This window comes from Nonomuraea sp. NPDC049129 (assembly GCF_040648495.1).
In the GTDB taxonomy this organism is placed as follows: Bacteria; Actinomycetota; Actinomycetes; order Streptosporangiales; family Streptosporangiaceae; genus Nonomuraea.
This window is the reverse complement of sequence record NZ_JBEZDU010000005.1, coordinates 1-57,671: the sequence shown is the minus strand read 5'-3', so window position 1 is coordinate 57,671 and position 57,671 is coordinate 1. Positions and strand designations below refer to the sequence as shown.

The window sequence follows — 57,671 nt, the reverse complement described above, 5'->3', positions numbered from 1 at the left end:
GCCCGGCGATCCGGCGGTCGCGTTCGCCGGGCCGAAGGCGACGCCCGAGGAGCTCGCCGCGGCCCGGCTGCGGTTCGGGCTGGACGACGCGATCCCGGTGCAGCTCTGGAACTACGTCAGGGACCTGGTCACGGGCGACTGGGGCACCAGCCTGCGCACTCGGCAGCCGGTCCGCGACGACCTGCTGCTCGCCTTCCCCGCCTCTCTGGAGCTGGTCGGTACGGCGCTGCTCATCGCGATCGCGGTGGGCATTCCGGTCGGCGTGCTCGCAGCCCGCTATAAGACGAAATTTCCGGACTTTGGGGTGCGGGTCGCGAGCATGCTGGCCGTCTCGGTCCCGGTGTTCTGGCTGGCCCTGACGCTGCAGACGGTGTTCGCCAGCAACCTCGGCTGGTTCCCGGTCGCCGGAGAGTACGACTCGACGCTCGACACCACCAGCCCGCTGACGCTCTGGACCAACATCACCATCGTCGACGCGCTCATCACCGGCAACTGGCCGATCTTCACCAGCACGCTCGAACACCTGGTGCTCCCCGCGCTGGTCGTGGCGGCCTACCCGGCGGGCGTGATCGCGCAGATGACCAGGGCGGCGCTCATCGAGGAGTCCGGCCAGGACCACGCCCGGCTGGAGCGGGCGCTCGGTTTCGGGGAGACGTCGATCCTGACCAGGTTCGCGCTGCGGCCCGCGCTGAACCCGGTGCTGTCCCTGATCGCCCTGGTGTTCGCGTACGCGATCGTGAACGGGTTCCTGGTCGAGGCGGTGTTCAACTGGCCGGGGCTGGGCCGGTACGCCGTCGAGTCGATCCACAGCCTCGACACCCCGGCCATCGCGGGCGTCACGCTGCTGGTCGCGATGGTCTATGTGCTGGCCAACCTGATCGTGGACCTCCTCCAGGGCGTGGTGGACCCGAGAGCGAGGGCCCGATGAGCGAGGGGCTGACGAGCCAGGAGGGCCGCTTGGAGCCGCGTCCCGAGGACGCTCCGGAGCCGGTGCGGTTGCGCCGTACGCTGCCGAAGATCACCGACCGTTTTGCCGCCGCCGGGGCGGTGCTCATCGTGCTCATCCTGCTGGCCACGATCCTGGCGCCGTGGCTCGCGCCGTACCCGGTGGACCGGCTCGATCTCGTCAACACGCTGCTCCCGCCGAGCGGCGCGCACTGGTTCGGGACCGACAAGGTCGGGCGCGACGTGCTCACCCAGGTCCTGTACGGCGGGCGGACCTCTTTGACCATCGCCGTGGCCGTGCTGGCGATGTCGGCGGTCGTGGGCGTCACGCTGGGCGTGGTGGCGGGCTATGCCGGCGGCTGGGTGCGGGACGTCATCATGCGCGTCACCGACGTCTTCCTGGCCTTCCCCGCGCTGCTGCTGTCGCTGGCGCTGGCCGTGGTGCTGCAGCCCAGCGTGACGACCGCGATCGTGGCCATCGCGGCGACCTGGTGGCCCTGGTACGCCCGGCTGTCCGCCTCCGTGGCGGCCTCCATCTCGACGCGTGGGTACGTGGACGCGGCCCGCTGCCTGGGCGTGCCCGCGCCCATGATCGTCCTGAGACACGTCCTGCCGAACTCGCTCACCCCCGTCCTGGTCCAGATCTCCCTCGACGCGGGCGGGGTGATCCTGACCGCCGCCGCGCTGTCGTACCTGGGGCTCGGCGCGCAGGAGCCGACGGCGGAGTGGGGGCTGATGGTGGAGCAGGGTCAGACGCTGTTCACCACGAACTGGTGGGTCGTGACCTTTCCCGGTCTGGCGATCCTGGTGACGGCGTTCGCCTTCAACGTGCTGGGGGAAGGGCTGCGCAACGCCCTGGACCCGCGAAGGGTCGTGAAGTGATCGAGGTCAGGGATCTTCAGGTGCGGTACGGAGAGCGGCTGGTCGCCCACGTGCCGGAGCTGGACGTGCGCGCGGGGGAGTGCGTGGCGATCGTGGGGGAGAGCGGGTCGGGCAAGTCGACCACGCTGCTCTCGCTGCTGGGCCTCACCGAGGGCGCTCACGTGTCCGGAAATATCCGGGTCTGTGGGGTTGAGGTGCTCCAAGCCCCGGAACGGCGGCTCCGTGAGATCAGGGGCGCCAGGGTGGCGCTCGTGATGCAGTCACCCCAGGCCGCACTCAGCCCCACGACCCGCCTGGGCACCCTGATGCGCCGCGCCCTGAAGCTGCACGGCCTGAGCGCCGACCGGATCATGGTGGAGGCCGTTGAGGCGGTCATGCTCGATCCGGGCATCCTGCGCCGCTATCCGCACGAGATCTCCGGCGGTCAGGCGCAGCGGTTCGCGATCGCGCTGGCCATCGCGCTCGGCGCCGAGGTGATCCTGGCCGACGAGCCCACCAGCGCGCTCGACGTGACCGTGCAGGCCGAGGTCGTCGGCGTGCTGCGGCGGCTGCGCACCGAGCGCGGCCTGGCCCTGTTGCTCGTCTCCCACGACCTGGCGCTGGTCTCCACGATCGCCGATCGGGTGCTGGTCATGAAGGACGGCGCGGTCGTGGAGAGCGGCCCGGCCGCCGGGGTGCTCGCCGAGCCGTCCCATCCGTACACCCGTGAGCTGCTGGAGGCGCTGCCGTGACGATGCTCAGGGCGGAGGGGGTGACGCTGGGGTACGGCAAGACGCCGGTCGTGCACGACGTCACGCTCGACCTCACCGACGGCGGCGTCGGCCTGATCGGGGAGAGCGGCTCGGGCAAGACCACGCTGGCGCGGGCCTTCCTGGGCCTACTAACCCCCACATCAGGAAATATCTGGTACGGCCAGCAAACCCTGAAAAAAGCGGACATGAGGGCGTTTCGCAGAGACGTCCAACCGGTCTTCCAAGCCGAAGCCCTCGACCCCAGGATGCGCGTCGGCGCCTCCATAGCCGAAGCCCTCCCCAGGAACGCCAGGCACCGCGTCCCCGAACTCCTGGACCAGGTCGGCCTCTCCCCGGACCTGGCCACCAGACGCCCGCACCAGCTCTCGGGCGGCCAGCGCCAGCGCGTGGTCATCGCCAGGGCGCTCGCGGTCGGCCCCCGGCTGCTCATCCTCGACGAGCCCACCAGCGCGCTCGACGTGACCGTCCAGGCCAGGATCCTCGACCTGCTGGCCGGCCTCGACACGGAACATCTGCTCATCACGCACAACCTGGCCGTGGTCGGCCGGCTCTGCCGCACCTCGCACGTCATGTTCGCGGGTCGCGTCGTGGAGTCGGGGCCGACGGCCGACATTCTGGCCAGGCCCGCGCACCCGTACACGCTGGCGCTGCGTGACGCCGTACCGAAGCTCGGGGGAGAGCCGCCCGTGGCCAGGGGCAGGACGGAGGCCCGGCCCGCGGAGACGGGCTGCCCGTTCCGGCTGCGCTGCCCGCTGGCCGTGCCGGAGTGCGCGACGGCGCCCGCGCTCAGGGAGATCGACGGCCGTCAGGTGGCCTGCCACCGCGCCGAAGACGTTCTGGGCTGAGCACGCTCACCCAGCTGGGCCGGGCTGAGGGCGCCTACTTGGCCGTGCTGTCCGCGAAGCGGCCCTGGAGGTGGGTGCACAGGTCGTCGGAGAGCTTGGACAGCAGTCGCTCCAACTCGGCCCGCTCCTCCGTGGGCCAGTCGGCGATCGCGGCGTCGAACCAGTCGACGGTGATGCGGCGGCATCGGGTGGCCGCCTCGGCGCCCTCATCGGTGAGCGCGATCCGCCAGGCCCGGCCGTCGTCGGGGTCCTTGACCCGGGACAGCAGCCCGCGCTGCTCCAGCGACGAGACGTGCCGGGTCACGTGCGGGCTCTCCACCTGCAGGCCCTCGGCGATCGCGCCCACCCTGCGCGGCTCACCGGCGTCGAGGAGATAGACGAGGATCTGCACGTCAGGACGGTCGAGCCGGACGCCGGCCGCCTGGGTCAGCTGATCATGCGTCTTGGCGCGGTTGAGGGTGGTCACCAACCGCCTGAAGGCCGACACCGTCTTGCTGAGATCTTCACCCATCGCTTTGATTACCTAACTTACGTATGTATCATCGTCTCTCGGTTACTTACCCAAGTTATCTAAGGAGCCGACATGGCGACAATCGTCGCTTCCGCGCCGCCTGAGACGTCCGAGCGGAGCCCGTGGCCCGCGGTGGTCGCGCTCGCGTTCGCGGCCTCCATCGCCGCCTTGCAGAACACGGCCGTGGTCCCCTTGCTTCCCGTGCTCCAGCGCGAGCTGCACACCTCGCTCTCCGCCGTGAGCTGGACGCTCACGCTGAGCCTGCTGGTCGGCGCGGTGTCCACGCCGTTGCTGTCCAGGTTCGGCGACATGTACGGCAGGCGGCCGATGATCCTCGGCGCGCTGGCCCTCCTGGTGATCGGCTCTGTCATCGGGGGACTGGCCACCTCGTTGCCGTGGCTGCTCCTGGGCCGGGTCCTGCAGGGATTCGTGGCGGCGCTGGTGCCACTGGCGATCGGGGTGGTCCGTGACCTGCTGCCCAGGCAGCAGCTGGCCACCGGCATCGGGGTGCTCAGCGCCACGATGGGGTTCGGCAGCGGGGGCGGGATGATCCTCGCGGGGCTCGCCTCGGGTGACTACCACGCCGTGTTCTGGATCACCGCCGCGATCACGGTGGTCGCCGCGGTGATCGTCGCCTTCCTGGTGCGCGACCGGGCTCCGGGTCGCGGCGGGCGGCCGGACCTGGCCGGGGCGTTCCTGCTGACCGTGTGGCTGGTCGCGCTGCTGCTGGCCATCAGCGAGGGCGGATCGTGGGGCTGGGGCTCGCCGGGGGTGATCGGGCTGTTCGCGGCCGCGGTGGTGGTCGCGGTGGTCTGGGTGGCGGTCGAGCGGCGGGTGGCCGAGCCGCTGGTGCAGATGTCGATGCTGGTGCAGCGCGGCACGGTCGGCGCGACGGTGGCCTCGATGCTGCTCGGGTTCGCCTTCTTCACCGTCATGACGGGCATCTCGGGGTTCACCCAGGCGCCGGCCTCGGGGCTGGGGGCCTCCACCTTGGAAGTGGGGTTCTACCTGCTGCCCAGCACGCTGTTCATGCTGGTGATCTCGCTGTTCGCCGGGCGGTTCATGCGCAGGTTCTCGGCCTCGTCGATGGTGGCGGCCGGTGCCGGGGTCGTCGCGCTCGCGGCGGTCTGGCTGGTCTTCGCGCACCGGACCGGGGGTGACATCTACGTGGCGACGTCGCTGCTGGGCATCGGGCTCGGGGTGGGCTACGCGGCTCTCGGCACCATGGCGGTCGAGCACGTCGCCCCGGACAAGACGGCGCTGGCCGCCGGGGTCAACGCGCTGGTACGCATCGTGGGCGGCAGCACCGCGGGCGCGGTCATCGCCGCCGTCCTGGCCGCTCAGCCGGGCGTACTCGGATATCAGTGGGTCTTCGGGGTGGCCGCCGTCGCGGGCGGGGTGGCGGCGGCCTTCGCCGCCGTGTTCGGCCTGCTCAACCGCCGTGTGACAGTCGTGGCAGCCTGAACAGGACAGCCCGTGCGGCCTGGGGGCGCTCTCAGAGCGCCTTCAGGCCGCTGATCACCTCCAGCAGCACCGTGGCGTCGGGCGCGGGGCGCGGCGGCTCGACCTGAACGAGCTGCTGCGCGTGCAGGTCGCCGACGAGCACCCGGACCACACCGATGGGCAGGTTCAGCTCGGCGGCCACGTCCACGAGCCGGGTCGGTTTCGTGCACTTCTGCATGATGATCAGATGTTCGGGGCCGAGCCCGGCGGGCGGCGTCAGGCCGCCGGCCGTAATGATCACCGCGATGAGGTCGATGGCCTTGCTCGCGGGGACGGTCCGGCCCCTGGTCAGTAAGTAGGCGGGGACGATAGGACCAGCGTCCTCGTCCAGCCACCGCTCGTCATTCACTGGGCACCACCCGCATGGGCCGGGCGGCGGGCTCCTTGGCGCGGCTCTCCGGCTCGGCCGGCGGGTCGCTCACGTGTTCTGCCGGGATCAACACGATCGCGGTGGTCCCTCCATATGGTGAACCGCGTAACGTGACGCGGATGTCATGCCTGGCGGCCAGGCGGGAGACGACGAAAAGGCCGAGCTCGTCACTGTCGGCCAGGTCGAACTCCGGTGGGCTGGCCAGGCGCTCGTTGCACTCGGCCAGCTTCTCTTCGCTCATCCCGAGCCCGCGGTCCTCAACCTCGAAGACGAAGCCGCGGGCCGCCGCCTCGCCGCGCACGACGACCGTGGTGTGCGGCGGGGAGCTGACGGTGGCGTTCTCGATGAGCTCGGCGATCAAGTGAATCACATCTCCGACGACCGGACCGGCCAAGCGCTGCCCGGGCATCGGCTCGACGGTGACGCGCTGGTAGTCCTCGACCTCGGCCGCCGCGCCACGCGCCACGTCCAGCAGCGGCACGGGCTTGCTCCAGCCGCGGCCGGGGGTGGCGCCCGACAGGATGATCAGGCCCTCGGCGTGCCGGCGCATGCGGGTGGTCAGGTGGTCGAGGCGGAACAGGTCGTCGAGGGCGTGCGGGTCCGTCGTACGGTGCTGCATGCCCTCGAGCTGGATCCGCTGGCGGTGCAGCAGGGTCTGGCTGCGCCTGGCCAGGTTGCGGAAGACGTGGCCGACACCGTCGCGCAGCTGCGACTGCCCGACCGCGGCCTCCACGGCCGTCTGCTGGACGGTGGAGAACGCCTGGCCGACGTCGGCGATCTCGACGGTCGTGCTCGCCACCGACAACTCGGGCACCTCGACCTTCTCACCCTTGCGCAGCTTGGCCACCACCTGCGGCAGCCGTTCCTGGGCCACTTCGAGCGCGGCCTGCCGGAGTCCGAGCAGTTCCTTGGACAGCCGCGTGCCCATCCGCAGCGAGAAGGCGATCGACACGATCACCAGGACGAAACACGTCCCCGCCAGCACGAACGACTGGTAGAGCACCGAGTCCGCCACCGGCTCCGCCCGCGCGGAGAGCATCGTGCTCGCCTGCATCTGGGCTTCCTGGAACGACTTGGCCAGCGTGTCGGCCGTGGTCAGCCAGGACTTCGGGGCGCCGCCCGCGATGATCTGGTCCTCCATGAGCCGCATCCGCTGATAGGCGGCCGAGGTGATCAGCGACACCTGCGTGTCGCGCAGGCGCGGGTCGAGCTCGTCGAGCGCCTGGTCGATGAGGAAGCGCCGGTTGCCGACCCACTGGGTGAACAGCCTGCGCTCGGCGACCGTGGTCGGCCCGACCGCGATGGCCTGCTCCCTGGTGAGCAGCTCCTTGGCGTACCCCATGTCGATGACGATGCGCGACTGCTCGTAGATGGGGATGTCGTCGATGAACGCCACCCGCCGGTGCAGGCCGAAGAGCGCGTCGGTCATCGCGTTGTAGGACTCGACCGCGCGCAGGCGGTCGGACAGGCCCGCGTCGATCTCGGCCCTGACCGCGTCCAGCCGGTCCATCTGCGTGAGTACGGAGTCGACCTGGGTACGGATCGTCTCCGAGGAGTTCATGGACAGGCTGGAGAGCTTCTTGAAGTCCGCGTCGGCCACGTCGGTCTTGGTGCGCTGCGCCGCGGTGGCCGACCGGTCGGCCGGACTCCCCGTACGCAGCAGCTTCACCGAAGCCAGGCGCTCGCGCTGGATCTCGTTGATGAGCTTGTACGCGGGCAGCCGCAGGTTGGTCCAGAGCGTCTTGTACTGGCGCAGTTCCAAGCTCTGGCTCGCGCTGACGGCGGTGATGACTCCCCACAGCACCACCATCGAGGCAAGCGGAACCAGCAGTAGGCCGATGATCTTCATGCGGATCGTTCGGCTACGACCCATGGCACCTCATTCCGGTCGGTCCCCTGCTGGCAACCCCGGACGGGACAAGCCCAGAGGATAGCAATTCGATCTCTGGATTGGCTAATTTTTCGGGACTTTTGGACTTTTGGCGGGCATCGTGCAGTAGGTTTCGGCGTACATCCGTCACAGAGGGAGATGCGTTGCGCCGTCGTCTCGCAGCGGTCGCCGCGCTGGTGCTCTCCATCGCCGCGTGTTCGACCCCTACAGAGGTACGGCAGGCACCGGCCGGAGAGTCGCCGTTCGTGTACGTCCAGAACCTGGACGTGATCACCGACTGGGACCCCAGCCGCTCGTACTCCAACGAGATCATCGCCCTGCAGAACATCTACGAGACGCTGACCGTCTGGAACCCGGTGACCAAGAAGTCCAGCCCCCGGCTGGCCACCGCGTGGCGCTCGTCGCCGGACGGCAAGACGTGGACGTTCACGCTGCGCTCGGGAGTCACCTTCCACACCGGCCGGCCCCTGGACGCCGCGGCGGTGAAGGCGTCGATCGAGCGGACCATGAAGGGCGGGACCGGGGCGTCCTACATCTGGGACGCGGTGTCCGGCATCCGGGCCGACGACGCGGAGACCGTGACGTTCACCCTCAAGTACCCGGTCCCGCTGGACCTGGTCGCCTCCTCCGGCTACGCCGCCTACATCTACGACACCCAGGCCGCGCCCGACCTCGGCAAGTGGTTCCAGGAGGGCCGGGACGCGGGCTCGGGCCCGTACACGGTCGCGAGCTGGCGCAAGGGCAAGGAGAAGGAGCTCACGCTCAAGTCGTACGACGGCTACTGGGGCGGCTGGAGCCAGCCCCACTACCGCACGGTCGAGTTCCGCGTCATACCCGACCCCCAGCGGGCCTGGAAGATGCTGCTCCGCGGCGACGTGAGCTTCGTGGACCGGCTCAACCCGCGCCTGTACGCCAGGGCGTCGGTCACGCCGGGCCTGCGCACGTCCGAGCGGGCGTCGTTCCAGACGATGATGCTGCTGTTCAACACGGCCGCGGGCCCCATGGCCGACGTACGGGTACGGCGCGCGGTGCAGAAGGCCGTCGACTACCAGGGCATCATTCAGGCACTCAAGGGCGCCGCCTCACCGACCAGCGGCATCGTGCCGGAAGGGCTGCCCGGCCACACCCCGGGACGAGCGCCGAAACAGGACCTCGTGGAGGCCGCGCGGCAGCTCCAGCTGGCGGGCTACGGCCCCACCGGTCGCCCCCTGCGGTTGCGGCTCACCTACGCCGAGGGCGACAACGACGAGCGACTGCTCGTCACGCGGCTGCAGGCCACGCTCAAGACGCTCAACGTCACGCTGGACGCGCGGGCGATGCCGTGGAACGCCCAATGGGAGCAGGGCAAGAAGCGCGGCCAGGACATCTTCGTCATGTACTGGTGGCCGGACTACGCCGACGGCTACTCGTGGTTCGGCAACGTCTTCCACAGCGCCGAGCCGCCCGTCTTCAACCTGGCCTATCTGAAGGACAAGAAGACGGACGCCCTGCTCGACACGCTGCCCGAGCTCACGGTGACCGACAAGGCCGCCGCCCAGCGAGGCTTCGCGCAGGCCACTAGCCGCATATTGGACCAGCAGGTCGCCGGGGCGCTGCCTTGGGTGGTCAACTACCAGCGGGCTTATCTTGGCGGCATCCAGAACTATGACGACAACCCGGCTTATCCCGACGTGGTATTCGTCTACGACCTGCGGCCGGCCGGCTAAAGCGTTGTCACTTTGTGAGGTGGTCTTGATCGCCCGCCTCGACGCGGTCCCGCAGTCGTTGTTTGATCTCTTCGGGGGTGTAGGCGCGGCGGCGTCGTTCGGCCCGCGCGATCGCCACCCCGGTGGCCGCGACTCCCGCGACCCCGGCCAATCCGAGTACCTTCCACCAGCGCATGTGCCTAGGCTAACGGTGTGCTGACTCTCGACGAGGCCGTGAGCCTGACCAGGACCGGTGATCTGTGGGTCTTCCGCGGGCGCTCGGTGCCGGACCGCGCCATCCAGACGATGACCAACAGCCCGATCAACCACGTCGGCATGGCGATCGTCGTCGAGGACCTGCCGCCCATGATGTGGCACGCCGAGCTCGGCAGGTCGCTGCCCGACCTCTGGTCGGGCAGCCACCAGCGTGGGGTGCAGCTGCACGACCTGCGCGACGCGGTCACCGTCTGGGCCAACAGGTACGGTCAGCGCGCCTGGCTCCGCCAGCTCGAACCCGAGGCGACCCCCGAGATGGAGGACGCGGCCCTGCGTGCGGTGGCCCGGCTCGACGGCACCCCGTTCCCCTCCACCGCGAGATTGGCGGCCCGCTGGGCCAGGGGGCGGATCCCGCAGCTGCGGCGCCGGCTGGGGGAGAGCACCCTGGAGAGCGCCTACTGCGCCGAGATCGTCGCGATCACGTACGAGGAGATGGGGCTGCTGCCCGGCGGGCGCCGGCCCAACTGGTATGACCCGGGCCGGTTCTGGAGCGGCGACTCACTCGACCTCGTGGGTGAGCACAAGCTGGGCAACGAGATCACGGTGGGCGTCGAGCGGACCGGCTGACCCGCATTTTCAGCGGTGCGTGGCGCGGGTTTGCCGCAGTCTTCAGTGGTGCGTTGTGGCGCGGGTGCGTCGCAGGGCCAGTGGCAGGGTGGCGGCGACCAGCGCCGCGGTCACGGCGAAGCCCACGGGGTAGCCCGTGTGCCCGATGAACAGGCCGAACCCCATCGCGCCCACACCCATCCCCGCGTCGTAGGCGAGGTTCCACAGGGCACTGACCGGACCGGCGGGGCCGCGTTCGAGCATCAGCGCCAGCGTGGCGTTCTGCAGCACCCCGAACCCGAGGCCGAACAGCGCCATCCCGGCCACCACCGCGACCGGCTCGGCGGACCAGACCTGGAGGGCGACGCCGACAGCGGTGACGAGGACGCCGGGCACCAGCAGCCGCTCCGAGCCGTGCCCGTCCCCGACCTTGCCCGCCCACCAGCGCGCCAGCGGCGTGCCGAGCGACTGGGCGAGCAGCGCGCCCGAGGCCAGCTCTGGCGACCCGGCCAGCGGCAGGAACGTCACCAGCACGCCGACGGCCAGCGTGACCGCGGCGAAGATCAGCGTGGGCCGCACCTGACTCCGCAGATCGAACGTCCCGGCCGCCTTGGCACCAGGCCCAGTGGTGGGCGCTGCGTCGGTCTCTGCGGCGGGTCTGAGGGCGGGCAGTCCGAGTACCGCGACCAGTCCGGCCAGCGGGATCAGGCCGCCCACGACGAGCACCGGGGTGAAGCCGAGCACTCCCGCCGCCCACAGGCCCAGCGGCAGCCCGATGACCGACGGGACACCCACCGCCACGCCGTACAGGCCAAGTCCCTCGCCACGCCGTTCAGTGGGCACCAGTTCGGCCGCCAGCGCGGTGCCCGCGACGACCAGGATGCCGAGCCCGCCGCCGCGCAGCAGGGCCACCGTGAGGATCAACGGCAACCCCGCCGAGAGGGGGAGCAGCAAGGAGGGCAGGCCGAGCAGCACCAGACCGAGCGCCAGCACGGCGCGGTAGCCGTACCTCGACAGCAGCCACGGGACGGCCAGCTCCAGCAGGACCGTGGACAGCATCATGGCGCCGGTCGTAAACCCCACACCGGACTCGCCCGCGCCGCCTGACGCGGCGTAGAGCGGCATGGTCGCGAACAGCAGGTAGAACCCGAGCAGCCCACCGGCCGCGGCGGCCATGGTCATGAGCAGCGGGCGGGTGAGCAGCGCGCCAGAAGGGGCGGGGCGGGTCAGCATGCTGCCAACGGTGCCGGAGTCGCGTCCTAGGCACATCCGGCATGATGCGTAGCCCCCTCTTCATAATGGTGCTGTGTTCGTCGGACGTCAGAAGCAGCTCGCCGCATTGGCGGCCGCCCTGGAGCGCACACCGGGCGCGGTGCTCGTCGTGGGAGAGGCGGGCATCGGCAAATCGGCCCTGGTACGCGAGTTCACGCGCGGCGTCGACGCGCTGGTGGCCGAGGGCGGCGCCGACCCGGGGACGGCCCTTCAGACGGCGGCGGCGCACGGCGTTCAGGCCGGTGTGCATGGCGTTCAGGCGGGCGTCCATGGCGTTCAGGGCGGTGTGCCGTATGCGGTGTTCGTGCCGGTGCTGCGCCGTCTGGTCCGGGAGTACGGTGCCGGGCTCGTTCCCGGCGGTGGTCGGAAGGGGCTGGCTCGGCTGCTGCCCGAGCTCGGCGACCTGGAGGAACACCCGGAGCTGGGGCGGGCTCGACTGTTCGAGGAGGTGCTGTTGCTGGTCGAGCGGGCGGCCGAGCGGCGGCCCGTCGTCCTCGTACTGGAAGATCTGCACTGGGCCGACCAGGCCAGCCGCGACCTGCTGGCCTTCCTGCTGCGCAACCTGACGCGACCCGGTGTGCTAGTGATCGCGACCTCGCGCGAGCCGCTGCGCCTGCCCATGGCCGAGGTACTCAAGGTCCCGCCACTGGGCCGAGACGAGGTGGCGCGCATGCTCGGCGGCAGCGAGGGTGAGCAGGCCGACATCGACCGGATCGTGGCGCGCAGTGAGGGCAACCCGCTGTTCGTGGAGGCGCTGGCCGACGCGGGCACCGCCACCACGCCCGCGTCGCTGCGCGAGCTGCTGCTCGCCGGAGCCGAGCGGCTCGGCCGGGCCAGTCTGGACGTGCTGCGGATCGCCGCCGTGTCGTCGTCGGTGTCGCCCTCGTACGGAGGGAGCCGGACGCCGCACGAGGTGCTGCGGGCCGTGGCGGGGCTGGACGACCTGGCGCTCGACGAGGCGCTGCGGCCGGTCGTACGGGCTCGGCTGCTGCTGGTGGACGGGGACGGCTACGTGTTCAGGCACACGTTGATCCGGGACGCCGTCTACGACGACCTGCTGCCGGGGGAGCGTATCCGGCTGCACACCCGCTGCGCCGAGGCGCGGCCCGAGCTGGCCGCCGACCACTGGTACGCGGCGGGCGACCGGCGCCGCGCCTTCGAGGCGGCCTGGCGGGCGGGCCGGTGGGAGCGCGTACTGGAACTGTGGGAGCAGTCCGACTCACCTGATGACGGTTCCGACGGCGGTATGGATCACGCGGCGGTGCTGGAGCTGGCCGCCAAGGACGCGCTGCACGCGGGTGACGCCGAGCGGGCCGAGGAGCTCGCGAGCCGGGCGCTCGACGAGGTACGCGACCCACTGCGGGCCGCCCACCTGCTGGAGCTGCGCGTGGCGATCCGCGATCTGCTCGGTGAGGAAGGGCTGGCGGACTTGCGTGAGGCGATCCGGCTGGCGCCGCGCGAGGCCCGGCTGATCGGCGCCCTGGCCAACACGCTGGCCTGGAACGGCCAGGACGCCGAGGCCCGTGCCCATGCCGAGGACGCGCTGGCGCTCGGCGACTCCAGATCCCTGGTCACGCTGGCCGCGCTCACCGCGCTCGAAGGCGACCTGGCGACCGCGTCGCGACTGCACGCCGAGGCGCGGGCCGCCGCTCCCGACGACGACACGGTGCTGGCCGCGTACGCCGGCGAGGCCGACGTGCTGGAGGCGGCGGGCGAGCACGCCAAGGCGGAGGCGGTCGCGCGCCGGGGCATGGCACAGGCCAAGCGCCTGGGCATGGCCCGCTCGCGCGGCGCCCACATCGCCGCGAACCTGGCCGAACCCCTGGCCTCCCTCGGCCGCTGGAAGGAGGCGCGCGAGGTCATCGACGCGGCCCTGGCGCTCGACCCGCCGCCGATCCACCGGGCCTGGCTGCTGATGGTGCTCGGTACGGTCGCGGTCTGGGAGGGCGCGCTGGAGGAGGCGGCCGACGTTCTGGATCGGGCCAGGCCGCTGATGCGCGGGCGCTCGCGCGGCTACGACTCGTGCCTGGAGCCCGATCTGCTCGAAGGCAGGCTCGCCGTCGCCGCCGGTGACGTGGAGCGGGCCGGGCGGCTGGCCGACCACGTGCTGTCCGCGCACGACCTGACGCTCAGCCGCCGCTACGCGTGGCCGCTGCTCGTGATCGCCGCGCGTACGGGCCGGGTGCGCCAGGCGCCCGCGGGCATGGAGACGACGGGGCGGGTCCAGGAGGCGTACCAGGCGACGTTCGAGGCCGAGTGCGGGGGCTCGTGGGCGGCCGCCGTGGCCGCCTGGCGGACGGTCGGCCAGCCGTACGCGCTGGGACAAGCCCTGGTCAGGGCGGCCGAGCAGGATCCGGAGTCGGCACGCGAGCTGCTGCGCGAGGCCGCCGCCATCGCCGAGCGGCTGGGCTCGGCGCCGCTGCGGCAGGAGGTCGAGGCGGCGGCGGCCAGCGGCCGGGTACGCCTGACGGCCGAGCCGGGGCTGTCGGCGCGGGAGCTGGAGGTGCTGGAGCTGGTGGCCGAGGGGCTGAGCAACAGGCAGATCGCCGAGCGGCTGTTCATCTCGGCCAGGACCTCGGGTGTGCATGTGTCCAACATCATGGCCAAGCTCGGCGTGGCCTCCCGGGTCGAGGCGGCGGCCCTGGCCCGCCGTACCGGGCTTCTGTAGCACTGTCGTTGACGTCCGATCGTGGCTAGCCGCCGCGCTCCGGGCCACGTCACAGTGGGTCGGGTGATGGATGCGGACAATCTGTACGCGGTGCTCAGGAGCCGCGATCGGCGCTTCGACGGGCGGTTCTTCGTCGGGGTCGTCACCACGGGCGTCTACTGCCGGCCGAGCTGCCCGGCGGCCATGCCCAAGCCGGAGAACCTGCGGCTCTACCCCTCAGCCGCGGCCGCCCAGCAGGCGGGCCACCGGGCCTGCAAGCGCTGCCGGCCCGACGCGGCGCCCGGCTCGCCCGACTGGAACCTGCGGGCCGACGTGGCCGGCCGGGCGATGCGGCTGATCGCCGACGGGCTGGTGGACCGGGAGGGCGTCTCTGGGCTGGCCGCCCGGCTCGGCTACAGCGAGCGGCAGCTGCACCGGCTCCTGCTGGCCGAGCTGGGCGCCGGGCCGCAGGCGCTGGCCAGAGCGCAGCGGGCGCAGACCGCGCGGGTCCTGCTGGAGTCGACGGGGTTGGGGGCGGGGGAGGTGGCGTTCGCGGCGGGGTTCGCGAGCATCAGGCAGTTCAACCAGACGATCAGGCAGCTGTACGGGCTGACCCCGACCGACCTGCGGTCCCGCACCTCCGGGCACCCCGCGACTGAGCGGGGGTTCGTGGAAGGGTCGCGGGCTGTCCGGGTCGAGGTGCGGCTGGCCTACCGGCCGCCGCTGGACGCGGAGGCGCTGTTCACCTACCTGGCCGCGCGGGCGGTGCCCGGCGTCGAGGAGGGCGGGGCCGGGTTCTACCGAAGGTCGCTGCGCCTGCCGTACGGGACAGCCGTGGTGGGCGTGACGGACGGCGGCGATCACATGCGGTGCGAGCTGCTGCTGGCGGACGTCAGGGACCTCGCCGTCGCCGTGCGGCGGTGCCGGGTATTGCTCGACCTCGACGCCGACCCGCGCGAGATCGAGGAGGTGCTCGGCGCGGACCCGGTGCTCGCCCCGCTGGTCACGGCCCGTCCGGGGCTGCGCGCGCCGGGCCATGTAGACCCCGCTGAGCTGGCCGTACGCGCGATGTGCGGGCCGGGGAAGGAGCTGGCGGAACTGGTCGAGCGCTTCGGCGAGCCGCTGGGCAGCCCGGCCGGGGCCGTGACCCACCTGTTCCCGCCGATGGCGGCACTGGCCGACGTCGTCCCGATCGCCGAGGCGCTGGTCACCGGGCGGCTCACGCTCGATCCGGGCGCCGATCGGGACGAGGCCGAGCGGCAGCTGCGCGCCGTACCCGGCGTGGATGAGCGGACCGCCGCCTACATCCGCATGCGCGCGCTCGCCGACCCCGACGTCTTCCTGCCCACCCAGCAGGTACGTCAGGCGCCCGCGAGCTGGCGCCCATGGCGCTCCTACGCCCTGCACCACCTGTGGGCCGCGGCATGACACTCACCGTTCTGGCCGCGCGGGACTTCCGCAGGCTGTGGATCGGCTCGTCCATTTCGCTGGTCGGCGACGGCATGACGCTCGTGGCCCTGTCCTGGCTGGTGCTCAACGGGCCGGGCGGCGTCGGCGCGCTCAGCCTGCTGGCCGCCTGCTACACCGCGCCGGTGCTGGCCGGCGGGCTGGCGGTGGGCCCGCTGCTCGACCGCTTCGACAAGCGGCACGTGCTGGCCGCCGACAGCCTGATCAGGGGCGTCGCGGTGGCCACCGTACCGCTGACGGCCGCGCTGGGCGGCGTGCCGGGGTGGCTGCCGTTCGTCGTGGCGGCCCTGCACGGCCTGCTCAAGATGGTGCCCATGGCCGGTGTGCCCGCCGCCATCCCGGATCTCGTCGAGCCGGACGCGCTCGACCAGGCCAACGCGCTGGAGTCCCTGGCGTACGCCGTGTCCGGAATCGTGGGCTACGCCCTGGCCGGGACGATGATCGACGCCATCGGCGCGGCGAACGTCCTCGCTCTCGACGCGGCCAGCTATCTGTGCTTCGCCGTGGCCGCGCTGCTGGTCCGCACGCCGCTGCGGCCGCACGTGACGCCGGAGACGGGCCGGCCGCGCCTCGGCCACCTGCTGCGCGATCGGGCGCTGGTGCGCACGACGCTGGCGTTCATGGCGTTCAACATCGCCGAGGGCGCCCTGGTGCTGGTCGCCGGGCCGTGGCTGGCCAAGGATCGGTTGCCCGGCGGCCCGGCCACGCTGGCGCTGCTGCTGAGCGCCCTGTCGGTGGGCGAGCTGGCGGGCGGGTTCCTGGCCGGATCGTGGAAGCCGAACGTCAGCCGGATGCGGGCGATCGGGCTGGCCCAACTCGTCGCGGCGGCCGGATTCCTGGCGCTGCTGGCCGTACCCGACCGGTGGGCGCTCGCGGCCGGGTTCCTGCTGATCGGGGCGGCGGGCGTGGTGATGACCATCTGGGCCCAGTCGCTACGCATGGAGCTGATCCCGCCCGCCCTGCGCGGCCGCGCGTTCAGCGTGCTCCGTACGCTCATGCAGGCCACACCGCCGGTCGGCGCCGCCGCCGTGGCCCCGCTCCTGGCCGGCGGGAACCTCACGCTGACCGCCGTCCTCATGGCCGCTCTGGCCGGGCTGCCCGCCCTTCTCCTGCTCCTGCCGCGCGACTGAGCCGGGGCACGCTGTCGAGGAGCTTGCGCGTGTACGGGTGGGCGGGGGAGCCGAGTACGGCCGGGGTGGGGCCCTGCTCGACGACGCGTCCGCGTTCGAGCACCGCCGTGTCCCGGCAGAGGGCCGCCACCACGGTCAGGTCGTGCGAGACCATCACCACGGCCATGCCCCGGCTCTCGCCCAGCTCGGCCAGCAGTTCGACGACACGTACCCGGGTCGAGACGTCCAGCGCGCTGACCGGTTCGTCGGCGAGCAGCACCTTCGGCTCGCAGACGATGGCCCTGGCGATCGCGATGCGCTGCCGCTGCCCGCCCGAGAACTCGTGCGGGTAGCGGCGCGCCGCGTCGGCGGGCAGCCCGACCGCCCGCAGCGCCTCGGCCACCCGGTCCCCCGCCTCGTCGCGCGAGCCGAGCAGTCTCAGCGAGCGCAGCGGCTCGGAGATGATCCGGCCCACGCGCTGCCGGGGATCGAGGGAGGAGTACGGGTCCTGGAACACGGGCTGCACGTTCCGCCGGAACTCGCGGCCAGTGGGCTCCCTGCCGTCGAACAGGATCCGGCCGCTGCTCGGTCTGGCCAGGCCGAGCAGCAGCCGCAGCAGCGTCGTCTTGCCCGCGCCGGACTCGCCGACCAGGGCCAGGCTGCGCCCGGGGGAGACGGCGACCGACACGTCGCTGAGTACGGGGGCCGCCTTCCGGTAGGCGAACCCCACGTCGCGCGCCTCCAGCACTACGCCGCCCCCGGATCCGGCTTCATCGGGGTTCATGGCGCCATCCGATCCAGCTCGCCTTCCAGCTCCCACGCGCTGGCCACCAGCGAGCGGGTGTACGCGTGGCCAGGCTCGTACACGATGTCGCGCACGCTGCCCGACTCGACCGCCACCCCCTCCTTCAGCACCACGATCCGGTCCGTGACCCCCGCCACGACGGCCAGGTCGTGACTGATGAACAGCAACGCCATCCCCCGGCTCCCGACCAGCCCGTCGAGCAGCGTCAGCACCTCGGCCTGGACGGTGACGTCCAAGGCCGTGGTCGGTTCGTCGGCGATCAGCAGCTTCGGCCGGCAGGCCAGGGCCATGGCGATGGCCACCCGTTGCCGCTGGCCCCCGGAGATCTCGTGCGGGTACGCCCGCGCCACGCGCTCGTCGAGCCGTACCTCGGCCAAGGCCGCCATGACCGCGGCGCGCAGCGGGCCGCCGCGTAGCCGCTGATGGCGGCGGAGCGGCTCGGCGAGCTGGTGACCGACGCGCATCAGCGGATCGAGCGCCGTGAGCGGCTCCTGGAAGACGACGGCCGCCGCCCGGCCGCGTACCCCGTCGAGCTCGCCGTCACGTGCGCCGACGATCTCCGTGCCGTCCAGTACGGCACTGCCGTGCGCGGTCATGCCGGCCGGGAGCAGGCCCATGACGGCCAGCGCGGTCAGCGACTTGCCGGAGCCGGACTCGCCGATCAGGCCGAGCCGGTCGCCGGTGCCCACGGTGAAGGACACGCCGGTGACCAGCTCGCGACCGTCCGCCCGCCGTACCGTGAGGTCATGGACGTCCAGCAGGCTCATCGGCTCCTCCGGCGGGTCGGGTCGGCCAGGTCTCTGAAGCCGTCGGCGACCAGGTTCACGCCCACGACGAGCACCACGAGCAGCACGCCCGGCGCGATGGCGCCGGTCGGCGCGGTGAGCACGGTGGCCTGAGCCTCCTGCAGCAGCCGTCCCCATGAGGCGTTCGGCGGCGGCGGGCCGAGGCCGAGGTAGGACAGGGACGCCTCGGCCAGTACGGCCAGACCGAGCTGCAGGGCCAGGTTGACCAGCAGCGTCGGCCAGATGTTCGGCAGCACGTGCTCGGTCACGACGCGCGGCCACGATGTGCCCGAGGTACGGGAGGCCGTGATGTAGTCCTGGGCGAGCACCCGCTTGACCAGCACCCGCGTCAGCCGCGCGACGATCGCCGACATCGCCAGCCCGATCGCCAGCACGGCCGAGCCCAGTGACGCCTGGCGTACCGCGACCACCAGCATGGCCAGCAGCAGCGTGGGGAAGGCGATGAGGATGTCGAGCACGGCGGAGATCGTGTCGTCCAGCCACCGGGTCGCGAACCCGGCCAGCAGCCCGGCGGCCACCCCGAGCACGCCGCCGACCAGCACGGAGCCGAAGCCGACCGTCAGCGCGATGCGCGCGCCGACCATGAGCCGGCTGAGCAGGTCGCGGCCGAGCTTGTCGGTGCCGAGCCAGTGCGCGCCCCCGGGCGGGACGAGCCGGCCGCCCGAGGTGTCGGACGGGTCGTACGGCAGCCAGAACAGCGAGACCACGGCGACCGCGCACACCAGCGCCACCAGCACACAGCCGATCAGGAACGTCGGCGACCTCTTCACGCCCCGCCCTCGCTCCTCACGGCCGGTCTCCCGCTCCTCATGGCCTGCCTCCGGCGAGGTGGGCGCGGAGCCGGGGATCGACGAGCCGCTGTACCAGGTCGGCGGCGAACCCGATCACCAGCACCGCGAAGGTGCTGACCACCAGAACGCCCTGGATGACCGGATAGTCGTGCTCGGCGATGCCCTTCACCAGCATCCCGCCCAGCCCCGGCAGCGCGAACACACTCTCCACCACCACCGCGCCGAGGAACGTGGTGGCCAGCTCGATGCCGAGGATCGAGATGACCGGGACGGCCGCGTTGCGCAGCCCGTGCCGCCACATCGCGCCGACGAAGGACGAGCCGAGCGCCCTGGCCGTACGCAGATAGTCGGCGCCGAGCACGTCCACCGTGGCCGAGCGGACGTAGCGGATCAGCGAGGCCGACATGACCAGCGCGATCGTCACCACGGGCAGGGCCAGCGAGGTCAGCGCGGCGGCCGGGTCCTCCCACTCGTGCCGGGGGAACCCACCAGCCGGCAGCACCCGCAGCCGCAACGCGAACACCGTGACCAGCAGCATCCCGATCCAGAAGACCGGTACCGCGATGCCGAGCTGCGACACCCCGTTCAGCAGCGGCCCGTACCAGCGGTCCGCCCGGTAGGCGGCCAGGAAGCCGACCGGCACCGCGACCACCACCGCCAGCAGGAACGACAGCAGTGTCAGCGGCACCGTCACCACCAGCCGGGAGGCGATCTCCTGCCCCACGGGCAGCGTGCTGACGAACGAGGTGCCCAGGTCGAACCGGGCCAGCCCGCCCAGCCAGGAGCCGAACTGCTCGGGCAACGGCCGGTCCGACCCGATCTGGTGCCGGGCCGCCGCGATCTGCTCCGGCGTGGCCCCGACGGACAGCAGCGAGTTGGCCGGATCGCCGGGCAGCAGCCGGAGCAGCAGGAACAGCAGCGTCGCCGCCAGCAGCAGCGAGCCCAGCAGGAAGGCCGTCCGGCGCAGCAGGTAGCGCGCCATCAGCCCTTCTTGATGCCGTAGACGTAGAACTGCGAGTTCAGGCCGTTGATCGGGTAGCCCGACAGGTCCGACGACGCCACCACGATCTGCGGATAGAGGTAGAGCCAGTCGCTCGCCGCGTCCTCGGCGATCTGCCGGTTGACCTTCTTCAGCAGTTCGGTCTGCGCCTCGGTGGTCTCGGCCTGCTCGGCCTCAGTGACCCACTTGGTGACCTGCGGGTTGTCGTAGCCCCAGTAGAAGTCCGGGTCGCCGTACCAGACCACATCCCTGTCGTTGACGTGCTCCTGGAGGGTGGCGGCGAAGTCGCGGTTCTTGTACACCTTCGAGTACCACTCGTCGGCGGTGATGACGTTGATCGTGACCGTGATGCCGACCTTTGCCAGCTCGCTCTTGATGAACGCCGCCGCCGTGGGGTGCGGGTCGTAGTTGGGCGTGTCGAGCGTGAAGGCGAAGCCCTTGGCGTAACCGGCCTCGGCCAGCTCCTTCTTCGCCAGGTTCACGTCGTACGGGTTGACCTTGGTCAGGTCCTCGTACCACGGGTCGGTCGGCGGCACCATCGAGCCGATCAGGCTGCCGTAACCCGCCCAGATCGACTCCAGCAGCTTGGCATTGTCGATGGCCGAGGTGACGGCCTTGCGCACCAGCGGCTTGTCGAACGGCGCCTTCCGGTCGTTGAAGGCCAGCAGCAGCTTGGTCGTGGAATGACCGTCGCTGACCCGGTAATCCTTGTTGTCCTTGAACTGCGCGAGGGCGTCCGGGCTCTGCTCGCTGGTGACGATGTCGACGGCGTTGGTGAGCAGCGCGTTGTTCAGCGCGGTCGCGTCGGTGAAGTAGTGGAACACGACGCCCTTGTTCGCCGGCTTGGCGCCCCAGTAGCCGTCGAACCGGTCGAGGCTCAGCGTGGAGCCGCGCTTCCAGGCACCCAGCTTGTACGGGCCGGTGCCGTCTTCGGAGGTGGTGAGGTTCTTCGCCGCCGAATTGATGATCCACACGTAGCTGAGGTTGTAGACCAGCGAGATCGACCGGCTCGCCAGCTTCACCACCACGGTCGCGTCGTCCGGGGTCTCGATGCTCTTGACCGGCTTGAAGCCGCTCTTGCGCGCCGACTGCGAGTCCTTCGCGGTGACCTTCTCGATGCTGTACTTCACATCGGCCGAGGTCAGCGGCTTGCCGGAGTGGAACTTCACACCCTTGCGCAGCGTGAAGGTATAGGTGAGGCCGTCGGGGCTCACCTTGTGGCCCTCGGCGAGCAGGTTCTCGACCTTGCCGTCGTCGGTCAGCTTGAACAGGCCCTCGTAGACGTTGCCGTTGAACGCCTCCGTGACGCCCTGGCCGCCGCCGGCGGTGTTGTCGAGGTTCTGCGGCTCGTAGAGGGAGCCGATCTCGATGGTCGCGGCGGTTGGTGGAGCGGTGCTGGCGGTGACGCCCGACCCAGTGCCGCAGGCGGCGAGAGCTAGGCTGAGAGCGAGGGCCGCACCGACGATCTTGCTGGTCACGAGGATCCCTGACATTTAGGTACTAAATCGGTAGGTTTAGTAGATTATAGCCTCGGGGGCTTTCAGGCCCGGCGGCGCAGGCCCCACGCGGCCAGCACGGCGATTCCGGCGGCGGTCAGGCTCACCGCCCGGGTGAGGCGCACCGCGCGCCGGACGTCCGCCGGCTCGGGCTTGGGACCGTCGCCCATGGTCGGCCGGTGCTCGGTTCTGCCGCCGTAGACGTTCGTGCCACCCAGCGTGAGGTCGAGCGCCCCGGCGAATGCGGCCTCGCACCTGCCCGCGTTGGGGCTGGGATGGCGGTGCCCATCTCTTCGCAGTACGGCCAGCGCCTGCGCCCGGTTCGGGGCGACGAGTACGGTGATCAACCCCGTGAGCCGGGCCGGCAGGTAATTGGCCACGTCGTCGAGCCTGGCCGCCGCCCACCCGAAACGTTCGTAGCGGGGGGAGTGGTGGCCGATCATCGCGTCCAGCGTGTTGATCGCCCGGTAGGCCAGCAGCCCCGGCACGCCCGCCACGGCACCCCAGAAGAGCGGGGCCACGACCGCGTCGGAGGCGTTCTCGGCCAGCGACTCGACGGTGGCCCTGGCGATCTCGGGCGCCTCCAGCGCGGCGGGGTCGCGGCCGCACAGGTGGGGGAGGCGGGCGCGGGCCCTGGTCAGGTCGTCGTCCTCCAGCGCCGCGGCCAGGTAGGCGCCCTCGCGGGCCAGCGTGGTGCCGCCGAGCACCGCCCAGGTGGCGACGGCCGTCAGCGCCGTACGGGCGACGGGGTTCGCCACGCGTTCGGCGAGCACGCCCAGGCCCGTGGCCGCGCCCGCGCAGAGGGCGACGTGTACGACGCCGTTCGGCCTGGCGTCGCCATACAGGGCCTGCTCCAGCCGGGTGGCGGCACGGCCGAACAGCGCGACGGGGTGGGCCGCGCGCGGGTCACCGATGACGGCGTCGAGCGCCACGCCCAACGCGATGCCCACCGGCCGCGAGATGTCGTTGACCGGGTGGGACTTAGCTGACCAAATGCGCATGGAGCCTATCTTCGTGCTTGTCCAGCCAGGCGGCGGCCCGGCGGATGCGCTCGCCCGCGCCGCCCGCCCACATCCTGGCCCAGCTCCCACCCGTCGCCGCCCGGTCACGCATGACCGTGTACGAGCGCTGGAACCGGAGCCTGGCCAGCTCCAGCAGCCGTCGGCGATCGCGCGGCGGCACCCCGTACGCGTCGCAGAACAGGCGCAGCCGCGCCCCCACGTCCAGCCCGCGCTGGAGCGGCGCCAGATCGACCGGGTCGCCGATGGGCGCCCAGTGCCTGAGCGTCGTGACGACGTCGAACAGCCGGGTCGTTGGCCGGGCCAGATCGAAGTCGATCAGCGCCCGGGGCCTTCCGTCGCGAAATATCACGTTTTGAAGGGTTAAATCGCAGTGGCCGATGACCTCCGGGGCGGCGTCGTCGTTCGAACCGCCCTTCCATCCGCCGCGCGTCAGCGGGAAGCCCCGCGTCGCGTCGTGGAAGTCGCGCAACAGCTCGGCCAGCCGTACCAGCGCCTCGTCGGTGACCGTCACCAGGCCGAGCCCGGTCGTACCCGGAATATAGGTGAGGATCTCGCGCCCGAGCCCGTCCATGCCCACGACGCGCGGCGCGCCCTCGAACCCTGCGGCTTCCAGGTGGCGGAGCAGAGCGTGCACGGCGGGCGTCGACGGGCTCGCCGGTCTGCGGACGGTGTCACCGACCCGGACCACCCCGTCTGTCACGTCCCCGCCCTGCAAGGGGATCTCGTGCAGGAGCGTCGCGACCATGCCGAGAAAGCTTAGACCCTTTTACACCCCTCCCGCCTGGCGTTTTAGCGTGTCGCGACTCTGTGACGCGCACGCGCCCCCTAGCCTGGAGCCTCATGCCGATCATGCTGTCGTTCGCGGCATTCCTGATGACGCTGCTCGGCGGGCTGGTCGCGCATCGCGTCAGGGAACGCCGTCACCTCGTCCTCGGCGCCGCCGCCGGCGTCATGCTCGGCGTGGTGGCGTTCGACCTGCTGCCGGAGGCGCTCTCCCGCGACCCGGCTCAGCTGGGCGGGGTGCCGGTGCCGATGCTGATGTTCGCGCTGGCGTTCCTGGGCATTCACAGCGTCGAACGCTCGATGGGCATGCACGACGCCCACGAAGGCGACTACGCCTCACACCGCCACTCGCACGCGGGCGTCGGCCTCGTCGCCGGCGCCGCGCTCGTCGTCCACAGCTTCCTCGACGGCGCCGCGATCGGCGCCGCCTTCCAGACCGACACCACGCTCGCGGTCGCGGTCGCGATCGGCGTCATCGCGCACGACTTCACGGACGGGTTCAACACGTACACGATCACTTCCCTGTACGGGAACGCGCGCCGCCGGGCGCTGATCCTGCTGGGTCTGGACGCTCTGGCGCCGGTGACGGGGGCTACGTTGACGTCACTGATCGCGATTCCGGCGGGGGTGCTGGGGGCGTATCTGGGGATGTTCGCCGGGTTTCTGCTGTACTTGGCGACGTCGGACATCCTGCCGGAGGCCCACACCACCAGCCGCGCGGCGGGTCCGACGCTGCTGGCCACGGTGGCGGGGGCGGCGTTCATGTGGCTGGTGATCGCCCTGACGGACTGACTGACGTGCTGCTGTTCGTGGTCCGCTACGGGCAGTCGGCACCGAGGTTTGGTGACGTTCGGCGGCACCGAGGTTCAGTGGCGTTCGGCGGCGGCGCTGAGGTATCGGCGTACCATCTCCACGCTCTTCCACCCGGTGATCCGCATCAGATCGAGCGGATCGCCGCCCTTGTCCAGGTAGTCGTCGGCCATCGTCTGCCGGAACCGGTGCGGATGCAGCCGCCCAGGGATCCCCGCCTCCCGACCCCGCCGTTCCAGCATCTGCTGTATGCCCGTCGCGGTCAGCCGCCGCTCCCCGCCCTCGGCCGTGATACCGCGTACCGGAAGCCAGAGCCAGGGCGAGGCCGCGTGCGGATGCCGCGTACGGGCCCGCAGATACCGATCGATCGCCGCGGCGGCCTTCGGCCCGATCGGCACCAGATGCGCGTCGTCACCCTTACGGACGATCCGCAGCAGCCGCCGATCCAACCACACATCCCCGGTCCGCCCGGCTTGAGTATTGTCCCGCTGATCACCGGTAGGACCGTGCCGGAGCCCGGCCAGCCAGGACAGCCGCATTCCATTGTCCATGAGCACCCGCACGATCGCGGTATCCCGACGATCCACCCAAGACCCCCCGGAACACACCTCCAGTAGTGCCTCAAGCTCCCGATCAGCCAGCAACTCGACCGTCCGACCGGCCCCCTTCGGCGGATCGATCCCATCCATGGGCGTCCCCGCGATCCGCTCCTCTTCCGCGATCAGCCAGTTGAAGAACACCCGCAGGTTGCGAAAATGCTTGCGCGCGTTCCCGGAACTGGTCGCGGCCGTACTGGCATCGAGAAACGCGCGTACGTTCGCGGCGTCGACCGCCTCCACCTCCGCGGGCAACCCGCGCTCGGAGAGAAACCGGGCCAGGACGCGTACGCTGTCGAGGTAGCTCCGGATCGTTCCGGGTGACTTGTCAGCCGCCTGAAGGGACAATTCCCAGGAGGGCACCATGTCGAGCAGGGGAGGCGAAGGGGGCATCTGTCTTCGGGATCGTGCCATGGCCCCTCCAAATCCGATACTGTTCGATCGGCGTATGATTATGCTACCGTCTCTCCTGGTCGGCTGACATGCTGGTCAGAGGCCGAATTCGAGCGCCCTTAGCTCAGCTGGATAGAGCATCGGACTTCTAATCCGACGGTCGCAGGTTCGAATCCTGCAGGGCGCGCAGATCACGACCAGCGAAACCCCCGCCTGACCTGCGCTGTTGCGCAGGGGCGGGGGTTCTTCATGTCCGGCTGTCTACAGCTCTCACCGATCGATTGCGGGTGTCTCCGCCCAATGCTTGCCCACGGTTCCGGGGCTCACGGGTCATCCTCCTCAAGGGCCTCGGCGATCCGCCGGCGCAGGACCTGAGGACAAGGCCTCGGGTGGAATGGACAATGGGCAGGGGCGCTCGGGGAATCGGGTACGAGCGGAAGGGCGGCCTGCAATGGCTTCTGGGCGTCGGGCGCGGTGGGGTGGATTCGGCAGCGCGGTGCTGCTGCTGGTGGTCGCGGTCTTAGGCAATCAGGTGCTTGACGACAGCGGGTGGAGTTGGGGATGGGGAGCGGCAGCGCTGACCGCAGCTCTGGGAACTGCCGTCTGGGATCGTTGGAGGAGTCGGCCCCAGCTGGCCGGGAGGCTGCGCCTTGCCGATGCCGATGGGCGACCGTTGCGGCTGGAGCAGATCAGTCTTGCTCAGCTTGGGGTCGCCGACTCGCGTTTTGCCGGTCCTGAACGGGCGGCGCCGCACATACCTCGGCCGGTTGACGCGGTGCTAGGGGAGGCGCTGGACGCCCTGGTCGGTGGGCAGGGGCGGCAGGTGGTGGTGGTACAAGGGGAACGTCTGGCCGGCAGCACACACGCGTTGGCTCATGCGGCGCAGACTCACATGCCTCTTTGGAGGGTGGCTGCGTTTGAGCGTGAGCAGGGGTTGACGCTAGCGGCGATGGTGGAGCAGGCCACTGGGTGGGTGGAACCGCAGGCCGGGGTAGTGGTGTGGCTAGATGCGATCAGCCTGGATCATATGGGGCAGCTCACCGAAACGCTTCTGGCTGAGCTTCCGCCTCGGGTTGGAATTTTGGCCACCGTGCACACTGAGGAGGTTACCGGCCCGAACGGGGAGTCCGCGGCTCGGCTTCCCTCTCATGTGATGGGCTTTCTGGGCGAGCACACCGTCCATCTCATCCTGGAAGTGGTCTCCCCTGGCGAGCGGGAATTGATTCGCGCCGAACCCGCTTACCAGGTACTGCAGTCGGTCGTGGACGATTCGGCGACTGAGGTGCTGATGGGCCGTCTGATGGTTTCCCTGAGGCAACTGCGCGAAGCGCTGACACCAGGCAGTTCCGGACAGGCCGCCGACCGAGTGGCGTTGGTGCGCGCGGCCACCGACTGGTACCGCGCGCAAATGCCGGAGCCGCTAACTAGGAAAGCACTGCAGGAGCTGTGGAAAGATTACCGGCGCCACGTGGTACAGCTACCGGCGCGCACCCGGCTTCCAGCCGAGGGCTTCGCCCGCGCACTGGACTGGGCGAAGGCGCCGACGTCAGCGGGTCGTCCGCAACTGCTCAGCGCCACTGCCCCCTATCGGCCACATCAGTTGCTGGCCGTACTCGCCGCAGAAGTGGAACCGATCGGTTGGCCCATCGCCCCGGCTCTGTGGAATTACGCCCGCCGGTATCTCGACGGCAAAGATCTACTTAAAGTCGGCTACACAGCGCTCGACAACGGCGACTTCGAGGCCGCTGCCCAACTCCTGGAGCACTTTCCCACCGCTGACATCACCCTGCCCGTACTGATGACCATTGCTGATCAGTTCTACGCCATCCATGACTTCGGCCGTTGCGGTCAATGGCTGGTGCGAGCTGTGGAATCTAGTCATCCTGACTCGCCGAGGGCGATGGTCAACCTTGGCAGCCTGGAGGTGGAGCAGGGGCGGCTGGAGGAGGCCCGCCATTGGTGGGCGTGAGCGGTGGAGTCCGGTCACCAAGACTCCGCGCCAAAGGCGATGGTCGACCTTGGCGTCCTGGAGGTGAAGCGCGGGCGGGTGGAGGAGGCCCGCGAGTGGTTTGTGCGGGCGGTGGAGTCTGGCCACCAGGACTCGGTCACCAGGAAATCGCGCCCGTGGCGATGGTCGACCTTGGCAGCCTGGAGGCGGAGCACGGGCGGAGAGTCGAGGCGCGAGAATGGCTCGCAAAGGCAGTCGCCAGCGAGCTGGCCTACGCATCGGGCCTAGCGCGAAGCCGGCTTCGCGACCTGGACCGTCAAGAGGAAGAGTCGCGTCGAGCTGCGTGGTACGCCAAGTACGGCTATTTGGGGTCCGCAACCTACCCCATCACCGCACATCCACCCATGCCACCAGACGGTAACGAGGATTGACCAGCCGCCTTCATCACTAGCCAAGGAGGGAAGTTCTCTGACTTTACTATGTGTCCGCGTGCGCCGACTTTGATTTATCTCTATATCTATTGATCGCCAAATCCCCGGCCCAAATCAGCAGTGACACTGCACCGCCAAGAAGTATTCCCGCCCAGAAAAGCGCTCTGTTAGCACTGCGTTCCTCGCTTATAATTGTCCACAGGCCGAATGGTGTTGGGGGCGTCCATCCATGTCCTGAGCTCCGCCAAGTGAAGCCAGATCCTTGGTAGCCAGCATAATTTTCAGACGCCGTCTCTACCTTGGTCTGCTGATGTTCATCATACAAAAGAAGCCAAAGTGTATTAACGTTTGACTCCTTGAGAGTGTCGCCCACCTTTGGCGACTTCCACTCGATTTCGATTCTTGGGAGTTTCGCAGCAACGGCGTATCCTGTGCCGCTCGAATATTGAGTTACGTGGCTTGAGCTGCGGTTATGCGGCGTGATGGTATTCGTTGATCACGTCGGTGACGACGGGTTTTCGGCGGATGGATCGCAAGTCGTTGAGGTCGGTCACGTCGTGGGTGGGCGGCGTTGTGAGGTCCGGGGTCGTTGGTGCCGGGATTGGTGCGGCCGGTGCCCGTTGTAGTGGATCAGGTACTCCTGGAGCACGAGGGCCAGGTGGCGTTCGTTGAGGATCAGGATCCGGTCCAGGAGTTCACGGCGCAGCGTGCCGATGCGGCATCGAGGTCAGGAGAGCGGCGAGAAAGGCCCGGTCCTCAGGCGCGAATCTCACTCTGGTGTCAGCGCCGAGCTGGCGTTCAAGGACGGCGATCTGGTGACGCAGAGCAAGAATCTCCACGTCCTTATCCCGATCGCTCACGGGGAGCAACGGCAGCGCGGCAAAAGCGTTCGTGACGGCGAGGTAGGCCAGGCGAAGGAGCACGGTCGATCATCCTGCCGCACTTGGTTCCGTCGCCTTGATGCTTGGAGCTCGCGCCGCCACGCGAAGCCCTCATGGTCATGACCTGGGCGGATGTGATAACCGGCAGGCGCAGGCTCGCGCCGTGCGGGGTCACGCGGGACGCGCGCCGAGGTCCGACAACGAACGCAGCACCGCCGCGCAGCCCTCTGTGCTGCGCGTCAGCAAGTACACCTCCCAGGCGTCCGACAACTGAGGCTCGAGTCCGGCCCACAGGTAGGCGAAGCTCGTCCCGGGGGCCAGGCCGCCGCGACCGGCGCCGAACAGCGGGAAGCAGATCGATCGCAGGGACGGTGCGTATCTGTCGCGTTCCTGCCCGGCCAGCTGGAACGCGTTGCTGACCGCTCGCACCACGCCCGTGGGCTCGACGTCGTAGTCGTTCGTGTGCGTGCGCGGGATCGCCGTCGCCGCGTGGTAGATGCGCCTGACCCCACTGCGCGCCAGCTCCCCCGGCGAGGTGGGGACCACGGTGCCCGGCGCGACGGCCAGGCCTTCCCGGCCGTGCTCGAGTGACCAGAGGCGTAACTCCCGCTGCAGGACGTCGTCGATCAGCTCGCCGGCGTCGTTCCTGCGCGCCGCCGCGGCGCGCAGGCTGGCCGACAGGGACGACTTGAAGATCTTGGACATCTCCAGGTACACGTTCTCGGAGGAGACCAGGATGTCCATGTCGCGCAGCGTCTGCACCGGCATGCGGCAGACGGTCACGTACCGCTCGTGTCCGGTCCGGCCCAGGACCAGCCGGCGGCGGGCCCCCAAGGGCAGCTCCTCGTCCGGAGCCAGCTGACTGCGCCCGCCGCGCAGGCGCAGGATCTCCTCGGCGACGTACTCGATGATCACCCGCTCGTGGTGCTTGCGAAAGCGCTCCGGCGACACGGCGTACACCTCCGACGCCCGCCGCCTGCGGCTCTGCGCCGACCAGTCCCGGGTGCCGGCGATGATCCCGAACGTGTACGCGCACGCCGTCGCCAGTGTGCCGTCCTTCATGCCGTTGACCACCTGGTCGAGCAGGGACGCGATCGAGGACGGCACCAACTCGGCGTCGATCGGAGGGCCGAGCGCCTGCGCCGCGGCTGTCAACGCGGGGAGCGGCGTGCGGCGGAGCCTGAGCAACCCTCGCTCGCGTACCGTTCTCAGATCCGCGACCAGATCCGCGTGCCGGATTGCAGCTGCCATCCGACCATCGTCGCACCGATCGACGAGGCTGCCCAGGCGCGCGACACCACGTACGACCGCCTGTCCCGCCCTCAGCGCGGGCCTTCTCAGATGTCTCCCCAGAGCTGGTCGGAGGCGCCCGCCGGGACCGAGGCGCCGAGGCGGGCGGCGAGCGCCCTGGCCTCGGCCAGCAGCGGATGGCCCTCGGCCAGCGCGGGGCGCGCGTGCTCGAGCGGCGTGCGCGCGAGCAGCGGGGCGAGCAGCGCCGGGACCTCGCCGGCCAGACCGGCCCGGGCCCGCCGGGCCGCGGTCGCCAGCCGTCCGGCCAGCACGGTCGGATGCTGAGGGTCGAGTGCGGGGCCGGCCATCGCCTCCAGCGCGGCGGCGAAGGCCTCGCTCTCCTCGGCCCGGCCGCGGGCGTCGGCTGTGCGAGCCGCCAGCAGCAACGTACGGGCCAGACCGGGAGAGTCGTCACCGAGGCCGCGCTCGATCTCGGCCACGGACTCCAGGACGGTGGCGGCCTCGTCCGCGCGGCCGAGCGACAGCAGAGCCTCGGTCCTGGCCCGGGAGGCCGCTCGATCGCGGGGGGAGAACCGGTCGAGCAGATCGAGCGCCGTCCCGGCAGCGCCGTCGGCCGTCAACGCCTTGGCGTGCAGGATCGCGGCCTCCTGGGACAGCCGCTTGGAGACCTGGCGCTCGAACCACGGCGTGCTGACCGCCGCGCCGACGAGCGTGCTGATGGCCAGGGCGGGGAAGCCGGCGGTCAGCTCGATCTCGGCCAGCCGCACGTTGTTGTACTGGCGCCAGTAGCCGTCGGCCGGGAAGTGCTGCGCCTGGCAGCTCATGGCTTCGAGCAGGTGCCGGCGCGCGTGAATGGGGTCACCCGCCGCGAGCAGCGCCTCGGCGAGCGTCACCTGCGCCGACGCAGCGTTCACGTTGCCGGGGCCGAGCCGCTGGACCCGGTCGCGCAGCACCTCCTCCGCCAGCAGCACACCGCGGATCACCCGCCCCGACCTGGTCGCCGCCCTGACCGCGGCCTGGCGGGTGAGCGTGAGCCTGCGCCAGCGCGGGCTCACGCCCTCTCCGGATACGCCCTTCGCCCGCGTCGCCTCGACCTTCCCCAGCAGGACGGCGGCCTCCGCCGGGCGGTCCATGGCGATCAGGGCGTCGGCGATGTTGTGGTCCGCCCGCGCCAGGTAGGACTCGACCTCCTGCCCATCGGGCAGTCGGGCGGCCACCTCGCGCGATCGCTCCAGCCGTGCGACGGCTCCGGCCGGGTCGCCGAGCCGCAGCAGGAGCAGCCCGTGCCGGCTCTCGATGTCGCACAGCAGGCGCAGATCGTCCACCGACCCACCGGCACCTGCCGGAGCCTCCAGCTGCTGGGCCAGGTCCGCCGCCACCCGGACCGCCCGGGCGGTGAGCGGCGTGCCGTCGATGAGGATCCGCAGGATTTCCTCCAGGGCGGCCGTCCTGATCCTGGGCCCCGCTCCGTCGTGGGCGGTGAGCGCGGCGGCGCGCTCGGCGGTGCGCAACGCGTTCACCCACTCTCCGGCCAGCGGCACGACGTCGCGCTCGAACCAGTACGCGGCCAGTGCGTCGGCCTGCCGCTCGCTCGCCCCTTCGGCGTCGTCGCACAGGGCGCGGAAGGCCAGCTCGGACAGCCGCTCCGCGCTCTCGCGCGCCCAGCCCGCCGGGGGCACGGCGACCGCCGACACCGCCGTCTCGATGCGCGGGGCGAGATACTGCGCGTACGCGGTCACCCGCCCCTCCCAGCCGGACGCGGCGACGTCCCCGAAGGGGCCGTCCGGCCACACGGGGCTGCTCTGCGGGGAGGACGGCCGTTTCTCCGAGGTGGAGATGTCGCCGATGCCGAGCCTGACCTGAGCGACGAGGAACCGCTCCGCCTTGCCGAAGGCGGCGATCCGGACGAGAGCGGCGGCGACCAACGCCTGCGCGTCGGCGACGGTTTCGGGTGGCTCCGGCTCCTGGTCCTCGTCGGCGGCGAACCCGTCGAACGCGTGCTTGAGCGCCAGGGCCACCAGCACGCGGCGGCTGCGGACCTCGTTGTAGAGCCACACCGCGCTGCGAGCCTTGCCCTTCTCGCCCTTCCTGGGCAGGCGCACCAGTTCGGCCACGTCCTCGGCTCGTACCTGCTGGTAGGCGTTGTGCCGGAACGCCGTCGCCGAGGCGGCCCCGATCGCGGCGAGCCTGCGTTCCTGAGCCTCGTCGGAGGTCGCAGAGTGGATCATGAGTTGACTATATCTGGCTATTGTTTTGATGGCCACAAGGTTCGTACCAGGCTATGGCTTCAGGCCGAACAAGGATCGGCCGGTTTACGACCAGGATGCGCCCGGGTTGCGGACGACCGCGCTGGTTGCCTGGATATCGCACCCACAGATTCCAGGGAGGGGCGATTCGATGAACGAGATGAACCTCACCGCCGCCAGGCGCCATCTGGCCGATCACGGATGGGCGGTGTTGCGCACCAGTCTGTGCTTCGCCGACGGCGAGGCGGTGGACCACGCGAGGGTACTGTCCCTGGCGCGACGGTTCGGAACGCCGTCACGCAGGGACGCGGGCCGGGAGATCTGGCCGGTACGGCCGTCGAGAACGGATGCCTCGGCCACCTTCTCGGAACGGGCGGGTGCGGTGGACTTCCACACCGACGCCGCCTACCGCCCCCGTCCCGAGGACCTCGTCTGCATGTTCGTCGTGCGGCCCGCGCGGGACGGCGGGCTGACGCTGCTGCTCGATGCCGCCACGGTGGACGCCGGACTGCGGCGGCACGATCTCGGCGAGCGCGTCCTCGCGGCGCTGGCAGAGCCGAGATGGAGGTGGAGGGTGCCCGAGACGTTCAGCGGCGGGCCGGCGGACGTCTCGCCCCGAGCGGCGGTCATGCCGGGCGACGGAACCGTGCGCTGGCGCGGCGACAACCTGGTGGGCCTGACCCAGGAGCGGCGCACGGTGGCGTTCTGGTTCGGCTCGCTGCTGAGGGTGCTGCCCGGAGCGGTTCGATTGGAGCACCGGCCCGGGGACGTGATCGTCATCGACAACCACAGAGTCATGCACGCCCGCACGTCCTTCCAGGATCCGCACCGCCTGCTGCTGCGCGTGCGGTTGTGGGCGTCATGATCGGGGCGCGCGCGTGGGCGGCCGCCGCAGCGAGCGCGGCGGCCTGCGTCCCCGCGGAAGGAGCCGAGGCCGCCGCGTGGACGGTCTACGGCTGGGCCGAGGTGGCGCTGGGGTGCGCGGTACTCGCCCGGCCGAGTGCCTTCGCCGGGCTGGACCAGGTGATCGCGGCGAGCGGCGTGCGCCGCGGTGGCCTCGCCGCAGCGCGACTCCGCGCGCTGCGCGCCTTCGCCGGGCCGGTGCCCCGCTATTACCCGGCGGCCGAGCCGCCCGGCCCGGTCCCTACCGTGGCAGGGAGCACGTGGCACATGTGCGCGGCGCTCGCCGAGTTCTGCGACGCGCTGCCCGCGCGCCGCGGGCACGTGCGCGTGCCTGACCGGGCCGCGGACCACCTCTGGTGGGGTGAGAAATACCGGCCCTCCGCCCGGCGCGGACACCTGGTGGTGCCGGGACGGGACTACACGGGGCTCGCCCGGCGGCTGTGGATGCGGCTGCCCGGCCACCCGGCCGTGCTGGTCGACGTGCCCCGCCGCGCGCCCGAGCCGTGGCGCCGCGTCTGGCGGGGCATCCACGAGGGAGCGCACCTCGACCACCTTGCGATGGCGGGAGAGACGCCCGATGCCCGGCCGCTCGCCTCATGCGGCGATCCGGCGGGCCCCTCCGCCGCCGAGTTCGGGCCCGGACTGCTGGCCGCCGAGTCCTACGCCATGGCGGTCGAACTGGTCGCGCTGCTGGAGAGCCTGGAACGCGGCGAGGGCACGGTCGCCGGCTGCCTGCGGGACGGGCTCGCCGAGCGGATCGGCCGCCTCCCGGGATTCCCGGGCTGCCTCCGCCCGGTGGGGCGCACGCTGCGGCGGGCCGCAGAACATGGGGCATCGGAACTGGCGGCGCTGCCGCGGCTGGCCGCCACGTACGTGACCGGGCCGCTGCGCCTGCTGGCCGGGGACGAGGTCGCCCTGCCCGCCCGGCTGCGCACCGACCTCCTCGGCCGGTGGGAAGAGCTCACCCGGCGCTGCCCGGCGGCACGCCGGCTGATGACCGACGTCCGAGACATCCATGCCGAGGAAGTATCGGATATTTCGACAACCCTTGTAGTACAGTGAGCTCTAATCTTATGCGCTGGGAAACTTCAGCCAGCTATAGAACGGTCGAGCGCCATGGTAGCCACGATCCACGCCTCACGTCGCCACGCCGCCCGGAGGACGGCCGGCGAGAAGCGATCCGGTAAGCACGGGCGCGACCGTCGCGGGATCGTCGGTCAGGTTCCACCTGGCTGTTGGACCGGGACGTCCACCCCCGGAAGCCGGGCGGGCCACGGCTCGCCGCTCTCGGTTCCCGTCAGAAGCAGCCTCCAGCAGCGCCCATCGGCGACGACGAGGGGCTCGCCGAAACCGGCAAGACGCTCGGGAGCGCCGCAAGGCTCCGGTGATAACGGGGCTTACCCGGCTAAATATGCGGCAACCATCATGATTACGACATTAGCCACATAGTGGCCATGTAAAGGCAAATCATTATATCTTCCACGAAATATAAATAAATCACCCCGACGGCTGCCCGTGAAGGGTGGTTTAACAGAGCGACGCATTTTCATCGCAGCTCCGTTAATGTGGCAAAAATGACCACATGCTGAGAGGTGTCACTCTAAGTGGTCTTTGCTATAAGCTGACGCCTCGGGGGACACATTCGGCTTCTTATTAGGCATTACGGGGAGCACGTAGGTGAATGGGGGGCGCGAGGAGGGTTTCGCCGTTGTCGTTTTCGGACGACTTCGACTGGCCGTCCCCTCGGTGGAGTTACGAGTCCGCGAGATCAACGCACTCGCCGGACGTCAGGCGACGAAAGTTCGAGCCGACCGCCTCTGGCGGTCCTTCCTGCGCCGCTGGCCACGGCGGCCGATCCAGGTGCGGGTCTCGATTCCGCGGGCGCCCGCGTTCCAAGTGCTCCCGCCGGGACGCCCCGCCCCTCACGGCCCGGCTCGTTGCCCCTCTGGCAGGCAAGATGCATGGAAAAGTGAGGGTAGATGACCCAGTCGCCCGTGGCTCGGCCGGCCGTTCCTCGGCCTTTACGGCCGCGTAGCCGCCGATCATTCCTGATCTGGTTGTCCGGCGCCGACCCGTACATTCTTGATCAAACGCCGAGCGATCGTCCCAAATATCAGGGGATGGGCGGTGCCGTTCTCACGACGGCCACACTTGCCGGTGTTTCGATGTTCTTCGCCCTGAGCATGGCCTTGAACGCCTCGATCGCCGCCGCCGGGCTCGTCTCCGTGGTGTGGTTCCTTGCCATTCTGAACCTGGACCGCTGGCTGGTGTCTTCGCTGCAGCGCAGTGCCCGCAGACGCGACATTCTCAAGATCGCGATACCGCGTGCCGTGCTGGCCCTGCTGTTCGGCGTGATCATCTCCACGCCGCTGGTCCTGCAGATCTTCGGCCCGGAGGTCGAGGCCGAGATCACCAATATCAGGATCGAGCAGTCCGAGGCGTACCAGCGCAGGCTGAACAGCGGTCCCCTGGTCGAGGAGATCAAGAAGCTCCAGAGCGCGCGGTCGGCCCTCGTGGCCACGATCGCGGGCGGTGGCGCGGCGGTCGCCCCGGGAAGGGACCCGGAGGTCGTCCGCCTCAACGCGCTCCTCAGAACGCTGGAGGACAAACGCGACACCAACGCGGACGCGGCGGTCTGCGAGGAGACGGGCGAGAAATGCAAGGGGCGCGTCAGGCACGACGCCGGCCGCGGGCCGCACTGGAGGGAGTACAAGCGCAAGCAGGCCGACGCCGAGAGACAGATCGCCATCTACCGGCGACAGCTCACCGAGCGGAGCGAGAGCATCCGGCGAAGCGCCGAGACGGCGGCCGGCGACACGCTGAAGGAGGCGCGGACACGACTGCCCATCGTCCAGGCGAGGCTGAAGCTGCTGCAAGGCGCGCAGAGCGACCAGCAGAGCGCCTTCGAGGAGAAGAACGCGGCCAACAAGGGGTTCCTGATCCGGCTGAAGGCGCTGGACCGGGCCGCGGGCGACGACTTCACGCTGGGACTGTGGCGCACCCTGGTGTTCCTGCTGATCACCACGCTGGAGTGCCTGCCCATCTTCGTGAAGATCCTGTTCCTGCTGGGCCGGCCGACCAGATATGACGAACTGCTCGAGACGTACGAGAGGGAGCGGCTCGAACTCGGCAAGCAGAACGCTCGCAAGGAACGCCAGGCCGGATTCCTCGCCAACAACGACGAGATCCTCTATGCCGACTACGTGGCACGGGAACGTGCCAAAGTTCTGGAGGCCATGGCGCAGCAGACGGCCGCGGCCGAGCTGGCGGTGGCGCAGCGATCACTCGACCTGTGGCGCGATCGCGAGCTCCGGCTCCTGCCGCACGATCTCGACAGGTACGTCGACGTGGGCGGGACGCTGCCGCTGCCGATCCAAGAAGCGGCGCCGACGGGCGTCCAGCCGCCGGCGAACCCGGTGCTGGCCGCGGCCGGCGAGCCGGGCAACGGCCGCCGCAGGATCGCTCACTGGGGAACGCTGACCGCTCTGTTCCGCAGGGGCAGGTGACCCTGTGCTGAACGTGGCCGAGATCTGCACGGCGACTAGAGCGCTCGGCCCGGGCGTCCGCGCCGTGGTGTGGGTGCAGGGCTGCCCCTTCCACTGCCGGGGATGCCTGGCGCCGGACTGGATCCCCGACCGCCCGGCCCGGGAGATGACCCCGGACGAGCTGGCCGCCGCCCTCCTCAGCGATCCCCGCGTGACCGGGCTGACGTTCTCGGGCGGGGAACCGATGGCGCAGGCCGCCGGGTTGGCGGAGACCGCCCGGGCCGTGCGCGCGGTCAAGGAGGTCTCGCTCATCTGCTTCACCGGTTTCCGCCTGGAGGAACTGGCGGGGCGACCGGCCGCCGGAGAACTGCTCGCCGAGGTCGACGTTCTCATCGACGGGCGGTACGTCGCATCCCGCAACGACGACCGCGGTCTGCGCGGCAGCGCCAACCAGCGGGTGCATCACCTGACGGATCGGCTGCGCGGCCTCGACTTCACCGGCACGCCGCGCCGCGCCGAGCTTCATGTCAACGACCGGGACGTCCTGCTGGTGGGAGTCCCGCCCAGCGGCCTCACCGCTGCCTGGAACACGATCGGAAGGGATGGGACGTGAGCGGCACCAAGCGCATCATGGTCGACGAGACAGCCTGGAACTCGGCCCAGCGGGCGGCCGGGAAACTGGCTCAGGTCCAGCGCGAGCTGCCCGGGATGCTGGAGAACATCCGGCGGCAGAACATGGCCGATCTCAACCGGGTCCAGACGACGCTCTCCCGTCGGCAGGACCAGGTGGAAAAGGACCTGTCCGCGCTGAGCGCGAACACCCGGCAGCTGGAGGCCTGGGTCGGCGTGGAACTGCGCAAGCAGGCCGACGCCCTCACGGACGTGCGCAAGGAAACGAGGAAGACGGCCGAGCAGCTGCGCAGGGACATCAGGCGGGAACGTTCCGAGCGGCAGGCGCAGATCGAGAAGCTGTCCGAGCGCGTGGACGACCTGAAGGCCGGCCGCGAGCGGGCGTCCGAGGTGGCGCGCGCCCTTTACCAGGACGCCCGGGTCATGCACGACGTCGTCGAGGGACTGCCGCACGAGCGGTTCGCCCCCGGACGGCTCGACCGGCTCCATCAGCGGCTCGCCGACGCCGGGCGGATGCTCCAGGAGCAGGAACCCGCGTACTCCCTCGCCACCGTCCAGCAGCTCTACCACGATCTCAGCGAGCTGCGCGCCGACGTCCAGTTGCTCGAGACCGAATGGTTGCGGACGCAGGCCGAGGCGCTGGCCGCGCTGCACCGGGTAGCCGAGACGGGACGGCTCAACGCCGAGGTGCCGGTGCCCGACCTGCCCGGCGCCACCGTGGACGTGGACCACTGGACCGATGGAGGCCTGAGCGCGCTGCTGGCCGAGATCCAGGAGCGGACGCGTATCGCGACGGGCGAGCAGAGCCCGCTGACCGTGGAGGAGCTCCGGGCGATCATCGTTCAGGTCGCGCCCGGCTACGAGACGCGGCTGGACTCCCTGGCCGAACGGGCTGGCCGCCGAGTCATCGCCGCGCAGTTCCGGGCCAACACCGCGGAACAGGTGATCGACGCGCTGACGGATCAGGGGTTCGCCTTCGTGGAGGAGACCTATGAGGAAGGGGACTTCCGGGCGGCGCACTACAGCAAGCTGCGGCATCACGACAGCAGCGAGGTCGTGGTGGAGGTGGCGCCCCACGGGGACACGGGGATGAGCATCCGGGTCCTGTCGTACGACGACGAGCGTTCCCAGAACCGCCGCTCCCAGCGCGCGCAGGACCTGTCGCAGGTGCTGCGGCAGAACGGCGTCCCGGTGGGCGACGCCACCGACGCGGGGGTCGAGCCGGCTCCCGAGGAGCGCGACTTCGAGCGTATCCGGGCGCGGCGCCGGGGGGCACACTGAGGTGAAGGAGCGAAGTCTGTCCGTCCCGGAGCGGTTGCGGCCCCTGTACGAGGCCGCCGGAGAAGGTGCCCCGATGCTGCTCCTGTACGGCGAGGGCGCCCGAGACGCCTTCGTGACCGAGGACTACCACCGGGTCGATCTGAGCCAGGCGTTGCACGACACGCTGCACGCGGCCGGTTTCGAACGCATCGTGTTCTTCTCGATCGAGAACATGCTGACCGTCCGCGATGCGTCGTCCCGGCTGGGACCAGCGGAGGAGGCGCCCGCCGTCCGCCCGCGCCGGCACCCCGTCGGAGGGCCCCTCGGCACCGTGCTCCTGCGGGAGCCGCCGCGGCCCGAGCGGGCGGAGGTCCGCAGCGTCATGACAGACGTCTCCGCCATCCGGCTCATGCGGTCGTTGATGAGCAAGGGCGACGCCCGTACCGCGATGATCCTGGAACGGATCGAAGTGATCGACGCCTGGCTGGACGGCCACCGCGACCTGGCCACCGCCCTCGACAGCTGGCTGGACGGGCGCATGGGCGCCGGCAACCTCTGCCTGCTGCTCTTCGACAACGAAGAGCTCTCCCAGATCGAGCGATACGCCCAGAGCAGCCGGAATCTGCCGGGGCTGCGGGCGGCCGTCCGCGCGGAGCGCCGGCGCCGCGGCACCCCGGGGAGGGTCGAGCCGCCGCAGGAGGCCGAGCTGACCAGGCTGGTGCACCGGATGCACGTGAGCCGTGGGCTCGCCGTCGCGGACTGGGCCACGCTGTCCTCGCTCGTGAGGCAGATGGCGGCGGCGGGGCGGACGCTCAGGGAGTGGGAGGGAAGGCTGCGCGGCCTGTGCGACCGGCGGCAGCCCTTCGAGGCGGCCACCCTCCGGGAGCAGAACTGGATCGACGGCTCCATGTACTCCCAGCGCGACGTGTGGGACCGGCTCCGAGACCTCCAGGGACTCGAACCCGTCCGCCGCCACCTGGAGAACCTGCGCTGGCAGCCGCCTGAGGGCTCGGAGCCCGTGGCCCGGCACATGGTGTTCACGGGGAACCCGGGGACCGGCAAGACCACCGTGGCGCGGCTGGTCGGAGAGATCTTCCTGGAGCTCGGTCTGCTTCGGCGGGGCCACCTCGTCGAGGCCGGCAGGGCCGACCTGGTCGGCCAGTACGTGGGCGAGACCGCGATCAAGACCGAGGCGGTGATCGACCGGGCGCTGGACGGCGTGTTGTTCATCGACGAGGCGTACACGCTCAACGACGGCGAGGGGACCGGCGGATTCGGTCAGGAGGCGATCGACGTCCTGCTGGCCAGGATGGAGAACGACCGGCGGAGGCTGGTGGTGGTCGTGGCCGGTTACGGCGAGCCCATCCGCGAGTTCCTGGCGAGCAACCCCGGGTTGGAGAGCCGGTTCCCGAAGGCGAACTTCCTGGACTTCCCCGACTACGAGCCGCCGACGCTGGCGAGCATCTGCCGCACGTTCCTGGACGACCGCACGCTGGCGCGGACAGCCGCGTTCGACGCCGCGCTGGAGAAGGCGGTCGATCGGCTGTACCGCCAGCGGACCGAGCGGTTCGGCAACGCCAGGGCGATGAGGGAACTGGCCGATGAGACAGCCCAGCGCTGGGCCCTGCGCGTTCGCGACGACCGCTCCTCGCCGCTCGACCCGCGCGATCTGCCCGAGCGCTGGACCTTCGATCCCGTGCCACCGCCGCTCGCCGAGCTGCTCGGACCGCTGAACTCCCTGATCGGGATGCGGACGCTCAACGAGAGTGTGCGCAAGACCGTCCTGCGCATCCAGCACAACCAGCGCCGCGGGCGCGGCGAGGTACCGGCGCCGCATCTGCTGTTCGTCGGCCCGCCAGGCACCGGAAAGACCACCGTGGCCAGGCAGATCGGGCGGATCTTCCGGGAACTGGGGCTGCTCTCGCGCGGGCACGTGGTCGAGGTCGACCGGGCGGACCTGGTCGCCGGCTTCATCGGCCAGACGGCGCCGCTGGTGAGGAAGCGGATCGAGGAGGCCCGGGGCGGGGTGCTCTTCATCGACGAGGCCTACAGCCTGTCGCCCGGCGGGGAGGCGGCCGGACAGGACTTCGGGCGGGAAGCGATCGACACGCTCACCCGGGAGATGGAGAACAGACGCGGCCAGTTCAGCGTCATCGCCGCCGGTTATCCGGCCGAGATGGCCAGGTTCCTGGCCGCCAACAGCGGGCTCGCCTCCAGGTTCGGCGAACGCATCGAGTTCTCCGGATACGAGGTGGCGGAACTCGTGGAGATCCTCGCCTCGATGGCCACCGCGGAGGGGTACACGCTGTCGCCGCAGGCCCGGACGAAGAGCGCCGCCTGGCTGGAGGCCGCCCGGTGGGCGCCCGGCTTCGGCAACGCCAGGACCGTGCGCGGCCTGCACGAGGAGATGGTCGCGCGACTGGCCGCACGATGCGCCGAGGAACCCGGGGCCGATCCGAACGCCTTCCACGAAGAGGACGTCCCCTGTGCGCACCGGTAGCCCCGCCTGCCCGGTCTGCCGGCTGCCGATCACCCAGCACGAGCGCTGCGCGTGCGGCTGGACGCTGCGTACGAGCTGGACCGTGGGGGAGGGGAACCGGTCCGCCTTCGCGGCGGAGCTGGCCGCGGCGCAGCTCGCCCACGACGTACGGGTCGCCGCATGGGCCGGCTGCGACCGGGACACGATCGCCCCGCTGCTCCGCGGCGAGCCCACCTGGGCGGACTGGGACCAGGCGAAGGAGCGCCCCGCGGCGCGGACGGAGCCGCTCCATCCCGTGCTGGCGGCGGCCTTCGCGTCGCTGGCCGCCGGGCAGGTCCTCGCCCTGGTGGAGATCGGGGCGCAGGACGTCACGATCACCTGGGCCGCCGCCGCGGACCCCGATCCCGGCGGGCCGCCGGCCGAGCGACGGTCCCAGCCGTGGCGCGAGGTGCTGCCCATGCTGGCGACCGACGCGGAGCACCTGCGCTTTCAGCTCGCGGGCGGCCTGGCCGGAGTGGATCGGGCTGAGATCAGCGTGCGGCTGGCCGGCTGGGCCGAAGGCCTGCTGGCCGCGTCCGAGCTGCCGGCCGATTCCGTGCTGGTCGCCGTCAACCGCTGCCCCGGCTGGACGGTGCCAGCCGAGCTGATCGGCCATCTGCGGCGGTGTCATCCGAAGCTGAGGGCCGCCGCCGACGCCGGCGAGGTCGCGCCCGTGTGGGCCCGCGTCCTGGCCGAGCAGCCGCTGCACACCTCGTACGGCCTGCTCACCGCCGACGTCGGGAAGGACGGAACGGTCCGGCTGGCCTCCCGGCCGCTGTTCGCTCCGGGGGACCGCGCAGGGAAGACCGCCACGGTCGTGGTCCGCTGCCCGCCGGGCGGGGCCGACCGCGACTCCGTGCTGGTCGTGGTGACGGGCACGCGCCGCCTCGTCGGGGCCTGGTCCGTGAGACTGCGTCCGGGCGTGCCCGTCCCGGTGGAGGCGGAGCTGACGGCACCGGGACGGGTACGGCTGATCTCGCCCGCGGACGCCCGGCCGGATCGGCGGAGCCTCGCCCAGCTGGAGGCGCTCGCGCCCGGACGGATCCACGTCCGGAGCGGGCCGGTGGAGATCATCTGCCTGGTCGAGCTGAACGGGCCGCAGGATGCGGCGCTGCGGCGCAGGAAGCTGCTCGCGGAGCTGTTCGACCTGCTCGCGGCGGAGCTCACCGTGGCGGCCGGCGTCGCGCTTCTCGGCTACACCGACCACTACGCGGGCGCGGCGGACGAGCACGTCGTGCACGGGCGCTGGCTCGGCCCGCCAGCGGCGGCGCAGGAGACGCTCGACGCCCTGCCGGCCCCCGCGCCGCGCTGGAACCGGAACGCGGCGCCGCTGGAGGACGCCCTGCAGGAGGTGGCCCGGCGCTGCGCCCACCAGCCGGCGAGCCGGCCCCGCATCCTGCTGGTGGTGGCCGGCCGGCCACCGCATCCCGCCGCGGTCGCCGACGTGCCGCGGCCGGCGCAGCGGTGTCCCCACGGCTGGGACTGGACGACGTACGCGCGCCGGCTCGGCACCGCCGGCATCGGTGTCCGGCTGGTGGTGCTCGACGAGCCGCCCAGACCGCAGGAAGACCCCTGGCGGAGGCTGGGCCTGCGTGTGGTGGCACCGCTCGGCTCGGTGACCGCCGGCAAGCTCGCCGAGGCCATGGCACTGGTCTCGCCGAACCCCGTCCGCCTTCCCTTCCCGCTGGCCGACCCATTACAGGAGTGATCATGAGCCTTCCAGGCCCGGAACCGCGGGCCCCGTTCCAGGGACGCATCGGCCTTTGGGGCGCTCCCCAGAGCGGCAAGACGACCTTTCTCGCCGCACTGCGCGTGGCCGTCGACCACGGGGAGTCCGACTGGTGGCTGCACGGCAGCGACGACGCCTCGACGGACTTCCTCACCGACATGACCCATCAGCTGATCACGTTGCAGCAGTTCCCGGCCGCGACGCTGCGGCTGCCGCCGAACCTCCAATGGGTGTTCCGCGGCGAGCGGGAGGTACGCCGCAAGACCAGGCTCGGGCTGACCCGTACCGAACGAGAGGTCACGGCCATCATGCTCGACCTGCTCGACGCACCCGGGGGCATGTACCGGGGCGACAGCGGTGGGCCGAAGGCGGGGCTGTCGGGCCGGGTCCAGTTCGGCGGCGACGACGGAACCGACGCGGGCGACGGCCCGAAGGACCGGTCCGAAGAGGAGCGCCTGATCGACCATCTCGCGTCCTGTGACGGGCTCATCTACCTCTTCGACCCCACCCGCGAGCGGAGCCGGCGGGACTCCTACGACTACTTCCAGCGGACCGTGATGCAGCTGGCCCAGCGGGCCGCGGGCCGCAGCCGCGACCGGTTCCTGCCCCACCACCTCGCCGTCTGCATCACCAAGTTCGACCACCCCTACGTCTACGAACCCGCGCACCGGCTCGGCTACACGGACAACACCACCAAGGACGAGGGGTTCCCGACGGTGCCGGACGCGCTGGCCGCGGAGCTGTTCTCCCTCCTGTGCGCGTCCGACGTGCAGAACAGCGCCATCCTGCTGGACAAGGGCATCAGGACGTCCTTCAGCCCGGATCGCACGCGGTATTTCATGACCTCCGCGGTCGGCTTCTACCTCGACCCCAAGGTACGGCGGTTCCAGCCCGCCCAGCCCTGGAACGTCGTCGAGGAGACCGGCCCCGAAGGCGACACCACGCGCATCCTCGGCGGGGTCCACCCGATCAACGTTCTCGAGCCGCTGGTGTGGCTCGCCACGGCCACGCTCCCGAGGAGCTGACATGACACAGGTGCGGGTCGGCTGGGCGTTGCACGGGAAGCCCCGCGACAGTCACGAGGACTACACGATCATGGCGTCGGGCGGGTCCAGGTTCACCGACGGCGACCTCATGCTGATCCTCGCGCGGTTCTCGCTGGGCAACCCACCGGCGGATCGCGATTCCCCGGGATCGTTGCCGTGGGTGGCGATCAGCGAGGTGGGGGACGGCGAGGTCACCTATGTGGGCCTGACCATGCAGGAGTGGTCGAACGACCCCGATGGCGCGGGCCGGCCCATCGCGCACAGCCGGTACTTCGCCGTGCCGTACCAGGCGCTGTGCGCGGAGGCGATCTCCTACCAGGACCTTTACCACGCCCTCCGTGGTGCGCCGCTGCCGCCGGTGGGAACCCCGATGCGGATCGAGCTGTCCGCGACGAAGGCGGCCGAGCAGGCCCGGTCGATCGCGGAACTCGGGTTCGCCCGGGTCGCGACGGCCGCCGCGATGTCGCTGGAGGGGGCGGTCACCGTCACGCGCTGCCCGGAGCTGCGCCTGCAGGAGCGGCTGGCGTTCCTGGACGCGGTCGCCGCGTTGCTGCCGTACGGGGCGCGGACCACGTACAGCGCCGGCACCTGGCACGAGGGCGGGAGCAAGCATGTCAAGCTCGCCTTCGCCCGGCACAACCGGGCGGACTCCTTCGAGCTCGACTGGCTCGTCCCGGCGGCTCCCCCTGAGGGCGCCGACATCGCCGGGACCTATCTGCAGCGGCTACGCGAGCTGACCGGCGAGGGCGTGGGGGAAGAAGCGGTCGCCCGGGTCATCGGCCATCTGCGCCTGATGACCGGCTCGGTCAACGAGCCTGAGGACGCCATCCGACTTCTGGACGAGCTCGACTGGCATCGCCGGGTGCTGAAAGCGGCCCGGCAGGGGCGGGCGGCCCACGCGGACCTGCGGCGCATGTTCACCGCCGAGAAGTGGCGGCTGCTGGAGTCGCCGGAGGACCGGGTGACCGTTTTCGGCGAGCTGATCGATGCCGCGGACCGCGCGGACCTCCCCGTGATCACGCGCCTCTGGAACGAGGTGGCCGCCGTTCATAGCACGCCGTTCGACCGTCTGGCGCGCGTGGGCGCGACCGCGCTGTGGGGACCGGACCCCGATCGCGACGTGTCAGCGTATGTCGCCGCGGCCGAGACCTTGGGTTTCGGCGATCGATACCTGGCGACGGTGCTCGAACGCGGCGGCGCCACGGTGAACGCGCGCAACCTGGCCGTCGCCGCGGCGCAGGTCAAGCGGCGGCTCGACGTCGACCACGCCCAGACCTTCGAGGTTCTCGTGCGCGACGTCCCCCTGACGTTCGCACTGATCACGGAGTTCCTGGACCGGCCGGAGGACGTGTCCACGCTGGTGGAGCGGCTGAAGACGCGCCTACCCGCCGAGATGCGCTGCTTCGACGCGATCCTCGCCGGTTCCGTCGTGCCGATCAGCGATCGCGACCTCGATCAGCTGGCGGCCTACGGGACGAACTGCCTGTACGACTTCCTGCGCGTCGCCGCCGTGTACGAGCGGCTGGGGCTGGTGCTGCCCGCGTTCGCCGGCTGGCTGGCCGGCCGGGCCCGGGTCGACGCCGCCTTCTGGAGCAGTCGGCTGGCCGACTTGGATCAGCCGGGTGCCACCGAGCAAGGCATGATCGACGCGTTGCTGCTCGCGTTGCGGAGCGGGCTGCGGCATTTCCGCGTCGCCGCGGGTGGGGACCGGGCAGCCTACCGGGGCGGGTTCCTGGAGGTCCTGCGGCTGTCGTCGCCTCTGCGCACCCGTGTCCTCGACGGCCTGGCCCAGCAGCTGGGGACCTGGGCCTGGCCCGCCGAGCCGGACTCGGCCGCGCTGGTCCTCAGCCTGTCGGCGGCCGTCGGCCGGGACGGAGGGCCCGGCGATGTCCGCCTCGTAGGCGCGGTCGCAGCCGGGCGCGCCCTGGATCCCTCCCTTGACGCGAACCCGGAATACGCGGACTGGTGGGCGGCCGCCCTCCGCGAGCACCCGTCGCTGCGGACGGAGGCGCCGCTGATCGCGCTCCGGGCGCTGCACCGGAACGCCGACCCGAGGCATGTGGCGGTGTTGTGCGCCGACGGGTATCGCGCCGGCAACACGGCCGGCCAGGCTTATAAGGCGCTTCGCGGTTCCGGATGGCGTCCGACCGTCGAGGGGCTGCTGTCGCTGCTCGCCGAGATCCGCCTGCGGCGCCCGCCCACCCTCGCCCACCCCGGCCGGATGGACGAGTGGGTCCGCGACCTGCTGAGGGCGTACACGGCAGAGGACGCCTTCGGGGCCGCGCTGCGGACGGAGGTCACCCGTCGGCTGCTCCGTGAGATGGGCTTCCATCTCGATCTCCTCGCATGCGTCGTGCCGGATGACCCGCCGAACGGCCACGTGCTGAGCGACGAGGCCAGGGAGGAGCTGAAGGAGACCGCGCAACGGATCAAGGACTTCGCCGGAGAGAGAGGACGCAGGCTGTGGCGCCGATGACGATGGTGCTCGACACCGACGGCGGCCGCACCGAGGCGAGCGGAGAGTCGTTCACGGTGCGGCCCGTTCCGGAGGCGACCGGCTCCCGGGCTCTGGACGACGCGCTGCGGCCGCCGGCGCACGGCCGGATCGTCCTGCTCACGGGCGGGATGGGGGTGATCGAGGAGGAACTGCTCCATCGAGCACTGGTGCCGCTGGGGCCCGTGCACCCGGTGCCGAGGACCGCGGCCGCGGTCTCGGCGATCATCGGACCAGGCACGGCAGAGGGCCCGCGGCTGGTCTGCGACGCGGGGGAGAGAGGCTTCACCGTCGTGCTGGCCGACGCCGGCGACGGGCTGATCCGGCCCGTCAGCGTCATGAACGAGCCGAAGCTGGGCCGGTGGGCCTTCGTCGAGGCGGTGACCGCCGCCGGGGCCCCGGAAACGCGGGCCGAGATGGGCAGAGCGTTGCGCCAGCCCGGCGGCCGGCTCGCGACCGTGATCCAGCAGGCGATGAGGCACGACTTCGTGCGTGACGAGGCGGTGGCGGCAGGGGTCACCGCGGGCCTGGTGCTCGACACGTTCACGGCCTTCGCCGAGCGGATCAAGACGCTGCTGCCCTCCTGCCCCGGCGCCGAGATCCTCCTCATCGGAGGGTTCGCGGACTTTCCGCTGGTCCGGCAGGCCATAGCGGACGCTGCCGGCCGCGAACCCCGCACGCTCGATGTGGTGGCGATCGCGCGTGGCGCCTGCGATGTGGCGGAGGGCCGCACCAGGGTGGCCGCGATGCCGCACGAGCAGGTCGCGCTTCCGCTGCACCGGACGAGAGCCGGACTGCTGGAGGAGATCGCGGTGCCCCTGCCCACCGGGCTGGGAGAGTTCGCCCAGCTGGACGATGGTCCCCTCGTCCTGAGCAACGGAGGGACGCCCACGGCGAAACCGGCGCTGCCGGATCGCCTGCCGCTCGTCGTCGCAGGCGAGCGGTGCCGAGTCAGCCTGGCCGGGCTCCCGCCAGGCCAGTACAGAGTCGGCGTACGAGGTGCGCCGATCGGCCTGCTGTTCGACAACGAAGCGGCCGACCCGATCCTGATCCCGGTGGAGAGACAGACATGAACGATCCCCTCGCCGACCTCAAGGCGACAGTGGCGAACGTCTCCCGGCAGGCCACCGAGATCGGCCCGGCGGACGACGCCGTCGCCTTCGCCTTCGTCACGGACCTGGCGGCCTCCCTGGACGGCGTGCCCGCCCTGCTGAACCGGGTCCTCGACCTGGTCGAGACCGCGGCGGCCGGACCGCCCACCCGTGAGCGCGTGCTCTCCCGTCTCGACGACCTGCGCCGGCTGCAACGGCGCATCGAGGCCGACCACGAGGTGCTGCAACGACTCCGACCCGTCCTCGAGGAGCTGCGGGCCGCCGAGGCGGAACACGAGCGGCTGGCCGCCGAGCTGACCGACCTGCTGCGGCTGCAGGATCTCGCCGGGGAGCTCCACGACCTGAAGGCCCAGCGGGCGCGGCTGACCGACCGGTACGAAGAGCTGACGGCGGTGAGCACCGCCGAGCGGGAACTCGCCGCATCGGCCGCGGCCGTGGTCACCCTGACCAAGGCACAGCTCGCGAAGGTCGGCGAAGAGACCGCCGAGACGCTCACGGAGGCGGAGCAGACCGGCCGCGACCTCGCCGAGGCCAGAAGGAGCCTTGCGACCGAACGCACTCGGCTCGACCGGCTCGGCGCCGAACTCGGCGAGGCCGTCGAGGGTTTCGCCGCTCTCAGGGAGCAGTGCGAGCGGCGGCTGCCCTCCATCGAGGCCTACCGGCTGGCCCAGCGGCGGCTGCTGGAGGGCATCGGCGCCGACCCATCGCACAACGGATCGGGGCTGGACCACGCGAACACCGCACTCGACGAGTTCGACCAGCGGCTTGCCGACGTCAAGGCCGCCTTGAAGATCGCCCTCGCCGTCCATGACGAGGCCTATGAGCAGGCACGCGCCCTGCTCCCCGTGCAATGACGTACGGAGGACACGAGGAAACCATGAACGACGAACGGCAGCGGCGCCTGCGCGAGGTGCTCCGGCGCTACGCGGCCGGCGAGCCGGACGACGACGTCCAGGCCCGGCTCGACGAGGCGCTCGACGACGCCCGGTGGCTGGTGGACCGGGCGCCGGGGGCCGAGACGTGGCTGCTGCTCGGCCAGGTCCGGCAGGCCCGCTGGGAGCTGCTGGGCGGTGCGGAAGACCTGGACGGCGCGATCGCGATGCTCTTCCGGGCGGACGACACCGCCCAGGAGGGGACCGGATTCGGCTGGGACGAGCACTTCTCGCTCGGCCAGTTGCTGATGACCCGGTTCGAGCACCAGCAGACCACCGGCGATCTCGACCCGGCCGTGGAGCGGCTGCGCATGGCCGAGGGGAGCCTCGCCGAAACCCTGTGGTGGATGCGCCTCCGGCTCGCCGACGTGCTGGCGACCCGTTCCGCCGTCCTCGGCGAGAGCGACGACCGCGAGGAGGCGATCGGCCTCCTCGACACGTTGATGAAGCAGGTTCCCACCGAGCCGGAGGCCGCCGTCCAGGCGGGGCACGTCTATCTCCGGCTCGGTGAGGAGACGAAGGGCATGGAGATCCTCGCCGGGGTGTGGTCGGCGTCGGAGGGCGCGGTCGCCGCCGAGGCCGGTTGGGAGCTCACGCTCGCATTGGGCAACCGCTACCAGGGACCGGACGGATCATCGGCCGACCTCGACGCCGCCATCGAGACGGCCTCCCGCCTGATCACCGAGTCCCGGCTCACGGGCCGGCAGTCGTCGCCCACCGAGGCCGAATGCCATGCCGTGCTCGGTGTGCTCCTGATGTGGCGCAGCGGGATCGGGCTGCCGGAGGCCCCCGACGAACACGACATCGTTCTCGCGCTCCAGTCGGGGCAGACCGCGACCCGGAACGCGGACCTCGACGAGGCCGTCCGGCACCTCGTCCTCGCCGTCGCCTTGGACCAAGGCGACGCCGAGTCGGCGGTCGTGCTCGGTGCCTTGTCGCTCGCGACAGCGGCGGGCCCGGGCCATCCGGCGATCGGCGTGCTGGAGCGGGCCCTTGCCGCACTGTCGCCGGACCACCCACTGGGGCCGCGGCTGATCGGGCTGGTCGAGCTGCTGCACGCCGGGCCGGGTCCCGGCGTGCCGCCCGGCGAGGACCGGTTCATCCGGCACCTGGAGACCTATCTGAGCTCGCCGGCGGCGCGTCATCAGATGCGTTCGGCCGCCCAGACCTTCCTGGGCGTCACGCTGATCTCACGAGGTGTGGACCTCGGTGACGAGGACATGTGCCGCCGGGGCGTCGCCGCGTTCCACGACGCGCTGGAAGGGCTGGACCCAGGGCACCCTCTTTGGAGGTGTACCGTCATCCGGCTGATCAACGCCATGATCACCATGCGGGTCTTCGATCAGGCGGCGGTGGACCTCGACCGGGTCGCCGCGCTCATGAAGGGCCGCTCAGGCCCTCTCGAACTGGTCGCACTGGAGCTCGCTCTCGGGTGGCGGGACGGCATGCCCGCCGTTCTGACCAGGACCGCGGAGCGCGTCACGGACGCGATGGCCGACGTCGTGGCGGGGGACCCCGCCCGGGTCCTGTTCCTGATGGTCGCGCAGCCGCTCTTCGTCGAGCGGTACCTCGCCACGCAGAATCTCGAATACCTGGACCTGGCACAGCGCTGCGTCCAGGAGCTGCGAGCCCTGCCCGGATGGGCCCGATCGGGCGACGATCCGGTGGGAGGCATGGCGGCCGTCGTCGATGTCATGCAGGCGGTGGCCCGCCGTGACCGCGCGGCCGCGGTCGAGGCGGCGGAGCGGCTGAAGGTGCTGACCGCGGAGGGCTTTCCGCGGGAGGCCGGCTTCTTCGCCGCGCTCGCGAGCGCGGTCGCCAACGACGCCGCCGGGGTGGACGCGGCCCTGGCGCTCGCGACCGGTGCGGATCGTGCGCCCGGGGCCCCCCGGGAGAAGCCGGACAACGGGCAGCGCGCAGCGACGGCCATCATGAGAGGCGTCTGGAGCCGCGACGACGGCGAGCTGTCTCGCGGCATCGACCTGGTGCGCCGCGTCCTGGCCGGTTCCGAGTCGCACATCGGCGGCCTCACGTCGAACGCGGCGATCCTGGGCAAGGCGCTGGCGTTCCGGCACGGGCTCGGCGGCGCTCCGGAGGATCTGGACGAGGCGATCGCCAAGCTGGAGGAGGCCGCCGCCGAGCGGAGCTCGAACCCGGGCGCGGCCCTTGCGGCGCAGATCTTGGCGGACCTGTCGGAGACGCACCGGCGCAGGAGCGGCGGCGACGGTCCCGCCATCGATCGCGCCCTCGAATCGCTGCGGGCCCGGCTGCGCGAGGTGCAGCTGCAGAGCGGCACGGAGCGCATGCTCGCGATGTCCAAGGCCGGCAGCGGCGAGGCCATGCGGGTTGCCGGGTGGTGCATCGCGGACGGCCGTACGGACGCCCTCATCGAGGCGCTGGAGCTGGGCCGCGGGCTGGTCCTGCAGGCCGCGATCTCGGTTCGGAGCGTTCCCGAGCTGCTGCGGGACGTGGGCCGGCACGACCTCGCCAGCGCGTGGGAGTCGGCGGACGACGTCAGGCCCGAGGTGCGGGCCCGGGCGTTCGCGGCGTTGAGCGACTCTCCGCTGCAGCGCCCGGCGACGGTGGGCGAGATCGGCGCGGGGCTGCGATCCGCCCACGCGGACGCGCTCGTCTACCTGCTGCCGGGCGCCACGGACGCCGGGGGCGCGGCGGTGCTCGTACGCTCCGACGAGACGGTTGCCGTGATCCCGTTGCCGGAGCTGCGCGCGGACGGCCCGATCAAGCGCTACGCGACGGCGCACGACGACTTGCTCGCCGCCTATCGCACGCCCGCGGAGAAGGAGGCGAAGCAGGACTGGTCGCTGGCGCTCACGCAGGTGTGCGACTGGGCCGGGCCCGCTGTCATGGGGCCGGTGCTGTCTGGGCTCGGCACCGGATCCGGCTCACCCAGGCTGGTCCTGGTGCCCTGGGAGCTCGGCGGCCTCGTCCCATGGCACGCGGCCCGGCTCGGAGACACGCGCGTGTGCCAGCGGGCGGTCATCTCGTACGCCACCTCCGGACGCCAGCTGATCGAGGCCGTCGGCCGGACGTATCGGCCGCTTCTCTCACGTCCCGTCATCGTGGCCGATTCGGTGGGGGACCTCATGCCGAACAGCCGGAGGGAGTGCGCGGAGATCGGTCGCCTGTGGTATCCGGACGCGGCGCGGCTGGGGAGGTGGCGGCATGAGGAGGCGCGCCCCGCGACGGTTCCCGAGCTGATGGCGGTGCTGTTCGAGGCGTCCATGCTCCATTACAGCGGGCACGCCTACTCCGCTACGTGGGCCGCGGACTCCTACTTGTATCTCGCCGGAAGAGGCGGCTCGGACGCCGGGGAGAAGCTGACGATCAACGACATACTCCGCTTCACCCGCACGACGGCGCGGCCGGGCGCGGTGGTGGTCCTGACCGCCTGCCTGTCGGACGTCGCCCGGGAGAGCTTCGACGAGGCCCTTACGCTGTCGACCGCCCTGCTCGCGACGGTCGCGGCAGGTGTCGTCGGCTCGCGCTGGCTGGTGGCGGACGACCCGCGGACCGCGGTGATGATGGCGATGTTCCACCATCACCTCCGCCGGACTCCCGAGGACCCCGCCCTCGCCCTGCACGAGACACGGCTGTGGATGCTCGACCCCGCCCGGGAACTGCCTGCCGGGATCGGCGAGCGGCTGCGCAGGCTGACGGCGGGGCTCGATTTCACCGACATCCGCATCTGGGCGGCGTTCACCCATCAGGGCAAGTGACCTCGGCCGTCCGGGACGCGCCCGGCGGCTCCCCGCGCTGAAAGGCGGCTTCGATGAACGATGACCGGGCCGGGCAGATCATCGCCTGGCGGCGACGGCGGGAGGACGCGCGCGCCGAGGGCTGGGAGGACGAGTGGCGGACCGAGATGGTCGCCATGCTCATCGGTGATCCGGACGTTCCGGACGGCGCCGACGAGGCCATCCACCTGCTGTCCGAAGCTCCCGATCCGACGTGGGAGGAGGAGTCGGCGCTCGCCGACCTGCTGTTGTGCCGGCACGGGACCGGCCGCGCCGGTCCGGCCGATCTCGATCAGGCCGTGGAACGGCTCCGTAGTGTGCTCGTGCGTTGTGGCCAGGACCAGCCGCAACAGCTGCTCGACCTGGCTCTGGCCCTCGCGCTACGCGCCGACGCGCGACCGCCCGGGATCGCCGATCGCGACGAGGCGATCGGCTGGCTGGAGCGAGCAGACGCCCTCTGCGGACCCGAGGAGCCCGTCCGACCCGTGGTCCTCTACTGGCTGGCCGTGTCCGTGGTGGAGCGGGCCCAGGACCGTACGGACCTGGATCGGGCGGTCGACCACCTGGAAGAGGCGCTCGGCCTGGGCTCGCTGGACGACCCGGGGCGCGCCGAGGTCGAGGCCCGGCTCGGCGACGTCCTGGCGTACCGCATCATCCACCACGGCGGGGATGGCCCGGCCCTGGACCGCGCGATCGGCCTCCTGGAGGCCGGCTACGACACCCTTGAGGAAGCGCCCGCACGACAGAAGGCGGCCAGGACCATCGCCGGCCTCTACGACCGCCGGGCGGGCCGTCCGTGCGGGCCCGCGCCCGACCGCGGCGTCGCCGCCGGATGGCTGCGCCGGGCCCTGGCCGAAGAGGCACCGCAGGGAGTCGCACAATGCCACGCCGACCTGGGCCTCCTGCTGTTGCGGCAATGCCTGCCAGAAGACACGCCAGAGGATCTGACGGGACTGGGGCTCGCCGCGGCCGCCGAGCTCGGGGCCAGGGCACGAGCCCAAGGCGCGGAGGGCACTCTGGCGGAGGCCGGACGGCATCTGGGCCGCGCCGCCGAGCCGACCGGCGATCCGCGCATGCGCGGCCTGGCGGCGATCGCCACCATGATCTCGGCCCGTTCGACCGGGGAGGTTCAAGAGGCCGTGGCCGCGCTCCAGAGCGCGGCCACGGCCATGCCCGAGAAGGACCGCGCGGTGGCGGCCCCCATGGTCGCCTTCCTTGAGACCGAGACCGAGGCCGCTTCGCTCCCGGCCACCGCCGAGCAGCTCGACGCGCGGGCCGGGAAACTGCGGGAGGCCGCCGCGCTGCCGCACGGGCACCCGCTCCGGCCCGCCGCGCTGGCCCGCCTCGGCGAGACGCTGACCCAGCGGGGAGAGCTGCCCGGCGGTGCGGACGCGTATGCAGAGTCGCGTGAGGTGCTGGCGGAGGCGTTCCGCGGGATGCCCAGAGGGCATCCGCTCCGCGGTGCCACGGCTCTCGCTCTGGCTCGCGCCGTCCTGAACACCAGGTGGCGGATCCCGAGCCGGGCCGAGCTCGATCACCTCGTCGAGTGCTTGCCCGCCGCCGGCGCGCTCAATCCGGCGAATCCTCTCGCCGAGGACGCCGAGCTCTACGCCGCGTCCGGCGCCGCCCGCGGCATGCGCGCGGTCTACTCCTCCGCCCGGGACGACTTCGAGGACGCCCTCCGCCTCCTCAACAGGGCCGTCGAGCTCATCCCGGCCGGCCATCGACATCGCGGATGGCTGTTGCTCCTCGCCGCGTCCGTGCTGACCGACCGCTTCAGCCTGGACGGGGACCTGCAGTATCTCGACACCGCCCTCGATCTGTACGCCACGATCGAGGAGGATTCCCCCGATGTCGTGGACGGACCTGCCTTCCGTGCGGCCCGTGGGACGGCCCTCATGCTCAGGGCGATGCGCGATCGCGGCACAGATCGGTTGGAACGCGGCATCGCCGACATGGAGCGCGCGCTCTCGACCGTACCGGCCGACCTCCCCGGCCGCGACGCCATGGAGGTGATCATCGCGGCGTCCCGGCACCTCGCCGCCGGGACGGTGGACGGAGCCGTCCTGGACAGGATGATCAAAGTCGCGGGCGAGGCAAGTACGGAACTCATCCACGGCAAGGAGGTGATCATGAGCCTCGCGGACGGCCTGCACCGGCTCGCCCGCGGCGGAGTCCCCGACGGCGCCGAGGCGATCGTCCGGCGACTGGACGAGTTTCCCGGACACTTTGCCCAGACGTACAGCCATGAGGTGCACGCCGAGCAGCTGCGGGCTCGGGGCGACCTGGCCGGGGCCGTACGGGCCGGGCTGCGGGCACAGCGTGCCCGCCTGACGGAGGTCATGGTGCAGACCGCGGTGGGGCGCGGGCTCGACGCGTCCCGCGAGGCGGGCGACTACGCGCTGAACAACGCGAAGCTGGCCATCAGAGCGGCCATGCCCGCCGAGACCGTGGAAGCACTCGAGCTCGGCCGGGGGACGGCCTTGCACGCGGCCACCGCGTCCGGCCTGGGCAGGCTCCTCGACGCGGCCGGAGAGGGGGCGCTCGCGCGCGAGTGGGCCGATCGTACGACCGGAGGCCGGCGGGATGCGCAGCCGGCGATCGGCATCCCGGACGATCTCCGCCGTCGGGTGGTCCTGGCCCTGGCCAGGGCCGACGAGGCTGGCCTGGTCGCCCCGCCCGGCGTCGGCACGATCGCGGCCGCCCTCCGGGGCGGCGGCTTCGACGCGCTGATCCATCTGCTGCCCCGCACGGCCGAGGGCCCGGGGCGCGCTGTGCTGGTGCGCGAGAACGGCCGGGTGGACAGCCTGGAGCTGCCCGGCCTCGACCCGGGGCCGCGAAGCCGGGTCGACTCCTACCGGCTGGCGCTGATGGAACTCCTCGGCTGCCTCCGCGGGAACGGCACGGACCTGCGCAGGGCCAAGAGACGCTGGCGAATCGCCCTGCTCGATCTGTGCGAATGGGCCTGGCGGGCTGGCATGGAGCGGGTGCTGGAGCAGGTGCGGCGGCCGGGCCGCGTCCAGCGTGTCGTGCTGGTCCCCTGGGGCAGGCTCGGCCTCGTGCCCTGGCACGCGGCCGGGCTGCCCGTCGAGGGCAGGTACGCCTGCCAGCAGGTCGCCGTCACCTACGCCGCCTCGGCCCGGCAGCTCTGCGCCGTGCTCGCCCGCACCCCGGCCGATCCCGCCGCCGCACCCCTTCTGGTCAGCGACCCCACAGGGCAGACCCGGCTGCCATGGTGCCGCACGGAATGCGACGAGATCGCCCGGCTCCACTATCCGGCGGCCGAACGGCTGGGACGCTGGCGAGGGCGCAGCTCCCTGACCGCGACGGGCGAGGCGACCGCAGAAGCCGTGCTGGCCCGCCTGCCCGGCGGCGCCGAGCCCGCGTCGTTGCTGCATCTCGGCTGCCACGCAGTCTCCGCTCCGTCCGCCGAGGACTCGGCCATCCTGCTGCACGGCGAAGACGGCCGGCTCAGCGTCGACCGCATCCTGGAGCGGGCCGCGCGCGAAGAGGCGGGCGGGACCGGCCCGCTGATCGTCCTCAGCGCCTGCACCGGTGACCTGACCGAGAACGACCACGACGAGGCGCTGACACTGGCCTCGGCCCTGCTCGCGGCCGGCGCGGCCGGTGTCGTCGCCTCGCGCTGGGCGATCGACGACGACCCCCGGACAGCCCTGATGATGACCATGTTCCACCACTTCCTCGGTACGGCGCCCGGCGCGCCTGGGGAGGCCCTGCGGCGGACCCAGGCGTGGATGCTCGATCCAGAGCGGGAGATCCCTGACACGATCTCTTCAGGGCTGCGCCGGCTGGCGACCGAGAAGAACCTCGGCGACCCCGCCATCTGGGCCGCCTTCACGGCTCAGGGGCGGTGACCCCCGGTCGGCGGATTGACGGCAACCCCGTACGGCAGCAGCAGCCTGGAGAGCTCGGCATAGCAGGCGTTGTCGCTGAGCAGGAACCCCTCCCCGGGTACGGTCTTGATCGCGTCGGCGCATCGGTCGCCGAAGAACATCATGGCGTGCCTGGGGGAATCCCTCTTGGCCTGCCACACCATGCCCTGTGGCGCGCCCGGCCAGCCCCTGCCCTGTTCGCGCCAGTCGCGCCCGTGCACCCACATCGCCCATCGCCGGGTCAGGTCGTAGTCGACGGCCTCGGCGTGCACGAGCCATTCCGTGGCGCAGATACCACTCAGATCCTGCTGGTCGGCGAGTATGAGTACGCGCACATCCCTGGTCAGCTCGATGGCGGACAAGCGCAGTTTCTTGATCACCGCCCGGACGACGGCGCGGCCGCCGGTCTTGTCGAACAGGAGGCTGCGGACGATCGTCTCCATCAGCGCCGTCGACTTCTCCGCCGCCGCGTAGAGGTACGGGTAGAAACGCAGTGAGGTGCTGTCGAATCGGCCTCCGCCGATCTTGTGATTGGCCGGGAGGGGGTTGAACTCGTGCGCCTCCCGAGTCACCGAGTGGACCCGCCACAGCCGCGTCCCCTGGGGGAGGACGTCCGTCGTCGCCACGCCGGGGCACATGTCAGGAGGAAGGCTCGCGGTCATCGTCAGAACCCCTCCAGCTCGGCCTGGGCGGCGGCGACGAGATCGTCGTCGCGATCGGCGCCGAGCAGCTCGGCGGGGGCCGCGCCGAGCCAGGCGTTGCCGTACAACCACCAGCCGGCCACCCCCCATGGATCGTCGTCCACGTCCAGCAGCCGGTTGATCAGCAGCACCACGGGTATGGCCAGGCCGTCCGCGTCGAACTGGAAGGCCGGGACACGAGTCGTCCCGTCCCCGGCGCTGAGCCGGACCAGATTGGGGTCATGGCCGTCGAGGACGTCGTCCGGCCGGTAGGCGGGCGCTGCCAGCAAGGAGGTGTGGATCTCCGCCAGCAGATGCTCCGGGCCGGGGTACGGCCCGGCCAGGTCGACGGCGCGGATCCGGGAAAGGGCTGTGTCCCACTCCCGGGGGCCGGAGTTGTCGAAGCGCATCGCGCTGGTTATCGCCTCGCGCACCGGGTGTCCTGGGGGAAGCTCCGGTTCCACCAGTTCGACGATGTCAAGGGTGAGCTCTTCTAGCGCGTCCCGGTCGTCGCCGGCTTGCCGCAGCTGTTCGAGCAGCCGGTCGAGCTCCGCGGAGAGCTCGTCGCCCAGGTGCCGCCGGACCTCTTGGAGATCGTTGATGAGCGCAGTGATGAAAGCCGGCCCGTCCATGGTCCCTCCTTCGGGTGGGGAGCTCCCCGGCGCTCTCGCGTCTCCCCATTGTCGCCGGGCGCGGGCGATCGCGGGGGTGGATCGGCTTTCCGCGCGACCACCGCACGTTCCGGCCACTTGACGACCCGAAGAGGCGACAAGCGGTCCACGGCGGCCGGAACGCCTCGAAGCGCATCCGCAGACACCGGGCCATCAATCCGTCGCTGCATTCCCCGGTCCGTCATCTCCGGCTTAAGTTGGTCTCGTTGGGCCGGAGTTCCGTCCACGGGAGTGGTGTACGAGTTGGAGCACGTGCCGAGCACTGCGACCGTGAAGGACTCTGCTGGCTAACTCGTTTCAGGCGGTCAAGGCTGGTTCGAGTCGGCCAGGTGGCTGGTGCGTTTGCGCTCCAGGGGATGGCCGTTCCACCAGTTGTCCAGCCGGATGAGGTTGACGGCGATGGCGGAGACGATGTGTTCGAGGTGCAACAATTGCCGGACGTCATTCGACACGCTGCCGATCCTCTCACGGCCCCCTGGCGTGTACGATTACGTCGGGCAGCCTCAAGGACCCCTTTTCATCCCCAGGCGGCTTGGGCAACGCGGTGATTTTGCAGGACGGCGATGGCCTTGCAGAGGTGGCCGGCCTTGCTCGGGCTGCAGC

Annotated in this window: 45 protein-coding genes and 1 tRNA gene (1 of these 46 running past the window's edge); 26 read left to right on the top strand and 20 right to left on the bottom strand. The window is 71.1% G+C overall.

Features of this window, described 5'->3' with window-relative positions; translation table 11 throughout:
• The 4 genes in view from AB0B64_RS16175 to AB0B64_RS16160 are tightly spaced (at most 2 nt apart) and all read left to right on the top strand, a layout consistent with a single transcriptional unit that may run on beyond the window.
• Positions 1 to 928, top strand: partial view of an ABC transporter permease gene (locus AB0B64_RS16175; RefSeq protein ID WP_358178105.1) — the 3' portion only. The gene continues 89 nt to the left of window position 1, outside the view; 928 of the gene's 1,017 nt are visible here — the last part of the coding sequence; its start codon lies beyond the left edge, outside the window; it ends in the stop codon at positions 926 to 928.
• Positions 925 to 1,827 (top strand): ABC transporter permease, encoded by a 903-nt coding sequence (locus AB0B64_RS16170; RefSeq protein WP_358178102.1) that lies wholly within the window; start codon positions 925 to 927, stop codon positions 1,825 to 1,827. The genes AB0B64_RS16175 and AB0B64_RS16170 overlap by 4 nt, the downstream gene beginning before the upstream one ends.
• Positions 1,824 to 2,558, top strand: a complete 735-nt coding sequence (locus tag AB0B64_RS16165; protein WP_358178099.1) for an ATP-binding cassette domain-containing protein — start codon at positions 1,824 to 1,826, stop codon at positions 2,556 to 2,558. The genes AB0B64_RS16170 and AB0B64_RS16165 overlap by 4 nt, the downstream gene beginning before the upstream one ends.
• Positions 2,559 to 2,560: 2 nt before the next feature.
• Positions 2,561 to 3,424: an ABC transporter ATP-binding protein gene (locus AB0B64_RS16160; RefSeq protein WP_358178702.1), complete on the top strand. Its 864-nt coding sequence runs from the start codon at positions 2,561 to 2,563 to the stop codon at positions 3,422 to 3,424.
• A gap of 34 nt (positions 3,425 to 3,458) precedes the next feature.
• Here the strand turns inward: AB0B64_RS16160 and AB0B64_RS16155 are convergent, their stop codons facing one another.
• Positions 3,459 to 3,935: a MarR family winged helix-turn-helix transcriptional regulator gene (locus AB0B64_RS16155; protein WP_357955914.1), complete on the bottom strand. Its 477-nt coding sequence runs from the start codon at positions 3,933 to 3,935 to the stop codon at positions 3,459 to 3,461.
• 72 nt (positions 3,936 to 4,007) lie between these two features.
• On the opposite strand from AB0B64_RS16155, the gene AB0B64_RS16150 reads away from it, so the two are divergent.
• Entirely contained in the window at positions 4,008 to 5,399 is a 1,392-nt protein-coding gene (locus AB0B64_RS16150) for an MFS transporter (protein WP_358178096.1), read from the top strand.
• 31 nt (positions 5,400 to 5,430) lie between these two features.
• Here the strand turns inward: AB0B64_RS16150 and AB0B64_RS16145 are convergent, their stop codons facing one another.
• Both AB0B64_RS16145 and AB0B64_RS16140 read right to left on the bottom strand, forming a co-directional pair.
• Positions 5,431 to 5,787 (bottom strand): DUF742 domain-containing protein, encoded by a 357-nt coding sequence (locus AB0B64_RS16145; RefSeq protein WP_357644254.1) that lies wholly within the window; start codon positions 5,785 to 5,787, stop codon positions 5,431 to 5,433.
• Entirely contained in the window at positions 5,780 to 7,681 is a 1,902-nt protein-coding gene (locus AB0B64_RS16140; protein ID WP_357955909.1) for a nitrate- and nitrite sensing domain-containing protein, read from the bottom strand. Before AB0B64_RS16140 ends, AB0B64_RS16145 begins: the two co-directional genes overlap by 8 nt.
• A gap of 161 nt (positions 7,682 to 7,842) precedes the next feature.
• Here AB0B64_RS16140 and AB0B64_RS16135 point away from each other — a divergent pair, with 161 nt between their 5' ends.
• Positions 7,843 to 9,405: an ABC transporter substrate-binding protein gene (locus tag AB0B64_RS16135; RefSeq protein ID WP_357955907.1), complete on the top strand. Its 1,563-nt coding sequence runs from the start codon at positions 7,843 to 7,845 to the stop codon at positions 9,403 to 9,405.
• A gap of 7 nt (positions 9,406 to 9,412) precedes the next feature.
• On the opposite strand, the gene AB0B64_RS16130 is transcribed toward AB0B64_RS16135, so the two are convergent.
• Entirely contained in the window at positions 9,413 to 9,580 is a 168-nt protein-coding gene (locus AB0B64_RS16130) for a hypothetical protein (RefSeq protein ID WP_357955905.1), read from the bottom strand.
• A 20-nt stretch (positions 9,581 to 9,600) separates the two neighbouring features.
• Here AB0B64_RS16130 and AB0B64_RS16125 point away from each other — a divergent pair, with 20 nt between their 5' ends.
• Positions 9,601 to 10,227 carry a hypothetical protein gene (locus AB0B64_RS16125; RefSeq protein WP_357956321.1) on the top strand — a complete coding sequence of 209 codons (627 nt, stop codon included), beginning with the start codon at positions 9,601 to 9,603 and terminating at the stop codon, positions 10,225 to 10,227.
• Positions 10,228 to 10,269: 42 nt separating this feature from the next.
• Here the strand turns inward: AB0B64_RS16125 and AB0B64_RS16120 are convergent, their stop codons facing one another.
• Positions 10,270 to 11,439 carry an MFS transporter gene (locus AB0B64_RS16120; RefSeq protein ID WP_358178093.1) on the bottom strand — a complete coding sequence of 390 codons (1,170 nt, stop codon included), beginning with the start codon at positions 11,437 to 11,439 and terminating at the stop codon, positions 10,270 to 10,272.
• Between the two features lie 73 nt (positions 11,440 to 11,512).
• On the opposite strand from AB0B64_RS16120, the gene AB0B64_RS16115 reads away from it, so the two are divergent.
• From AB0B64_RS16115 to AB0B64_RS16105, 3 genes are all read left to right on the top strand, one after another.
• On the top strand, positions 11,513 to 14,146 hold the full coding sequence (locus tag AB0B64_RS16115) for an AAA family ATPase (protein ID WP_358178090.1): 2,634 nt from the start codon (positions 11,513 to 11,515) through the stop codon (positions 14,144 to 14,146).
• 66 nt (positions 14,147 to 14,212) lie between these two features.
• On the top strand, positions 14,213 to 15,553 hold the full coding sequence (locus AB0B64_RS16110; RefSeq protein ID WP_358178087.1) for an AlkA N-terminal domain-containing protein: 1,341 nt from the start codon (positions 14,213 to 14,215) through the stop codon (positions 15,551 to 15,553).
• On the top strand, positions 15,550 to 16,722 hold the full coding sequence (locus tag AB0B64_RS16105; RefSeq protein ID WP_358178084.1) for an MFS transporter: 1,173 nt from the start codon (positions 15,550 to 15,552) through the stop codon (positions 16,720 to 16,722). The genes AB0B64_RS16110 and AB0B64_RS16105 overlap by 4 nt, the downstream gene beginning before the upstream one ends.
• On the opposite strand, the gene AB0B64_RS16100 is transcribed toward AB0B64_RS16105, so the two are convergent.
• The 7 genes from AB0B64_RS16100 to AB0B64_RS16070 are packed head-to-tail and all read right to left on the bottom strand — an operon-like array spanning position 16,667 to position 23,366.
• Positions 16,667 to 17,485: an ABC transporter ATP-binding protein gene (locus tag AB0B64_RS16100; RefSeq protein ID WP_358178081.1), complete on the bottom strand. Its 819-nt coding sequence runs from the start codon at positions 17,483 to 17,485 to the stop codon at positions 16,667 to 16,669. The two genes, AB0B64_RS16105 and AB0B64_RS16100, sit on opposite strands and share 56 nt — an antisense overlap.
• Positions 17,482 to 18,273 (bottom strand): ABC transporter ATP-binding protein, encoded by a 792-nt coding sequence (locus AB0B64_RS16095; RefSeq protein WP_357955896.1) that lies wholly within the window; start codon positions 18,271 to 18,273, stop codon positions 17,482 to 17,484. Before AB0B64_RS16095 ends, AB0B64_RS16100 begins: the two co-directional genes overlap by 4 nt.
• Positions 18,270 to 19,082 (bottom strand): ABC transporter permease, encoded by an 813-nt coding sequence (locus AB0B64_RS16090; protein ID WP_357955894.1) that lies wholly within the window; start codon positions 19,080 to 19,082, stop codon positions 18,270 to 18,272. Before AB0B64_RS16090 ends, AB0B64_RS16095 begins: the two co-directional genes overlap by 4 nt.
• A 37-nt stretch (positions 19,083 to 19,119) precedes the next feature.
• On the bottom strand, positions 19,120 to 20,085 hold the full coding sequence (locus tag AB0B64_RS16085; protein WP_225292399.1) for an ABC transporter permease: 966 nt from the start codon (positions 20,083 to 20,085) through the stop codon (positions 19,120 to 19,122).
• Positions 20,085 to 21,596 carry an ABC transporter substrate-binding protein gene (locus AB0B64_RS16080; protein WP_357955889.1) on the bottom strand — a complete coding sequence of 504 codons (1,512 nt, stop codon included), beginning with the start codon at positions 21,594 to 21,596 and terminating at the stop codon, positions 20,085 to 20,087. The genes AB0B64_RS16085 and AB0B64_RS16080 overlap by 1 nt, the downstream gene beginning before the upstream one ends.
• A gap of 47 nt (positions 21,597 to 21,643) precedes the next feature.
• On the bottom strand, positions 21,644 to 22,600 hold the full coding sequence (locus AB0B64_RS16075; RefSeq protein WP_357955887.1) for a cobalamin biosynthesis protein: 957 nt from the start codon (positions 22,598 to 22,600) through the stop codon (positions 21,644 to 21,646).
• Positions 22,581 to 23,366 carry a phosphotransferase gene (locus AB0B64_RS16070; RefSeq protein WP_358178077.1) on the bottom strand — a complete coding sequence of 262 codons (786 nt, stop codon included), beginning with the start codon at positions 23,364 to 23,366 and terminating at the stop codon, positions 22,581 to 22,583. The genes AB0B64_RS16075 and AB0B64_RS16070 overlap by 20 nt, the downstream gene beginning before the upstream one ends.
• Positions 23,367 to 23,461: 95 nt before the next feature.
• On the opposite strand from AB0B64_RS16070, the gene AB0B64_RS16065 reads away from it, so the two are divergent.
• Complete coding sequence (locus tag AB0B64_RS16065; protein ID WP_357955883.1) at positions 23,462 to 24,196, top strand: ZIP family metal transporter; 735 nt, start codon at positions 23,462 to 23,464, stop codon at positions 24,194 to 24,196.
• A gap of 74 nt (positions 24,197 to 24,270) precedes the next feature.
• Here the strand turns inward: AB0B64_RS16065 and AB0B64_RS16060 are convergent, their stop codons facing one another.
• Positions 24,271 to 25,224, bottom strand: a complete 954-nt coding sequence (locus tag AB0B64_RS16060; protein WP_357955881.1) for a tyrosine-type recombinase/integrase — start codon at positions 25,222 to 25,224, stop codon at positions 24,271 to 24,273.
• 92 nt (positions 25,225 to 25,316) lie between these two features.
• On the opposite strand from AB0B64_RS16060, the gene AB0B64_RS16055 reads away from it, so the two are divergent.
• Together AB0B64_RS16055 and AB0B64_RS16050 are read left to right on the top strand one after the other, a co-directional pair.
• Positions 25,317 to 25,390 (top strand) — tRNA-Arg (locus AB0B64_RS16055).
• 309 nt (positions 25,391 to 25,699) lie between these two features.
• Positions 25,700 to 27,172, top strand: coding sequence for a hypothetical protein (locus AB0B64_RS16050; protein ID WP_358178074.1), 1,473 nt, complete (start codon positions 25,700 to 25,702; stop codon positions 27,170 to 27,172).
• A 960-nt stretch (positions 27,173 to 28,132) separates the two neighbouring features.
• Here the strand turns inward: AB0B64_RS16050 and AB0B64_RS16045 are convergent.
• The 4 genes from AB0B64_RS16045 to AB0B64_RS16030 form a co-directional block, all read right to left on the bottom strand.
• Positions 28,133 to 28,240 carry a hypothetical protein gene (locus AB0B64_RS16045; RefSeq protein WP_358178700.1) on the bottom strand — a complete coding sequence of 36 codons (108 nt, stop codon included), beginning with the start codon at positions 28,238 to 28,240 and terminating at the stop codon, positions 28,133 to 28,135.
• Positions 28,241 to 28,277: 37 nt separating this feature from the next.
• Entirely contained in the window at positions 28,278 to 28,505 is a 228-nt protein-coding gene (locus tag AB0B64_RS16040) for a hypothetical protein (RefSeq protein ID WP_358178071.1), read from the bottom strand.
• Between the two features lie 129 nt (positions 28,506 to 28,634).
• Positions 28,635 to 29,714, bottom strand: a complete 1,080-nt coding sequence (locus AB0B64_RS16035) for a hypothetical protein (RefSeq protein WP_357953929.1) — start codon at positions 29,712 to 29,714, stop codon at positions 28,635 to 28,637.
• Between the two features lie 86 nt (positions 29,715 to 29,800).
• Positions 29,801 to 31,942: a hypothetical protein gene (locus tag AB0B64_RS16030; RefSeq protein WP_357953927.1), complete on the bottom strand. Its 2,142-nt coding sequence runs from the start codon at positions 31,940 to 31,942 to the stop codon at positions 29,801 to 29,803.
• A 169-nt stretch (positions 31,943 to 32,111) separates the two neighbouring features.
• Here AB0B64_RS16030 and AB0B64_RS16025 point away from each other — a divergent pair, with 169 nt between their 5' ends.
• From AB0B64_RS16025 to AB0B64_RS15965, 13 genes are all read left to right on the top strand, one after another.
• Entirely contained in the window at positions 32,112 to 32,825 is a 714-nt protein-coding gene (locus AB0B64_RS16025) for a TauD/TfdA family dioxygenase (protein ID WP_357953925.1), read from the top strand.
• On the top strand, positions 32,822 to 33,925 hold the full coding sequence (locus tag AB0B64_RS16020; RefSeq protein ID WP_358178068.1) for a hypothetical protein: 1,104 nt from the start codon (positions 32,822 to 32,824) through the stop codon (positions 33,923 to 33,925). Before AB0B64_RS16025 ends, AB0B64_RS16020 begins: the two co-directional genes overlap by 4 nt.
• Before the next feature lie 917 nt (positions 33,926 to 34,842).
• Complete coding sequence (locus tag AB0B64_RS16015) at positions 34,843 to 36,369, top strand: DUF4407 domain-containing protein (RefSeq protein ID WP_358178065.1); 1,527 nt, start codon at positions 34,843 to 34,845, stop codon at positions 36,367 to 36,369.
• A gap of 4 nt (positions 36,370 to 36,373) precedes the next feature.
• Entirely contained in the window at positions 36,374 to 36,961 is a 588-nt protein-coding gene (locus AB0B64_RS16010; protein WP_357953919.1) for a 4Fe-4S single cluster domain-containing protein, read from the top strand.
• The gene (locus AB0B64_RS16005; protein ID WP_358178062.1) at positions 36,958 to 38,259 is read left to right on the top strand and encodes a hypothetical protein; all 1,302 of its coding nucleotides are present in this window, start codon (positions 36,958 to 36,960) and stop codon (positions 38,257 to 38,259) included. Before AB0B64_RS16010 ends, AB0B64_RS16005 begins: the two co-directional genes overlap by 4 nt.
• Before the next feature lies 1 nt (position 38,260).
• Complete coding sequence (locus AB0B64_RS16000; RefSeq protein ID WP_358178059.1) at positions 38,261 to 40,738, top strand: AAA family ATPase; 2,478 nt, start codon at positions 38,261 to 38,263, stop codon at positions 40,736 to 40,738.
• On the top strand, positions 40,725 to 42,464 hold the full coding sequence (locus AB0B64_RS15995; protein ID WP_358178056.1) for a hypothetical protein: 1,740 nt from the start codon (positions 40,725 to 40,727) through the stop codon (positions 42,462 to 42,464). Before AB0B64_RS16000 ends, AB0B64_RS15995 begins: the two co-directional genes overlap by 14 nt.
• Positions 42,465 to 42,466: 2 nt before the next feature.
• Entirely contained in the window at positions 42,467 to 43,510 is a 1,044-nt protein-coding gene (locus AB0B64_RS15990) for a hypothetical protein (protein ID WP_357953911.1), read from the top strand.
• Position 43,511: 1 nt separating this feature from the next.
• On the top strand, positions 43,512 to 46,007 hold the full coding sequence (locus AB0B64_RS15985; RefSeq protein WP_358178053.1) for a hypothetical protein: 2,496 nt from the start codon (positions 43,512 to 43,514) through the stop codon (positions 46,005 to 46,007).
• Entirely contained in the window at positions 45,995 to 47,098 is a 1,104-nt protein-coding gene (locus tag AB0B64_RS15980; protein WP_358178051.1) for a hypothetical protein, read from the top strand. The genes AB0B64_RS15985 and AB0B64_RS15980 overlap by 13 nt, the downstream gene beginning before the upstream one ends.
• The gene (locus AB0B64_RS15975) at positions 47,095 to 47,991 is read left to right on the top strand and encodes a hypothetical protein (RefSeq protein WP_357953905.1); all 897 of its coding nucleotides are present in this window, start codon (positions 47,095 to 47,097) and stop codon (positions 47,989 to 47,991) included. Before AB0B64_RS15980 ends, AB0B64_RS15975 begins: the two co-directional genes overlap by 4 nt.
• A 23-nt stretch (positions 47,992 to 48,014) precedes the next feature.
• A complete protein-coding gene (locus AB0B64_RS15970; protein WP_358178048.1) occupies positions 48,015 to 51,806 on the top strand; it encodes a CHAT domain-containing protein in 3,792 nt (1,263 codons plus the stop codon).
• A 53-nt stretch (positions 51,807 to 51,859) separates the two neighbouring features.
• Positions 51,860 to 55,699: a CHAT domain-containing protein gene (locus AB0B64_RS15965; protein ID WP_357953901.1), complete on the top strand. Its 3,840-nt coding sequence runs from the start codon at positions 51,860 to 51,862 to the stop codon at positions 55,697 to 55,699.
• Here the strand turns inward: AB0B64_RS15965 and AB0B64_RS15960 are convergent.
• The 3 genes from AB0B64_RS15960 to AB0B64_RS15950 all read right to left on the bottom strand — a co-directional run bounded on the left by AB0B64_RS15960 (position 55,687) and on the right by AB0B64_RS15950 (position 57,520).
• Entirely contained in the window at positions 55,687 to 56,379 is a 693-nt protein-coding gene (locus AB0B64_RS15960) for an RES family NAD+ phosphorylase (RefSeq protein WP_357953899.1), read from the bottom strand. The genes AB0B64_RS15965 and AB0B64_RS15960 overlap by 13 nt on opposite strands.
• Positions 56,380 to 56,381: 2 nt before the next feature.
• Positions 56,382 to 57,029, bottom strand: a complete 648-nt coding sequence (locus AB0B64_RS15955) for a hypothetical protein (protein ID WP_357953897.1) — start codon at positions 57,027 to 57,029, stop codon at positions 56,382 to 56,384.
• A gap of 344 nt (positions 57,030 to 57,373) precedes the next feature.
• A complete protein-coding gene (locus AB0B64_RS15950) occupies positions 57,374 to 57,520 on the bottom strand; it encodes a hypothetical protein (RefSeq protein ID WP_357953895.1) in 147 nt (48 codons plus the stop codon).
• Positions 57,521 to 57,671 lie beyond the last annotated feature (151 nt).

What these genes read in the sequence shown, in the direction of transcription:
- AB0B64_RS16095 (WP_357955896.1), bottom strand. Translation starts at nt 18,273, where the DNA reads ATGAGCCTGCTGGACGTCCATGACCTCACGGTACGGCGGGCGGACGGT.
- AB0B64_RS16030 (WP_357953927.1), bottom strand. Translation starts at nt 31,942, where the DNA reads ATGATCCACTCTGCGACCTCCGACGAGGCTCAGGAACGCAGGCTCGCC.
- AB0B64_RS16100 (WP_358178081.1), bottom strand. Translation starts at nt 17,485, where the DNA reads ATGAACCCCGATGAAGCCGGATCCGGGGGCGGCGTAGTGCTGGAGGCG.
- AB0B64_RS15955 (WP_357953897.1), bottom strand. Translation starts at nt 57,029, where the DNA reads ATGGACGGGCCGGCTTTCATCACTGCGCTCATCAACGATCTCCAAGAG.
- AB0B64_RS16110 (WP_358178087.1), top strand. Translation starts at nt 14,213, where the DNA reads ATGGATGCGGACAATCTGTACGCGGTGCTCAGGAGCCGCGATCGGCGC.
- AB0B64_RS16035 (WP_357953929.1), bottom strand. Translation starts at nt 29,714, where the DNA reads ATGGCAGCTGCAATCCGGCACGCGGATCTGGTCGCGGATCTGAGAACG.
- AB0B64_RS16075 (WP_357955887.1), bottom strand. Translation starts at nt 22,600, where the DNA reads ATGCGCATTTGGTCAGCTAAGTCCCACCCGGTCAACGACATCTCGCGG.
- AB0B64_RS16150 (WP_358178096.1), top strand. Translation starts at nt 4,008, where the DNA reads ATGGCGACAATCGTCGCTTCCGCGCCGCCTGAGACGTCCGAGCGGAGC.
- AB0B64_RS16020 (WP_358178068.1), top strand. Translation starts at nt 32,822, where the DNA reads ATGATCGGGGCGCGCGCGTGGGCGGCCGCCGCAGCGAGCGCGGCGGCC.
- AB0B64_RS16105 (WP_358178084.1), top strand. Translation starts at nt 15,550, where the DNA reads ATGACACTCACCGTTCTGGCCGCGCGGGACTTCCGCAGGCTGTGGATC.
- AB0B64_RS16015 (WP_358178065.1), top strand. Translation starts at nt 34,843, where the DNA reads ATGACCCAGTCGCCCGTGGCTCGGCCGGCCGTTCCTCGGCCTTTACGG.
- AB0B64_RS16170 (WP_358178102.1), top strand. Translation starts at nt 925, where the DNA reads ATGAGCGAGGGGCTGACGAGCCAGGAGGGCCGCTTGGAGCCGCGTCCC.
- AB0B64_RS16120 (WP_358178093.1), bottom strand. Translation starts at nt 11,439, where the DNA reads ATGCTGACCCGCCCCGCCCCTTCTGGCGCGCTGCTCACCCGCCCGCTG.
- AB0B64_RS16065 (WP_357955883.1), top strand. Translation starts at nt 23,462, where the DNA reads ATGCCGATCATGCTGTCGTTCGCGGCATTCCTGATGACGCTGCTCGGC.
- AB0B64_RS16070 (WP_358178077.1), bottom strand. Translation starts at nt 23,366, where the DNA reads ATGGTCGCGACGCTCCTGCACGAGATCCCCTTGCAGGGCGGGGACGTG.
- AB0B64_RS15960 (WP_357953899.1), bottom strand. Translation starts at nt 56,379, where the DNA reads ATGACCGCGAGCCTTCCTCCTGACATGTGCCCCGGCGTGGCGACGACG.
- AB0B64_RS15990 (WP_357953911.1), top strand. Translation starts at nt 42,467, where the DNA reads ATGAGCCTTCCAGGCCCGGAACCGCGGGCCCCGTTCCAGGGACGCATC.
- AB0B64_RS16130 (WP_357955905.1), bottom strand. Translation starts at nt 9,580, where the DNA reads ATGCGCTGGTGGAAGGTACTCGGATTGGCCGGGGTCGCGGGAGTCGCG.
- AB0B64_RS15965 (WP_357953901.1), top strand. Translation starts at nt 51,860, where the DNA reads ATGAACGATGACCGGGCCGGGCAGATCATCGCCTGGCGGCGACGGCGG.
- AB0B64_RS16140 (WP_357955909.1), bottom strand. Translation starts at nt 7,681, where the DNA reads ATGGGTCGTAGCCGAACGATCCGCATGAAGATCATCGGCCTACTGCTG.
- AB0B64_RS16080 (WP_357955889.1), bottom strand. Translation starts at nt 21,596, where the DNA reads ATGTCAGGGATCCTCGTGACCAGCAAGATCGTCGGTGCGGCCCTCGCT.
- AB0B64_RS16160 (WP_358178702.1), top strand. Translation starts at nt 2,561, where the DNA reads ATGCTCAGGGCGGAGGGGGTGACGCTGGGGTACGGCAAGACGCCGGTC.
- AB0B64_RS15975 (WP_357953905.1), top strand. Translation starts at nt 47,095, where the DNA reads ATGAACGATCCCCTCGCCGACCTCAAGGCGACAGTGGCGAACGTCTCC.
- AB0B64_RS16085 (WP_225292399.1), bottom strand. Translation starts at nt 20,085, where the DNA reads ATGGCGCGCTACCTGCTGCGCCGGACGGCCTTCCTGCTGGGCTCGCTG.
- AB0B64_RS15970 (WP_358178048.1), top strand. Translation starts at nt 48,015, where the DNA reads ATGAACGACGAACGGCAGCGGCGCCTGCGCGAGGTGCTCCGGCGCTAC.
- AB0B64_RS16155 (WP_357955914.1), bottom strand. Translation starts at nt 3,935, where the DNA reads ATGGGTGAAGATCTCAGCAAGACGGTGTCGGCCTTCAGGCGGTTGGTG.
- AB0B64_RS16060 (WP_357955881.1), bottom strand. Translation starts at nt 25,224, where the DNA reads ATGGCACGATCCCGAAGACAGATGCCCCCTTCGCCTCCCCTGCTCGAC.
- AB0B64_RS15985 (WP_358178053.1), top strand. Translation starts at nt 43,512, where the DNA reads ATGACACAGGTGCGGGTCGGCTGGGCGTTGCACGGGAAGCCCCGCGAC.
- AB0B64_RS16025 (WP_357953925.1), top strand. Translation starts at nt 32,112, where the DNA reads ATGAACGAGATGAACCTCACCGCCGCCAGGCGCCATCTGGCCGATCAC.